Origin of the sequence: Aquiflexum gelatinilyticum, from assembly GCF_024813435.1 — a bacterium.
Taxonomy (GTDB): Bacteria; Bacteroidota; Bacteroidia; order Cytophagales; family Cyclobacteriaceae; genus Cognataquiflexum; species Cognataquiflexum gelatinilyticum.
On record NZ_JANAEZ010000010.1, the window covers coordinates 115343 to 173013 of the forward strand.

Below are 57671 nucleotides of genomic sequence, written 5' to 3' on the forward strand. Positions count from 1 at the left end.
ATATACGTTTTTTGATAGCCAATCGGTTTTGATGGGGGTAAAATTTTTCCCAAGTATATTTTCGGATTCAAATCCTGCAATCTAATATCCTGCAGGTTCAATTCCATTCGGTATTGAATTACCCGCCTACTAGTTCGGAATATTCTTCATACGACAATAGATCCGATGGGATATCTCCGGAAAATTTCACCTTGATCATCCATCCTGACTCATATGGGGATTCATTTACAAGTTCTGGGGAAGATTCAAGATCTTCATTGAACTCTATGATTTCACCTTCCAAAGGCATAAAGAGGTCGGATACGGTCTTCACAGCCTCTACGGTACCAAAAACCTCACCTGCTGCTATGGTTTCGCCGACAGTTTCCACTTCGACATAGACGATGTCCCCAAGTTCTCTCTGTGCAAATTCTGTAATACCAATCACAGCAATGTCATTTTCAATTTTGACCCATTCGTGGTCTTTGGTGTACTTGAGCTCTTTTGGAAAATTCATATCGGTCTTAATTTTAAAGTGTCCAAAAATACAAGGTTTCGACAAATGTAAAAACCTATTGGGCTAAATTAAATCGTAATTGTCCACCAAAGGCTGTAGAACTTCTACGGAAGGCTGTAGTGACCCTCGGATCATTGATTGTACGGTCAAAATAGATGGTAATGTTTAGACTTTTGCTTACGATATATCCGATTGTTGGCCTGATTTGAATGTTCAGGTTACCATTGGTCACTGTGCTTCCTTCATCGATTTTGCGCTGGACTTGTCTTGTATCGACCACTTTGGTACTTAATCTAAACTGCAGGTCATTCTCCAGTATTTCCTGTCTTCCCTGGATTTTAAACGGAATTTTTACCCCAGCTTTTGTATATCCCAAGTCAAATCCAAAATCCCGGCTTGTCTGTTCTGTAACCTGGGCATTTGAAAAGTTCAAACCCAAATTCCTTTCCGAGTTGTACTCCATGACGATGTTGAGTCGGTCTTTTGTCAATAGATTCACGCCAATCAAAGGTGCAAAGCGCTCTGAAAGGACGACCTGATTGAGGATGAAGACCGGTATGTATTCACCGAATTCGTTGGTGAGGTTTGCTCCCGGAAAATTCCTGATGCTGTTATATAGTTCCAAGCCTTTACTGTAAAGGAGTGAGTTGGAAAAATTACTTACATCATAGGTCGATGAATATACATGGGTAAGGCTGATGCTTGAGAAGTACTCTTTTAGCGCCGGTATCTGGCTGAGGCCTTTGTAATCCACTCTCCAGTTTGGAATCGGAATTTTGGGAAAAGGATTCAGGTCAATGGTGTTTGGATCCCGCCCTGAGTAGGCCGACAGGAAGGAAAGTGTCAATACATCCTGACCATTCAGAGAATACTCCCCACCCGGATTAGTTGCATTCAGTCTTGACTGGATGATGCTTCGGTTTTGTTCAAAATCTGTAAACAATGGGGAATTGTTATTTTGGTCATCTCTGGCCAAAGTTGTCCTGATGATGGAATAGGTGATGCTGTAAGCCCCGGAGCGGTTTGGACTCAGGGAATTGAATTCACCGGGATTATCGGAAGAGTTTCTGAAGATTTCTGTGTAGTCCCCGGTTTCCCTTTTTTTAGCCTCAAGGGTGATATTAAAGTCTTTGAAGGGTACTACCAATCCTGTTATTTGAAGATTTTTGGTCTGGTTTTGCCGGAAGAGTTGGGTCATCTCAGTGCTTGGTGCCATGAGGCTGCGGTCTGCCAAACCTAATCGGATATTAGGATCCTGAGCCCCAAAAATAAAACCAAAACCTGGGTTCAAAAAACTTCTGTCCAAGCCAAGAAGGCCTGTCTCTCCCATGTATCCTGGCAGGAATGTTCCTTCCACAACGGAATACCTAAAGTTGATATCCTTGATCATAGTGAGGAATTGGATGGTTTTTCTCGTGAACGGCGTGCCAATGGTATCTTCGGCACTGACGGTCGTCCTCCCCGGAATGCTTGGGCGCTTTGGTGCATTTAGGGCCTTGTATTTGGCACTTTTGTTATAGAGTTTGACAAAGTCAAGTTTGCCGACTATGGATTGGTCTCTTGTGTTTTGGATGACATTTCCCAAAGTATCCCGCTGCCCGATCGCACCGGTCAGCCATGAATAAGTACTGGCATATTTATAATCCATACCTATCCAATCCAAAGCCCCGATTTTATCAAAAGGAAGCTTGTAATTGATATTCAATTGGTGGTTATAATTGGTAGTCCTTCCAAAACTCCTGATGTTGTTTCTCAATGAATCTCTTTTGGCTTCAGAATCAATGTCTCCATCCGGTTCATCCACGACTGCCATTACCCGACTCAGGTAATCTACTCTTAGATTTTTGGTCAGGTCCCAGTTGAGGTTATAAGTACGGTTGATGAAGAAGCTTTTTTGGAAGAAAGGATCTACGCCGTCGATCGTCAGTTGGTCATTTCGGTATTGGGTTCGGAGAAAACGCCTGTCCACATCCACCCGTGCCGCAAAGGAGGTAGGGACAAAGTTAAAATTCATATCCCTTATCAGGCTGAATTTTTCGCCACCTGCCCAAGAGGAATTTTTAAAAGGTTCCAAAACAACCGGCTTTGGCTGGTACACATAGGCGACATTTCCGAGGTAAGTCTCAAAAAGATAGCTTTCCGTATTGATGTTGCTTTGCCGGACGGAACCGTGGGCGTAGGAGAAGGAGAAATTGCTTAAATCATAGACCCGGGTCTTTTCCTGATTCGGATTTTTGTTTTTGCGGACATTGGTAAAGCCAATATTTCTCCTCGTCATTTGATCCAATACCTGATCGCGATAGATTTCCCTTTCCGAATCATTTTGGAATTTTTGTAGCGCAAGATCAAAAAGGACATCAGGGTTTAAAGGATCAAATTGGGGCTTTGTTGTGGCATTTTCAAAACTGATGTACATCGGAATCGACACATTCAATCCTTCAGGAAGGATTTTATGCACATTGACATTGGCAGAGATGTCATATTGGGTAGCGGCAGTCTGGGCTCTCTGGGAAAGTCTTGTCTCTAGGCCTCCAAACCCAAAAGTATTGTGTCTTACCGAAGTGGAGACAGTAGCGACATCTGCAATCTGTGCATTCAGTCGGGCATTGGCGGCCCATCCGCTTGATTGTTTGAAACCTGTCAATCTCAATTCATTGGCCCAGATACAGATCGACTTGGAAGCACCGCTGCCACTTCCCGGATTTCTGATTCCGATCATCATTCCCTGCACGAGGCTGAGTTCAGGCCTGCCCACTACAGTTACCCGATATTGTCTGATATCTTGCGAAAAGGCAAGGTTTAAAGGTACACGCCTGTTGTCCCTTTCAATTTTGACTCCGACTATTTCATTGATGGCGATGTCGATTTCATTTTCCTGTGGCCAGATCTGAAGAGGGTCACGGGTACCTTTTGGAGTGATGTTGAGAGGAACTTCTATTTCATAATAGTTGTCTGTATAGTCTGTTCCCAACCTCAAAAATGCTGTTAATTCCCCATCCTGAGCATCTTCGCTATCGGCATGGATAAACATCTTCATCCTTTCAAACTGCACCATGTCCAGTGAGTTGGCGTTTTTGAAAACTGCGCGGGCATCTTTTGCCTGAAGGTCTTCCACACACAGTCTGATAGACTGCTCATTGAGCACCCTTTCTACAGAAGCAAGGTTGTCCCGGTCTCTGATGATACCCGGAGGCAATACATAAGGGCTTTGTGTGGCACTTCCCTGTCCATTGTCTTCGATGTTGACCACGTCCACACTGAAATTGGAATTATCAGGTTCTGGGATTTCAAAAAATCCCCTTTCATACAACGATTCCAAAAATACCCGCCATTGACTTGCTACCAAGCGGAAGTTTGCCATCCTGAGGACTACCGGCTGCTCAAAATCCGTCAGGTAGGTTCTCATATAGCGGATGGATTTAAATCCTGAGATTTCACCCTGAACCCTGTCCGGGGTCCTCACGGGAATTCTAAACAGGTACCAATCTACCCGGTCACCGCTTTGGCTGGAAGTAACCTTGTCTACAATGTAGTTTTTACCAACTTCCATTTCTCCCTTTCTGAGGTCGATTTCGTATTCGTAGTAGGCTTCCAGTTCATTGACGGTATTGTCATTGTTAAGGTCTTCATTGTCTGGAAGGTTAGACCCGGCGGGGACAAAAGACAGGTTGCTGTTATTGGAAATAGGAGTGTTCCCATCCATCCCATTGAATTTCTTATACCTTTCCAGGATTTTGATGTCGTTGTTGTCAAAATTCTGGTCCAGATAGTATTGAAAATTATCCGCAGAAGGGTCATTTCTGATACCTTGCAAGGCTTGGGGACTGACGTTCAGCCTGTCAATGAATCGGGTTCTGAAGAAATCTTCTTCTTCCTCATTGCGGAGACCGTCCATACCCACATCTTGGTTTACCCTTGACTCTGGAGAATTGTCAAAGGCAGGGATCAAAAATTGTTGTTGGGTGATTTTTCCCCATTCAGTGACATTGGCATTATCGGGATTTCCATCTGCAGGAAGTCCGTTTTCAAATCCGTGGCGGCCATCTCTGATGACATCTTCTGATACCTCACCTAGGTTAAATATCAATTTTCCGCCCGTGGTATTGTTCTGATTGAATTTTCCATCCAAAACCCGTCCATTTTCCCCTTCTATAAACGGATCCAACAACCAAAATTCAAGGTATTCTATATTGGTCCTGTCAAAATCCACCTCTGTGGTGATCGGCCGGGTAACCCCACCATAGTTTTGCTTTGGATTCGGAAGCAAACCGTCTGAATTCAGGTTTGGATTGTAATTATACATTCCCCTTTCACTTGGAAAATAGGCAAGTTCAAAAAGGGGTTCAGGTACCACAATGACATCACGGTCTCTGTTTTGGAAGATTTCCTGAGGCAATACCCTTCTAACGTAATGGTTGATCCGGTCAGCTTGGTTGATATTGGAAGGGACATCTGCACCACCTTCTCTATAGAAAATGTTGTCAATATTATACCAAGCAACTTTTGCTCTTCTATAGGCATTTCCAAGTCTGTCAGCTGTAATGGCGCTTAAGTCAAAAAGGTTGTTGTCTGTTTTTGGTGTCGAAGCCAAATGCCAGGTCTGTGCCGCTGAGCCTCCAAGGCTATAAGGTGTAATGGCTGTTTCGAAATCATCAATGTAGTTGGTAGGTTCGCCCAATACCTGATTGGATGTACCGGGAAGAAGCTGTGCAAATTCACCGCTGACCTGGATCAGTGATTTTTCTTTGGTGTCTGTAAAGGGAAGTGCATCGGCTAGCTTGGTCAGGAACCTTGACTCATCACTGAAATTGGCATCCAATCCCCACATGCTGTTCCTGAGGGTTTCATTTCCTATGGCAATTCTGGTGATATTGGGACGCTCATTCAAATACAAAAGTGTACCTCCGATATTGAATTTTTCATTGAGAATATATTCCACCCGAGTCCCCAATAGACTTCTGGTCTGGAAAGACACCAAGTCGGCCTTTTCAAAGCTGATAGAAATCCTTTTTCCGGATTGGAGAATCCCCTCATTGATGATATTGACCCGTCCAAAGTTGTAATCGACTGTAAAATCCACCCCTTCAGCCAATGGGATATTTCCGGCCATGACGATTACTGATCCCGGTGAAATATTGAGGCCCGGCAATAATATTTCAGAAGCAGATCCAGCTGTAAGTCTTCCTTTAATAAAAAACTTATCATACCTGGTCACCAATTCCGCATCGGCAAGCGTAGTCCGGTAGAGTGTGTCAAAGACATATTTATTGGCAAGATTGGCTTCATTGGGTAAAAAAATATCCCTTAGGGTCTGACCAAATGGTTCCAATACAGGGAACACCAATAGACCACGTTCGGGAAAAATGGTTATCTCTGGTATAAAGTCAAAGTTTCCGTCAGGGGCAGGGTCATTTTGGGGGTTGAGGTTATCAAGTCCTGTGAGTCTGATCAGAGGCCTGTTTTTCACATTTTCACCTTCCAAAAGAGTAGGGTTATCCAAGCCTGTCCTGTCATCACGATAGATGACCTGAAGCTGAAAACCGTCCTGTTTGATTTGGTTGGCATTGAGGTTATAGACGTTTTTCATCATCAAATCCCAAGTGGGAATCCTGATATTGATCCGTGCCGGTCTAAGCATTTTCAAAAATATCAGGTCTGAGATCGGACGGTTCTGGTAGTCTTCTGACAATTCCCCTACTTTATAGACCTGACCATTATAGGTGTATTCAAAAGAAACTGCCAAGACCTCATCATTCTGAAGCCTACGCGAAAGTGAAATGTAACCGAGTTCTCTGTTGAACTGATATTCTGTCGGAGCGAGTTTCCTTGCACCGTTTACCTGTTCGAAGTCTATGCCCCGTGTCAGTCCGAGGTTGGATTCTATTGCCCCCGAACCGGTATCAAATGGCCTGAATGCAGGATTCCCATTAAGGTTATCAAAAAGAAGATTGGCTTGGTTGAATGCCGGTGCGCCAGGATTTCCTGTTCCAATACTTGGATTTTCGGGTTTGTATATCCTCCTGCCTTCACCCAAATCTATGAATGCCGTAAAATTCCGCAGCGTTTCTGTATTTTGGGCACGGTTCATTATATAGACTTCCACCCTTGTGATATTGAGTCCTGAGAGTATTTGGGGCAAGCCTCTCAGCCACCTTTCATAATTGTCTCTAAAGAAATGGGCTAGAAAAAAGTGTCTGTTTTCATCATAGGAAGATCCTTGGATCTCAAATTGCCTACCTTGACCCCCTGCTTCAATGACGAGTTCATCCCTTCTACCTCTTTGGGTAGAAGCCACGCTAGTCACAAAAAGTTTACCAAACTGAAGCTGGGTTTTGACCCCGAAAAGGTTTTGGGCTCCCTGAATCAAACTGTTTTGAACAGGCATACTGACGTTGCCTATTTCAATGGATTTGATGATGTCTTCTTTGAAACCGGTATATTCTGCCTTGAGTTGGTTTTGGAAGTCAAAAGAATTGTTGGAGTCAAAGTTGGCTCCAATTTTCAATTTTTGGCCCAAAGTACCGTTGACGGCCATTTGGATCTGTTGGTTAAAATTAAAATTCCCGTTTTGTTGCTGCCTGACAGGGATGGAGGGGTTGTCGATTCTTCTAAAAATGGCACCAAGGTCAAGATCTACAAATCCGGTTGGAATAATGTTTATCTCATTTCCACCAAATATTCTGTCCAAACTTGGGCTTGTGGTAATTGGGGGAATCAGATTTCTACCACTTACAGGGCTTTCCCCATCTAGACCCTTGGACCTGCTTCTCCAATACTCCTGCCTTACCCGGAATTCCTGAATCTTGGAAAATTCATCAAAATCATACAAAACCCCAGGTTCAATTTCTGTAGAATCAACTTTTTCCTGGATCCGGTATCTTGGAATGGAATCCATCTCTACCTGAATCGATGGCTGGGCAGGATTCATCTGGTAAAAAGGAGAGTATCTGGGTAGGTATGGGTTCTGGTTTGGGTATAGAGGATTTGTCCTCATATTCTGCCAAAGCAAAAAAGAGGGGAGCATTCTCCTTTTATTCAAAGAATCAATTCTGCTTTGTATACTGTCAGGTCGGGTTATTACGCTGTCAGCATTGATTTCCTGGGCTTGTATATTACTAAAAATCAATAAGCAATAGACCAGAATCAGAAGACCTATTGGTTTCAAGAGAGGTGTTGCGCTTTTTTTTGAAAAAAATTGCGGATACAAAAGACAGTCGGGTTTTTGATGATTACGGGTTTTTTAAAGATGCTTTAATTAATTCTTCCAAAGAAATTTCCGGACCGGTTTTTTTCAAAACTGTTGCAATGTTTTTTTCTGCAACGGCTTTAGTAAACCCTAATGTCAGCAAGGCTTGTAACGCCTCTTCTTTTGTTTTATTGTTACTTTTTGAAAATGCGGAGGTCTGTATTACGGAATCTGAAAATGACTCTTTTTTGATTTTATCCTTCAATTCAAGGATGATTCTTTGTGCTGTTTTTGTGCCTACGCCTTTTACATTTTGGATGGTTCGGGCATCTTCATTTACTATAGCACTTTCCAGTTCCTCCGAACTTAATGAAGACAAGATCATGAGTGCCGTATTCGGTCCCACTCCTGATATGGAAATCAGGTTTAGAAACAGTTTTTTTTCTGATTCCTGACCGAATCCATATAAGGTATGCCCATCTTCTTTGATACTTAAATAAGTGAGGAGCATAATTTGCTCCTCATCTTTGATTTGTGAATAGGTCTGCAGGGAAATCTTTACCTGATACCCTACACCTGAAATATCGATAATGACAAATGTCGGGTCTTTGTAGGCTAATCTCCCTTTTAAATATGCAATCATGCTTTAGTCCTTGGTTTGGGCATCTACCACTGCGATAGCTACCATATTGATGATATCCCTTATTGAACTTCCAAGTTGTAATATATGAACAGGTTTGTTCATACCCAACAGTACCGGTCCGATTGCTTCCGCATTTCCCAATTCTGAAAGCAGCTTATAAGCAATGTTTCCTGAACTTAGATCCGGGAATATGAGGGTATTGGCTCTTTGTCCAATCAGAGCGCTGAAGGGATAAGTTTCTTTTTGGATATCTTCATTTACGGCTACGTTAGCCTGCATTTCACCTTCAATGACAAGTTCGGGATATTTGGCCTTGGCCATTGCAGTGGCAAGGGCTGTTTTGGAAGCCACTTCACCTTTTGCAGAACCGAAGTTTGAATAAGAAAGCATGGCAACCCTTGGTTCAATATTGAAGAACCTTACACCGCTTGCTGTAAGGCCGACGATTTCTACCAACTGATCAGCAGTTGGGTTTACATTGACGGTAGTGTCAGAAAAGAAAAACGGTCCTTTTGAAGTATTCATGATATACATCCCTGCCACTCTGTTTACCTCAGGTTTTACTCCGATTACCTGTAGTGCCGGAAGGATGGTTTTGGGATAATCCTTGGTAAGTCCTGAAATCAAAGCGTCTGCCTCACCCATTTCTACCATCATGGCCCCATAATAATTTCGGTCTTTCATCAACCTGATGCATTCTGCAGGAGTAAGGCCTTTTCTTTTTCTCTTTTCGTAAAGAATGTTTCCAAAAAGCTTCAGTTTTTCCTCATCCATATAGGGATCTATGATCGTTACCCCGGTCAGATCCAGGTTATGCTCCTCGATCAGAGAGTCAATTTTCTCTTTATTCCCCAATAAAATTGGAATTGCCACACGCTCATCTCTCAATAATTGGGAGGCTTTGAGAATTTTCACATTGTCTGCCTCTGCGAATACGACGCGTTTCGGATCTTTTTTGGCTCTGGTGACTACCCGCAGCATGAGTCTTTGGTCTATGCCAATTCTCTCCTGCAATTCGAGGTTATATGCTTCCCAGTCATTAATCAGATTTTTTGCCACTCCTGAATCCATCGCAGCTTTTGCTACAGCAGGAGCAATGGTAGTAATCAGCCTTGGGTCCAATGGCTTTGGAATCAGGTAGGTTTTCCCAAAAGTGATTTTATTGTCGCCATAAGCCCTGTTTACAATATCAGGAACAGATTCCTTTGCCAAAGCCGCAATGGCCTTTGATGCAGCAAGCTTCATTTCCTCATTGATAGAGGTCGCCCTTACATCAAGCGCACCTCTAAAGATGTATGGAAAGCCAAGTACGTTATTTACCTGGTTGGGATAATCTGATCTTCCTGTGGCCATGATGATATCGTCTCTTGTAGACATGGCAAGGTCATAGGCGATTTCGGGATCAGGATTCGCCAAAGCGAAAACTATCGGGTTGTCCGCCATTAGCAATAGTTGTTCAGGACTTACTGAATTTGCAGAAGATAATCCAAGGAATACATCTGCGCCTGTCATGGCTTCAGTAAGTGTGTGCAAATCCTTTGAGGTGGCAAACTCTATTTTTGTTGCATCTAAATCTGGTCTGTCCTTCCGGATTACTCCTTTTCTGTCACACATGACAATATTGTCCGGGTTTACTCCCAATGCCATGTAAAACCGGGTGCAAGCTATGGCTGATGCGCCGGCACCATTTACTACCAAATGTATTTCTTCGATTTTTTTGTCTACAACTTCAAGGGCATTTAACAATGCCGCACCGGAAATAATGGCTGTCCCGTGCTGGTCATCATGCATGACGGGAATGTTCATTTCCCTTTTGAGTGTCTGTTCTATCACAAAGCATTCAGGAGCCTTGATGTCTTCAAGGTTGACGCCTCCAAATGTCGGCTCAAGGGATTTGATGATGTGAATCAGTTTGTCAGGATCGTTTTCAGCGATTTCAATATCGAAGACATCGATCCCTGCAAATTTTTTAAAAAGGACACCTTTTCCTTCCATTACCGGTTTGGATGCTTCAGGGCCGATATTTCCCAATCCAAGTACAGCAGTTCCATTTGAAATAACAGCGACGAGGTTTCCTTTTGCGGTATATTTATAAACGCTTTCTTTATTATCGGCTATCTCTAGGCAAGGCTCAGCGACGCCTGGGGAATAAGCAAGGGCCAGGTCTAATTGGCTGGAAAGAGGTTTGGTAGGTACTACTTCGATTTTTCCGGGTTTCCCCTGTGAATGGTAATTTAAAGCGTCTTGTTTTCTGATTTTAATTGCCATAAAGGTTTATTGTTAATAAGGATCAGCTAGCCTTTTCTTTTTCATCCAAAAGATCAGTAGCCAATAAGATGGTTTCTATTTCGCGGATCGCTTCGCGGTGTGCCTCATTTGGATAGTATACAAATCCCTCTATATAATAAAGCTTTCCTCTCTTGGAATCCACAATCACATAAGACAAAAATGATCCGCCCATGCTGAGATTGTTGGTCTTCCATCCGCCCCGTATTTCTACCCCAAAATTATCCTTGATCAGGAAATTATTAAAGAGGGGAGAAGGATCTACCCTTTCGATGGTCAGGTAGGAATTTTGGTTGTTTGGGTCTCCAAAGATGTGTTTTTTGGTTATTTTTTCGCGCAAAGCTATAATAGAATCCGGAAAAGCCTGCTGTTCGGAGTTATAATCTGTAACATAAAAAAACAGGCTGATGTCTGCCCTACTTGTATTGGGTGTTGGCTGTCTCAGCCATAGGAAGTTATCCTCGGATTTTACTATCTGATAGGATGCAGGAGCGTTAATTGCCAATCCCAACTTCTCTGAAGCGACTCTTGCTTCTGAACTTTTCCGGCTCATCAATACTTTCTCCAACCTTTCTCTTTCTCTGACTTGGAACAGATTTCGGAGTTTGTTTTTGTTTTTCAATATATTTTCAACGAGTTGTGGCTCATTGTTACCAAACAGGTAAATGACTTCTTGACCTTGGGCAAATTCGTCTTCACTTCTCAACAGATAAAGACTTGGATCATTGGCTGCTTTTTCTTTTGCCTCTTTTGTAAATATCGCATTGATATTTTGACTCCCCATTTTTTTGTCATCAAAGGTTGTCACAAAAATAATATTGGTAGAGGTCTTAAATATCCTAGACATCGCACTGGGATCAATCTTACGGATGTCAAACATGCTCTCTCCGCGGATCAATCCCGGCACATCTGATTGAAATACTTCCCTCAATGCATCACCGACAGGACCATCCCACTTTGCAGAATCAATTGCCAATACAATTTCCCCGATTGCGCCTCTTGCCTTGGGTTTGGTGGAGGATGATCCTTCACCATCTTCACAGCTCCAAAAAGCGAAAGAAGCAAGTGTCAGAATTAAGGATAAGGTTATTTTTTTTAGATTTTCCATAATAAAATAAATTATCGTTTTCAATTTAGGAATAAGAATAACCAGGAAAAAGTTTCACAATCCAAATTGACTAGCCGATTTTTAATTTTTGTCCCGGTTTGATTTGATTGGAATTGAGGTTGTTGAGTTTTTTGATCTGCTCAATGGTTACGCCATTGAATTTTTTGGATATTATCCAAAGTGAATCGCCCGGCTGAACAGTATAAAATTGGTTGGCATTGTCCAAAGTGGAATTGTTATTGGCTAGATTGGAATCAAACGAACCCCCTTTTTTATAAATAGCCAGTTTCTGTCCCACCTTGATGGTATTTGAACTGAGGTTATTCCAATTTTTAATATTGGTCACAGTAGTTCCATGCTTTTGGGCGATTGTTCCCAAAACATCACCCGATCTCACCACATAAGTGATTTTGTCCTGATTGGATGGAACTTGGCTAGTTGTTGCTGCGGCTGCAGGCTTGGAAATATTGGCAGTTGCGATAGAATTTGTCCTTAATGCGACTGATCTCTCGGAGGTCAACCTGACAGCATCAGAGAACTCCTCTTTGTTTTCGGTGATAAACCCGGCTTTTGATTTGGGCACATTAACAGCCATAAACTGATTTGAAACAGGAATCATCCTGTTTTGTACCGCAGGGTTCAGGTACTCGAGGTCTTCAATACAAATTCCCGAAATAGCTGCTAGCTGCTCCAAATCCAACTCCTGATTGAATTTGATTTTTTCGTATGCAATGGGGTAGGTTGGCTGTTCTAAGATGAGGTTATGGTCCTCAGCATATCGCATGACATACATCATCGCTTGAAATTGAGGAACATAGCTTCTTGTCTCTTTGGGTAAGTAGTCATAAACTCCCCAAAAAGTTTTTTTGCCACCTGATCTTCTGATTGCTTTTCTGACATTTCCGGGCCCGCAATTGTAAGCAGCAAGTGCCAATTCCCAATTTCCAAACATCCTGTAAAGAGACTTGAGGTATTTGGCTGCTGCGTCAGAGGATAACTCAGGGTCCATTCTCAAGTCTACATCCTTGTTGTAATCCAATCCATACATTTTGCCTGTGGCAGGCATAAACTGCCAAAGACCTAAAGCACCTACACGTGATTTGGCTTTAGGATTCAAACCTGACTCTATGATGGAAAGATATTTGATATCTTCCGGCATCTCATGGTCCAAAAGAGCTTGCTCAAACATCGGAAAAAAAACATCCTTCCTCTGAATGACCATTTTGGTATATTCCCTGTTTCTTACCACAAAGTAATTGATGAAGGAGAAGATCCTTTCATTCAATTCAAAAGGCATATCCGTATCCATGGCTTGAATCTTCTTGGCTACCTCATTGTAATTAAAATCAGGTATATGTTCAAAATGATAAATGGGGGCAATAGTTTCCTCTTCTATTGTCGCATTATTGATTTCGAATAATTCCTGGCTTAAAGCCTCTTTTTGAGATAGAATAAGAAGAAAAAAAATGGATGTCAGAGAGATAGATAGATTTTTCATTGCCGGGTGATTTTGAGTTAATTACTGTTTAATTCCATCAGATAATTGCCAAAAGCATATAATTCAGCCTCTTTAAATGAATTTGCCATAATCTGGATCCCGATTGGCAAGCCCTTACTGTCTGTACCGTTTGGAAGTGATAAAGCAGGAACTCCTGAAACTGAAGCCTGAACTGTAAATAAGTCTTCCAAGTACATTGCAACCGGGTCATTGCTATGTTCACCAAACTTAAACGCAGTCGATGGCGTAGTTGGCATAATAATATAGTCAAATTTATTTAATACTTCTTCAGTATACTCTTTAATTAATCTCCTGACCTTCTGTGCTTTGGTAAAATAAGCATCATAGTAACTTGCGCTGAGCACAAAAGTACCGAGCATGATCCTTCTTTTTACCTCTTCTCCAAATCCTTCAGATCTTGTCATTTTATACATACTTTCAAGATTGTGGGCCTGTGGGCTTCTATAGCCATATTTTACACCATCAAATCTTGACAAGTTGGAACTTGCCTCAGCAGTAGTCAGGATATAATATGTTGGTAAGGTGTATTTCAGTAATGGGAAATGAACCTCCTCTACCTGATGCCCTTCCTGTTTTAGTTTTTCCAAAACTGCCAAAGTGTTGGCTTTAATCTCGGGCTGCAGCGCCTCTGATTCAATGGTTTCCGTGATGTAGGCGATTTTTGCTCTTTTTCCAAAGTGCAACAATTCGGAATAATGGGGTACGGGTTTTTTGGAAGCCGTACTGTCAAAATTATCCGTTCCAGCCATGATTTCCATGACGAGGGCATTGTCCCTTACGTTTCTACTAAGAACCCCGATCGTATCAAAAGATGATGCGTAAGCAATCAATCCCCAACGGGAAACTCTGGAGTAGGTAGGTTTGATTCCGACAAGGCCGGTAAAAGCAGCAGGCTGCCTTACCGAACCTCCTGTATCTGTTCCCAAAGAAACGGTACACAAGTTGGCTTGTACAGCTACGGCAGAACCTCCGGATGAACCTCCCGGAACCCTGGTTTCATCTGCGGCATTCAAAACTTTTCCGTGGGCTGAATTTTCATTGGAACTTCCCATTCCAAATTCGTCACAGTTGAGCCTGCCGATAATGATGGCATCTTCGTCAATCAGACGCTGTACGGCTGTCGCAGTAAACTGGGATTTGAATCCTTTTAGGATTTTGCTGGAAGCGTTTGATTCATGGTCCTTGTAGACCAGTACGTCTTTGATGCCGACCACCATGCCGGCTAACCTACCCGCTTTTCCTGAAGTGATTTTCTCATCCACTTTTTTGGCTTGAGCCAAAGCGGAATCCTTATAAACTTCAACGAAGGCGTTGAGGTGCGCCTTCGTTTGGATGTTTTGTAGATAATAATTTACAATCGCTTTACAATCGGTTTCCCTATTTTCAAGCGACTTTTTGATGTCGTCAAATGAAAGGAATTTTTCCAAGGTGTTTTACTCTTTGATTCTGATTATTCTTTTTTCTTTTTTTCCTTGAGACCTTCTTCAAGGTCATCCTGAATCTCCTTGGTGGCATCTTTGAACTCTCTGATTCCTCTTCCTAGTCCTCGTGCCAATTCAGGGATTCTTTTGGCTCCAAATAGCAGAAGTATAACAACTATTATCAAAATAATAGATCCTCCGCCCATGTTTTGCAAGAAACCCAATGTAGTCATGATGGTATTGTTTAGATTTATGTGATACAAAGATATAAGAGTGCCTGTCTTACACAAAGGAAACCTGCTCCCTTACACTGCTTTTTTTATAAATATACGATTTAATTGTTTTATCGACCAGCTAGCCAAGATGATGGGTCCATTGGCTGGAGTCCTTTCCATGTTTCGAAGTGGACTTCAGCCACCCCTTCCTTGTTGGTATAAACCTGTCCCAAGACCTGCTTGGCTTTCACTTTATCACCGGATTTGACAGAAACCACTTTCAGTTTGCTGTACATCGTGTAGTATTCCCCGTGTTTTACAACAATGGTGCCTCCATACCCCGGAAGTGTAAATATCTTGGTGACTTCACCGTCAAAAACAGCCCGGACATTGGAATTTGGCGTGGTCTGGATATCTACTCCATCATTGTCTTCTGTGATTCCTTTTAGGGTAGGGTGGGGATGGGTTCCGTATCTTTTGGTCACAAAACCCGTTTCTACAGGCCATGGAAGCTTACCCCTGTTGCCTGCAAAGGAACTTGACAAGGCGGCCGCCTCAGGGGTCAAGGGAATACTGCTGCCTGAAGATTTTGAAGCTGTGCTGTTTTTCTTCTTTGCTTCAGCCTCAGCCAGCCTGATTTCTTCTTCAATGATCTTTTTGATCATGCTGTTGAGGTTTTCTTGCTGTTTCTTGGCGGCGGCTATTTTTTTTCTTAAATCCTGTTCTTGCTTGGAAAGGTTGTTAACAATCCCCTGTTGCTCCCTTTTCTCTTTATCAAGCTTTTGCTTTTGTTCCTGTTCTTTGGTCAGCACCACCTGCTTTTCTTTTTTCTTTTCTTCCAAAAGGTTCTTTTGGAAAGCCAATTCAGTGGTTTTTTCATTAATCAGTTCAACCTGCTTCCTTCTGGCATCAGAGTATTGTTTGAGGTATTTAAGCCTCATATAAAACTGCTTGAATGTCTTTGAGCTAAAAATAAATGCGGTCATCGTCATGCCTGAATTCAACTTTGAAGAGGTATAGACCATTCCTGCATATTCCTCCTTTAGGTTTTTGAGGTCTGTTTCCAATGAGCTGATGGCTGTTTCTGTTTCTTTGATTTCTCTATTGATCAGGGAGACTTCATTACTCAGTGTCCGGATAAATGTTATCCTAGTCTGAAGTTGCTTGTTGACTACATTTAATTGGCCTACTGATGCTTTTTTGGTGTCAGATGTCTTTCTCAACATTTGGTCAAACTCGGACAAGCGTTTTTGAATATCTGCCTTTTCTTTTTCCAATTGTGCCCGCGTTTTTTTTGTCTGGGCATTGGCATCTGCAAAGGGATATCCCAGTGACAAAATAAAAAACAGTAAGAGTACAATTTTTATTTTCATTGTTTAAAAATGAAATGGAAAGGAAAGGGCTTCACTTTGGAATTCTATCCGGCTGAATTCAAGATGAATGATGGCGTTTTGAAGTCCTTCTGAGGAATTAAACGAAAGTTTAAGCAACATCTTGTTTGGGAAGGCCTGACCGTTAACATCTTCAAAGGTAGGGTAACTGGCCAAGAATGCTCCCATGTCGTCAAGTCTGTTGCTGGAAAGTTCTACGACTTTGCCATGGTTGGTGCCCACCCTAGAGTGATATCTCACGCCCTCCCGGACTTGGGTAAGTTCAAAATATTTTCCAGAACGGAGAAGCCTATCTCTGTAACTAAATTCCTGTGGTACGTTGGCGAAAAGCAGATTTTGAATCAATGGCAGATCCATTTTGAGACCATACCTGTCCATCATTTCGATAAAACTGATATTGATGTCTTCTCCATTTATCCGGTCTTTGATTCGCATTTTGTCAGAAGTGACCATTCCCCGGATCGCTTCTACTCCCAATCCCGGTGTAATACTGAACCATAAAACACTGTCTTTTTTTGCCCGCAGATTGATGGTTCCTTTGGTTACTTTGCCGCTGGATTCTTCCAAGACTATTCTCCCTTTGGCACTGAGGTATTGGAATTCCAAATAATTAGGATTGAATTCCTGCATTATTTCATCCGAGGTATAAAGATTTGTCTTTTTGGCACATCCTGAAATGAAGACTATAAAAAGAAATAATGAAGCTATTAAAGGCCTAATCATAATACTTTTTATCCTTTATTTTTTTTAATAAAAATTCCGAAGTTTCTTCCCCACCTTCTGCCTTCTTCCAATATGCAATGGCTTCATTGCTGTTACCCAATAGGAATAAAATGTCTCCATAGTGTTCCAGCATCACCCCGCTTGGAGATTCCTCATACTTCAAAGCAAGTTCCATGTATGTCTTTGCTCCTTCATAATCTTTCAACTGGAACAGAACCCAAGCATGTGTGTCGAGATAAGTGGCGTTTTTTGGAAATCTTTTCACCAGCTGTTCTGACATTTTCTTCGCTTTTTCGAGGTCTTTCTTGGCAAGAGAAAGGTAATAAGCATAATTGTTAAGGACATGTTCGTCATCCGGGTTCACTTTCAATACCGCATCATAGGCCTCAAAAGCTTTTTCTGTTTTTCCTGTCAAATGGTAAGCATCTCCCAATTGTCCGTTGACCAATAGGTCGATCTGAGGATTTTTGCCAGCGTTGACTTCAAGTGCTTTATTGAGAGAAGTTTCAGCCTCAGGACCTTTTTTAAGTGCAAGTTTGGCTGTGCCATCAAAAAACCAAAATTCAGGTTTCTCGGGAAATTCATCCACTGCAGTCGATGTCAACTCCTCAATTTCACTAAAGTCTTTTCCCAATTCAAACATGGTAGTGATGACTCCTTGCAAGACCTGGGCATTTGAAGGATTGATGCTGATTGATTTTCTGTAAAGTTCTAAAGCTCCTTCTCTGTCACCATTGAATAATTTTTGGTCGCCCAATACTGTCAGTACATCTGCATCATTGGGATGGATTTCAATCAGGCTTGAAGCAAGGTTTTCCAAAAGCGCATCCCTTCGTGTAGACTTGGTTTCCTGCAGGATTCCGGCAAATGCCTGGGCTTTGACCTGGGCTTCCAGGTCCGGATTGGCAAAGGCCGCCTTAATTGATTCCTCTGCTTTGTCAATTTCCCCTTTGTCTTTGTACAAGGCATAGACTGCCATTTGAAGGTCAGGCTGATTGGGAAAAGCAGCCAAGGACTTTTCTACATGCTCGATGGCCTGATCTGTTTTTCCGTTATTAAATAGGATTTCAACCAGATTGATGACGAACTGTGAATTACCAGGCTGAGATTCAATCAGCTTTTCGCCTTCTGCAATGGCACTGTTGAGATCGTTCTTTCGGAGGTAGATCCGCTGTTTTTGTGCTGTGATCTGTGCAGCCATTCCATAGTATTCTTCTGCTGCTGTAAGGGCTTCCAGTGCTTTGTCAAAATCTCCCGCCGCCAGATACAATGAAGCCAGATCGAGGATATAATTTTGATTTTCTTCCGAATTGGCCATAAGCTTCTCCAAGATCTCAGCTGCCTTTTTTGGTTCGCCTTTTTTGGAAAAAACTTCTGCCATCACCAGGTTGTAATATTTATTGTCAGGATCCAATTCCACAGCTTTCAACCCATATTCCAAAGCTTTGTCAACTTGGTTTGCGCGGAGAAGTATTTCCGCTATTTTAAAATTGATGGCAGGTTGCTCCGGACTAAATTCTTTTGCTTTTTGAAAATAAAAATAAGCTCTGTCAAAATCTTCCTGCATCAAAAACCGCTGTCCTTCAATAAAAAGTCTCGAAGCCTGTGCTTCGTTCAATTGTTTTTTTCTTTCCTTTTTGGAAAGTTTTTCTTGGGAAAAACTGCTGAAACTAAGCAGCATTAACAGTGAAAGGATAAATGGTATTTTGATAATTTTGATCACAGGTGAGTCCTTAAATTCGATTTTTTATTCAGTTTCCAATAAGTGAGGGCATCATCAGGGTAGTGGGATGATGGGCGGATTCCTCATGAAATTGACTTTCTCCCATTTAACGCAAACATAGTATCTTTTTGTTCTTTTTGGGAAAAGGCAAATTTTTGAAACGGCTCAAGTTTCTGATTATTGCCTTTCAGTTATCGGATCAGGACTTCCCTGTACTTCCATATCCGCCGGCACCTCTTTCGGTTTCAGAAAGGGTTTCCGCGGTATCCCATTGGATTTGTTCGTGCTTGGCGATCACCATTTGTGCAATCCGTTCACCGTCCTGCACCACAAAGGTTTCATTCGAGAGATTGACCAGCAAAACCTTGATTTCTCCCCTATAATCCGCATCCACTGTTCCTGGAGTATTCAACACCGAAAGGCCATATTTGAATGCCAAACCACTTCTGGGTCTGATCTGCGCTTCATATCCTGCCTGTAATTCAATGAAAAGACCCGTCCCTATCAGCTTCCTTTCCAAAGGTTCCAAGGAAACAGGTTCATCAAGATTTGCCCTGAGATCGAGACCTGCAGCCAAAGGTGTCTGGTATTCCGGTAATGGGTGTTTGGATTGGTTGATTACCTTGATTTTCATGGTTTTCTTTTTTTCAATGGATTGGAGAACTTTCGGAGTTCTTCTTTTTCAAGCCACAAAACTACAAGAACAAAAACAATCACAAGGCTATTTCTTGTAATAAATTGAAGAACAGCCTGATCTATTTCCAAGAAAAATCCCAGATAGCTCAATCCAAATGCCAAAAGGAGATAAAATAAATCTTTGCCTTTTTGATATGGTATTGGGAAATATTTTTGCCCGAAAAAGTAACACACCACAGCCATTATCAAATAGCTCAACAAAGTACTCAATGCCGCTCCCATATAGCCTAATACGGGAACCAATGCAAAAATTACAACCACCGTCACCACGGCACCCAAACTGGTAATGTAAAAGCTATACTTCGTCTGATCCGTCAGCTTAAACCAAATGCTGAGATTGAAGTAAATCCCCAAAAACAGGTAACCCAAAAGTAATACTGGAACAATGTAAAGTGCCTCGCCATATCCTTCTCCCCGCAAGAAAAAGCCGCCAAGAATATTCAGATTGACAGACACTGCAACCATCAGCAGAGAGCAGAAAATTACAAACGCATGCATCACTCGGGCAAAAAGGGCAGGGCTGTTTTTGTCTGTAGATTGGTTGAAGAAAAACGGTTCGGCAGCATATTTAAATGCCTGAATAATCAGGTTCATAAAAATGGCCAATCGGAAATTGGCTCCAAAAACCCCTCCTGCTTCTCTTTGGGTCAATCCTTCGTAGAAGTTTTCTGGCAATACATATTCAAACAATCCCCTTGAAAACACTTCATTGGTCACACCCGCCAAGCCCATAAACAGCAAAGGAACCGCATAATGCCACATAGGTTGCAGGATTTCTTTGTCCATCCCAAATACAAACTTTCCTGACAGCTTAAACAAGACCGGAATCATCAGCGCATTAGCAAGCAAGTTGGAAAGTAAGATGTATTCTATGCCCCAGTCAGAATTGTAAATGGTATTGACAAAAGGCTGCAAGGAAGACAGCAGTTCTCCATTCCACACGTGAAAACAGAATACGATGAAGAAAATATTGAATCCCACATTTAGCAAAATATTGCCAAGCTTGGTCAGGGCAAAGGGAAGCGCTTTGTTTTCCTTTCGCAACTTCGCATAAGGCAAAGCCAAGACTGCATCAATCGCCACAATCCAAGCCATCCAACGGAACAGGTATTCCTGACCTTCGTATCCCAGCCAACTTGCCAAAGCCGGCGCACTGAAATAGATAATAGCTCCCAAGGAGATTGAAGTGGTAATAAGCAAGGATTGGATCTGGGCAAAAACTTTTTGTGGATCGAGGCTTTTTCCAGTGGCATAGCGGAAGTAAGTCGTCTCCATGCCATAAGTAAAAATGATATTTAGGAAAGCTATAAAGGCATAAATCGCAGTAAAAGAACCCAATTCTTCTTTGGCAAGGTATGCGGTATATATGGGAAGAAGTAAAAAATTAATGGTCTTGCCAAGGATGCTGCTGATGCCATAGATGGCTGTCTGTCCTGCAAGCTTTTTGAGTTGACTCATTTTTTAAAAAAGAAAAGGGGACTTACTCCCCTTTGAAAATTGGTTTTCTTTTTTCAAGGAAAGCAGAAGTGCCTTCTTTATAATCGCCTGATTTGACACATCTTGCAAAGCTGTTTGCCTCAGTCTGGTAGCCGTCCTCATCCTGCACAAAGACCGAATTGACACAGTCCACAATCATTCCTATGGCCAATGGCGCTTTGCTCATTATTTTCCTGATGATTTCCTCTGCCTTGGAAATAGCTTCTTCCTTGGTAGGGAGGATATGATTCACCAAGCCCAAAGATTTGGCCTCATCTGCTCCGATCATGTCTCCGGTCATCATCAACTCATTGGCTTTTCCCCTTCCGATGAGGTAAGTCAGCCTTTGGGTTCCGCCATATCCTGGAATGATTCCAAGATTCACTTCGGGCTGTCCGAATTTTGCTGAGGAAACCGCGATACGCATATGGCATGCCATTGCCAATTCGCAGCCACCACCCAAAGCAAAACCGTTGACTACTGCGATAACAGGTTTATGGCAGTTTTCAATCATGCTGAATATTTCCTGTCCGTTTTCTGAAAACTTCCTTGCGTTGAGTTCATTGATTTCAGCAATTTCGCTGATATCTGCTCCCGCGATGAATGCCTTGTCGCCTGAACCCGTGATGATGACTGCTTTGATGTCCTTGTTGTCAGAAACTTCGGTGAAGATTTCCCTGATTTCACTTAAGGTCGCAAAATTAAGTGCATTCAATTTGGATTCCCTGTTGATGGTCAAATACAGAATGCCAAGTTTTTCTTCGGAGAGAATATTCTTGCTGTCAGGCATGATTATAGGTAGATGTGGATATCAAATATACAAGCAAGGCATTCATTCCCCAAGCATTGCCCTGAAAAATACCTCGAAGCCCAACTTGCCTGCACTTATCCCATGGGAATTCCCTGTGCAATTTATGGTCGCCATTATGCTAATTTATGGAAGGTCACAGAGGCTTTCGGCTTATTTTCCTATTTTTGCGGAGTAATCCAAATAAAACTAACTTCTTTTATATATGTCGTCAAAAACAAAAATCACCGTAGCCTACGGGGATGGTATAGGTCCCGAAATCATGAAAGCCACACTCGATATCCTCGAGGCGGCAGGCGCGCAGTTGGAATATGAGGTAATTGAAATCGGGGAACAAGTTTATTTAAAAGGAATCAGTTCAGGAATGGAGCCGGGTTCTTTTGAGTCTTTGAGAAAGACAAAGGTCTTTTTGAAATCCCCAATCACGACTCCACAAGGTGGAGGATTTAAAAGTTTGAATGTGACTACCAGAAAATCATTTGGTTTGTTTGCCAATGTAAGGCCATGCAAAGCTTTTTCACCTTTCGTTAAAACCTATTTCCCAAAGACTGACTTAGTCATCATCCGGGAAAATGAGGAAGATCTCTATGCTGGAATTGAACACAGACAGACCCAAGAGGTGTACCAATGTTTGAAATTGATTTCTAAACCAGGATCTGAAAAAATCATCCGCTATGCCTTTGAATATGCCAGGAAATATGGACGTAAGAAAGTGACCTGCATGACCAAAGACAACATCATGAAATTAGCAGATGGCTTGTTTCATAAGACATTTTTGGAAGTAGCCAAGGAATATCCTGAAATCCAGACTGACCATAAGATCATTGACATAGGGACAGCTTTGATAGCTGAAAGACCGGAGATTTTTGATGTCATCGTGACATTGAACCTCTATGGAGATATTATTTCAGATGTGGCAGCCCAGGTGACAGGGTCTGTTGGTTTGGGTGGTTCGGCCAATGTAGGAGAAGAAGTAGCCATGTTTGAGGCGATCCACGGTTCGGCGCCTGACATCGCAGGTATGGATATTGCCAACCCGTCAGGATTGCTCAATGGCGCCATCATGATGCTTGTGCATATCGGCCAACCGGAAGTCGCTGAGAAAATTTCAAACGCTTGGATGAAGACGCTTGAGGATGGTATCCATACCGGAGACATCTACCAACCTACACTTTCTTCCAAAAAAGTTGGCACAAACGAATTTGCAAAAGCAGTCATTGAAAGATTGGGTCAAGTGCCTTCAAGTCTTATCCCTGCAGTTTTTGATAAATCCGCCACTGCACCTATGCAAATCAAATTGAGTCCGGTTACCAAATCCAAGAAAGAACTGATTGGAGTGGATGTTTTTGTGGATTGGGATACGGAGAGGAGAAATCCTGATGTCATCGGGGAGAAGTTAAGAAAAGCAAATGCCGATGGACTCGTACTCCAATTAATTACGAATAGGGGTATCAAAGTATATCCTGGCGGGATGGCGGAAACATTCTGCACTGACCATTGGAGATGCAGGTTCCAGACTGCAGGTCAGTCGGTGATCACCCATAAGCAGATTTTGGATTTGCTTTCCCAGATCGAAGCCTTGGGTTTTGACTTTATCAAGACGGAGCATCTGTATGCTTTTGATGGGGTCAGGGCTTATAGCCTGGCGCAGGCAGAGTAAAGAGGGTTTGAAGGTTGAAAAGTTATAATGTTTCAAGGTTGATGACCGCTTGGAGGAGAGCCGAGAAGTGAAAGGTGATAGGTAAGAATCAGAAATGGCTTATTCTTGTCACCTCGACGTAAGAGAGGTCTTGAGGATCAATAATTAAAAAAACCGGGCAGAGATGTTCCGGTTTTTTTATTGTTGTTTAGAAACCAATAATAGTATTGTTTACTAAACAACACTTTGCGATTTTTTCAAAACTCATCATTTCACAAGTTTGAAATCCCATAAAAAACCCCCTAAGCGAAAGCTTAGGGGGTTTTCATTTATTTTCAAGTTTTCAGTACCTTTTACCTTTTACCTCTTACCTTTCACCTTCGTACTTCTAACTTCCAACTTCTTAAGAATCCTTCTTCGCCATTCTTGTTCTCTCATTCTCATCCAGGTAGATTTTTCTCATACGGATGGATTTTGGAGTGATTTCAAGGTACTCATCCTTTTGGATGTATTCCATGGCTTCTTCCAAAGAGAATTTTTTGGCAGGAACGATCCTCACGTTGTCATCCGAACCGGAAGCACGCATGTTGGTCAATTTCTTACCTTTTTGCACGTTGACTACGATGTCATTGTCACGGGAGTTTTCACCGATAACCTGACCTGCATACAAATCATCTCCCGGATCGATAAAGAATGTACCTCTGTCCTGTAACTTATCAATCGCGTAAGCAGTACATTGTCCGCCTTCCATAGAGATCAATGAACCATTGATACGTCCGGGAATTGGGCCTTTGAATGGCTCATATGCTGTAAATCTATGGTTCATGATGGCTTCACCTTGAGTGGCTGTCAACATGTTGTTTCTCAATCCGATTAATCCTCTTGAAGGGATTCTAAACTCAAGGTGTTGTAGATCGCCTTTTGGTTCCATGATCAGGAGTTCTCCTTTTCTTTGGGTAGCCATTTCGATTACTTTTCCTGCTGTAGCATCCGGAACGTCCACCACCAATGTTTCTATCGGCTCGCATTTGACTCCATCGATTTCTTTGAAGATAACCTGAGGCTGACCAACCTGAAGTTCATAGCCTTCTCTTCTCATGGTTTCGATCAAGATTGACAAGTGGAGGATACCTCGGCCATAGACCAAAAATTTATCCTCGCTGTCTGTAGGCTCAACTTTCAATGCAAGGTTCTTTTCAGTTTCCTTATAAAGTCTGTCTCTCAAGTGACGTGAAGTAACAAACTTGCCTTCTTTTCCAAAAAACGGAGAGTTGTTGATCGTGAAGAGCATGTTCATGGTAGGCTCGTCGATAGAGATCCTTACCAATGCTTCAGGCTTTTCTAGATCTGCCAAAGTATCTCCGATTTCGAAATCTTCGATGCCGGTGACTGCGCAGATATCTCCTGCAAGAACTTCACTTACCTTAACCCTTCCAAGTCCTTCAAATACCTGAAGTTCTTTAACTTTCACTTTTTTGATGACACCGTCCGCTTTGCAAAGGGACAATTGAGCGCCTTCCTTTATGGAGCCTCTTTTTACCCTGCCAATAGCAATACGTCCCACAAAACTGGAATAATCCAGAGAAGTGATCTGCATCTGTAATGTTCCCTCGTCGATTTTCGGCGCAGGGATATGTTCGATGATGGCATCCAATAGAGGAAGGATAGAGTCAGTTGGGTTTTTCCAATCAGGACCCATCCAGTTTTGCTTGGCTGAACCGTATAGCGTCTGGAATTCCAGTTGCTCTTCGGTAGCGTCCAAGTTGAACATGAGGTCAAAAACAGCCTCGTGCACTTCGTCAGGACGGCAGTTTTCTTTGTCTACTTTGTTGACTACGACGATCGGAGTCAGTCCAAGCGCCAATGCTTTGCCCAATACAAATCGGGTTTGCGGCATCGGTCCTTCAAATGCATCGACCAAAAGGATTACCCCGTCGGCCATTTTCAGAACCCTTTCTACTTCACCACCAAAGTCAGCGTGACCTGGGGTGTCAATGATGTTGATCTTGTGGTCTTTGTACCTTACGGAAACGTTTTTGGAAAGGATGGTGATTCCTCTTTCCCTTTCGAGGTCATTGCTGTCCAGGATCAGGTCGTCAAACTGTTGGTTTTCACGGAAGATTTTGGAAACGTGTATGATCTTGTCCACCAGGGTGGTTTTGCCGTGGTCAACGTGTGCGATAATCGCGATATTCCGAATATTAAGCATTGTAAAATTGAATTAGGGTGCAAAGGTAGGAAGAATATTTGGTTTACTCTCGATACGCTTCAAAAAGGAAATGAAAAGATAAAGTTGGAAAGTTTGGAAGGTTAAAAAAGTAGGAAGGTTTTTCTATTTGGATTGGAAGGTTGAAAAGTATTAAGGTTGCGGAGATTGGAAGCCAAAAGGAAATCAAACCAACCTATAAACCTCCTCTAGTTTTTTTGTGTCTTTAAGGGATTTTGAGAAAACTCCGGGAAGAGAACTTAGGATGGACAAGCCGGCAAAGACAAACAGAACAGCAAAAACCTGCCAAAAACCCAAAGTTGACGGGTCAAGCAAATTAAAGTTTCCCACGTATTTGTATCCCTGTATCATAAACTGAAGCGGAAGATAAGTGAACATCAATATCCCTTGATTTCCCCTCCATGATGCATAGTTTTTGTATTTTTTGAAACCTCTGCCAAAGGAATAAAACCACCAAAGCATCACAAAAGCCAAGAATAACAAACCAATCAACAGTTGGCCTCCTTCACCGAAACTGAAATACTTCTCTAGAACATACGCACTTTGGAAGTAACAAAAAGTCAAAAGTAAAGGAACCAATATCTTGATGCTTAGCAGGTTTGATTTCAATTCTTGCCAAAAATATTTCGTCAGGCGGGTTTCTATCAGCTTTTTATAAGATTCCTCCAATCCACTGAATCCAAAAATTCCAAATGAAGCATGGACTTTTTGAAAGGCTTCCCCGATATTAAGTTTCGGATTTTCATCAAGCATTGTTTCCACCTTGCAGGCCACATGGTCCAGGATTTCATATTGGACATCGATTTCAGGATATCCTTTTTTGGAAATCAGGGTTTTAAGTTGCTCGATCTGGGGTTTGGTGAGTTTCATTGTTTGGCAAGTTTCAATTTTTCATAAGTACTGCTGACCAACCTGATCCCGATGAGCAATTGCCCTGCTAAGATTCCTATAAAGGCCGGCATAAAGATTTGCTTTGGAAGAGATGAAAACTCAAGTAACAAGTCGAAAGAAAATGACATGCATATGTACAGTAAAAACATGCTGTTGATGGCAGACATAAACTCACTGCTATTGCGCATGGGCTTAGTGAAAATCCAATAGAAAAATGGTGCCGTATTTACAGTGATCATGACGATCAGGAAAGTAGAATATGTATGACTTGCTTCTATGGAACCAATATGGATCAGAAAATACGTCACACAAAATGCGAGCAAAGCCAAACCAAAATTTTCTAGATTTACCCAACCTGCAAATAACTTTTTGAATGCGGAAGAATGATGACTGATCAAAACTTGTCTTTGGAATCTGTCTAAATTCAACTTTGCGAGCTGTTGATCCAAAGCCAACTCGAAGGAAATCTCACCTTCTTCCATTTCCTGCTCGACGGCTGATGCCAAGTGGTCCACCAATTCCGATCGGATGTCTTGGTAATAAATCCCCGGTTTGATGGATTGGTTTATCTTTTCGATTTGGGGTTTGGATAGTTTCATATCAGGGATGTTTTGGATTTGATTTTCCAGACCTCCATCAGGGAAATCACATAGATGAAAAGAAGGATTGAAAACGTTGCGGCAATCTGTGGAGCTATGTTTGAAAGTACCTGCACATCAAAAATGAGATCTGCAAACCAAACAATGGAATACGCCATAATTACCGGCAAATACATCCTTTCAGAAAAAGGATAAAATAAAGAAGATTGCAGCGAACTTGCCTGACTCATGTTTTCCTTGATCTTTTTGATTCTGCTGCTTGATTTGACTAAGAAATAAATATGGAAAACCGATAGGATCAGTAATGGTGCAACCATCATTATTGCTCCTTCTTTTTCGTTTTTCACATTCGAACCCAAGTAAAAAGCAATCATCATAAATCCCAGCACGTAAAGAATTCTCGATAAACAAAAATTTTTCTTGACGACTTCCCACTGAAGGACACCGATTTCTTTTCGGATTTCTTTGTTGAATTTGGCCTGCAAGGCATGACAATACCCATAAGTGAATTTTTCTTCCAGTTCTGCCAATTGATCATCAAAATCAACTTCCCCATATTCCTGCAAGTGGCTGACATAATGGTCATAGACCTCCATGAGGATTTCGGCCGAAGAGATTTCTTTTCGGACAATGGCGCTTTTGATGGCTTGATATTCTATGTCAGTCAGGTTTCGCATTTCTCTTCGGACATCCTTTGAGGTCTTCAAGACCTCGAAGGTTTTTTAATTTAGGATAATTTTTTATTACCTCGGAAAGGCTGAATTTTTACTGAAACCTTCGAGGTTCCAAAAACCTCAAAGGTTATGTCAATCCCGGATTCCAAGTTGGATTAAGAATTCTTTGGAGGTTTTCTACAAATCCCTGCAACTCGGCCATTTTGTTGTCCACTTCCTTTTGACCGTCTTTGGTCAGGCTGTAGTATTTCCTGACCCGGTTATCGACCTGCTCGATTTCGGTAGTCAGCAATCCATCAGCTTCCAACTTGTGCAGGGCAGGGTAGAGGGCACCTTCCGTGATTTTGATTTCCCCGGCGGTCAGTTCCTTGACTTTTTGGGTAATTTCATAGCCATACATCCGGTCATTTTCCTCAAGAAGTTTGAGGATAATGGTCTGCAGACTTCCTTTGATCAGGTTATTGTTTGACATGTGAGTATCGTAATCAGGATAGAAAGCGAATATAAAAGAAAATTATATACATAAGAAATTTATGTATAGGAAATATAAAAATTAAATTCTTCTTCTCTTTGAAAATATTTTTTGAATCAGATAGTTATAAGTTTGAGTATTAAAAACTTGTTCAAAATAAATGAGTTCAAAGTTCATTGTCTTTCATTTTTTATCCTTGATTCTTTTCCTGTTTTCATGGGAAGTGGAGGCCCAATACATGTCTGACGACCACAGACGGGTGGCACGGTGGCACCGACAGGAACAATACCAAAAGATGAGCCGGGAGGATGGAGGCTATTTGTTTTACAATGGCGGGTGGCGGATCGAATCCGAACCTGACAAAGTGGAAAGTTCATATTCCAATTGGAGCGGATTTCATGGATTAAATTATGGCTACCGCAAATCGAACCTCAGCTATGAAATTGGCCTGAATTTTATCTATCACAGTCCGGATGATTTTTTTTATATCCCCGAATTGGACCATTCAGTTTATTCTCCAACCGGAATAAACAGCCTCATCGTCCCAATTGGTATCCGCTTTAATATTCCTGTCGGAGAAAAGGAAAAGTTCAGGTTCGGGGCTAATTTCGCAGTCAATTGGATTGCTGTTCCTCTTGGAAAATACAATAGAGAATCCGGTCGTGGTGTATATGAATGGGGAGGAGATATTCCTTCTTCTGACAGGTTGGTGTATACTTGGGAAGCTGATAAGCAAAGAAGCAGGATTTTCTTCAAAGCGGGAATCCATGGAGAACTTCAGTTTTTGAAATCTTCCTTTTTGATATTTCAGGTTTCGCGTGCATTTATGCTCAATCCGGCCGTAACTTTCAATTATGAATGGACAGGAAAAGGGCAGGAGGGAAGTTTTCAGGTGGATAGTGTGATAGACGGGTACATGTTTGAAATCGCCTACAAAATTCCTTTAAAGGTTTTAGGTGCCAAATTAAATAAGGAAATTGAGCCATGAACTACCAAGCAATCATTGACGGCATCTACCATGAATTAAAAGACCAGGATTTTGGAGGGAAAGTCGCGGACTATATTCCCGAACTGGCAAAGGTCAATCCCGATCATTTTGGGATTGCCTTGGTAGACCTGGAAGGGAAAGTGTATGGAGTTGGTGATTATGACATTCCTTTTTCCATTCAAAGTATTTCTAAAGTATTGACTTTGACTATGGTCGCCCACGTTTTCAAAGATAAACTTTGGTCAAGGGTAAATGTCGAACCAAGCGGTAATCCTTTCAACTCGATTGCGCAACTGGAATTCGAAAAAGGAATCCCGAGAAACCCCTTTATCAATGCCGGGGCATTGGTAATCACCGATGCACTCAGCACTTTACACCAAAATCCTTTGGAAGAAATCCATGCTTTCATCAACGAAATCGTGGGAAGAACCTGCGTCCAAATCGATGAATCGGTGATGAACTCGGAGATCGCCCATTCGGAGAGGAATACGGCTTTGGCTTATTTTCTAAAGGCCTACAACAATTTTGAAAATAACATCCAAGAAGTCATTAGGACCTATTGCGGCCAATGTGCCATCGAATTATGTTGTGCGGACCTTGCAAGATCTTTCTCCTTTTTGGCTAACCAGGGATATTCTATTTATGCCAAAAGGCAAGTCCTCAGCCCGATCGATACCCAAAGGATCAACGCACTGATGCTCACTTGTGGTTTTTATGACGAGTCGGGAGAGTTTGCTTTTCGTGTTGGCCTGCCCGGAAAAAGCGGCGTAGGTGGAGGAATTGTCGCTGTGATGCCCAACAAATTTTCTGTCGCTGTCTGGAGTCCGCCTCTCAATGGCAAAGGCAATTCCCCAAAAGGCGTCAAAGCCCTGCAGATGCTTAGAGAAAAATTGAAATACTCGTTATTTGAAGAAAGAAAGTAGGAAGTATCAAGTTTTTAGTGTCAAGTATCAAGACAGAAGCGCGAGACGAGAAACGAGAGGCGAGATTTTTGGACAAAGCATGATGTGCCAAGACCTAGTTTCCAGTCACAGTTGGCAGTCGAAGGATTCAGTGTCAGTTTGAAGTAGTTTTTATCTTAATGGAACATTACTAGTTTGCAGTTTTAGCATCTTTATCAACTTGACAACCTGACAACGCGAAGCAGACAACAATTAAAACAATTCCAACCATAACAACATTGAAAACCAAATAACCAATTAACCTTCCACGCAATCACTTCCTCTCCAACCTAACTTCCACTCTTCGATCGAGTTCATTGGCAGTTTGGCGTGTTCCACGGATGACCTGACCGCCGGTTTCCAGTCGGAGTTGCTCGTCTTCTAACCCAAATTCATTTTTCAGGAAATCTGCCACGGAATTCACACGTTCTTCCGCCAGCCTGAGGTTGAAATTCACATTTCCGGTATTGTCTGCAAACCCTGTTACCACCAACAGATACCCTTCATTGTTTTTCATAAATTCACCTAAAAGGCCTAATTTTTCGGTTTCTGAGGCATCAGGGAACCTTTGGTTCAGTTTAAAATAAACAATTTCCTTGGATTTGAATAGAGGTGTTTTGGGTTCTTCTTTGGATAGTGAGTCATTAGGGATTTCCAAAGCCATTGATGCTGAATCTCCCTCCAAAGGTATTCCGAGAAGATCCAACCCAAGCATGGCGGAAGAAATTGCCAAGATGGTTTCTTGGTTTTCGAGAAACGCCTGTGCAACAGCAGCTGAGTCAATAGGCCCATTGTCATTATCGCCATTGTCTGACAATGCAACTACAGTGGCCACTCCTCCTGCCGCAGCAAAAGGCCACCACCACCTCTTTCGCCGTTGCCTTTCATCTTGTTCGGCAACAGTATTTGTATTTTCTTTTTGGATAGTCTTTGTGTTTTCAATGTATTGTGGCTTTTGCTTTTTGGGCTTGTTGGCTTTTTGGTAGTCACTATATTCCCTGAGAATCCTGTCCCGCTCTGATTTCAGGTATTTGTTTTCCTGCTCCATTTGGGTCAGTCTTGCTTCAGAGATGGTTTCCTCATTTGCCGATGTCATGCCAGTAGGGGAGGCTTGATTTTCGGTGGGGGTTTGTCCATTATCCTGTAGATTAGTTTTTGAGGTTGAAGAAGCAAGATCCTTTTTTTCCGAACTCAAGGCTGACTCACGGAAAACAGAATCTGAAACCGCGACCTGCTTTTGAAAAACACTATCCATATTTGGGAAAACCAAAACCCTTTGCTCCAAAGGAAGATTTCTTTTGAGCGCTGCTATCGAGTCAATTTCCTGAAAAAGTTCCTGCTGCCTGCGGTAAAGGCTATCCATGCTATACCTGACATTGAATCTGGCTTTTTCTGAAGAAAGCAATAAATCCTGCTTTTCTTTTGGATCCAGCCTAGAATCTTTCTCCAGGTTTTCATATTGGCTGTCAAATGTCCGGGAAAGGTCCAAAAGCCTTCTTTCTGTTGTTTTTCCTTCAATGATCCGGGTTTCTCTTTTTTGGATTTCCTGCTCAAATGCCAGGATTTTGGTGGCATAAGCCAAACTGTCCAACCTTTCTGCTTCGATCAATTTGAAAGTATAATTAAAATTATTGGTGATTTTGACTTGTCTTTCAGGCAATGAATCGAGTTTGTTTTCCGGTCGAAATTTTGAGGTTTCTTTTTGGTTTATAGGACTATATGGATGATAAGAGCTCAGTCTTGGTGCTTTAAAAGTCTTTTTGCTTGCTCCGAAATTGAATTTCAAGCCGATCCCATGGTAAATAATCCAATCCTTGCCACCGTCAGGATGGCCGCGATAGGGGCTTTCAGGATCAATTACATTTGTCCCCGGTTTGGCTGCATAAGCCTGAAAATCATTGTCATAATTCATCCTGTACTTGCCGCTAGCATCGTCAAGGAAATCAGTGAAAGTGTGTAGAAAATCACTTTGGGCAAAAAATTCCATCTTTTGTCCCAATCGGATACGGAATCCCAATCCAAAATTAGCATACCAAGAATCAAGGTCGTAGCCATTAACCAACTCGGTATTCCAATCAGAAAGGTTGGTCTCATAAATCCCATCATGGATGATTCCCGGCAAATTTTGATCATAGCGTTGGCCGTCACCATCCAAAAGATCTCCTTTTACCTCAAAATGGATATATCCCAAACCGAGAGTAAAATAGGGGGCAATCAATGAATTGAAAGGAAGGAGCCTGTCATTGTCTGACTTGAAAACAAATGAAAGACCAAGATCACGGGTATGGTTTTCAAAATTCAATCCCCGGGCAAAGTTGGGGTTCTCTAGGTAAAGATCCCCGTTACGTTGGATATACCTGTCACTCATCCCAAAATGGTAATTACCAAAGTTCAGCATGAGTCCAATGGTCTGATTCAGCTGCTTCTCCAAAAATATCTTATAGGAAGGCCGGTCAGCATAGTTTTCATTAAAGTAAAACAAATGCCTGTTTGCATCCCAATTATGGAGTCCGTCGAGCTTGTAAGGAGTGAGGTCACCATAATAATTGGTGAATCCGCCGCTTGCTCCGATTCTCCACTGAAATTCCTTTTGCTGGGAATATGCTCTCTCAAAAATGCAAATGAGGCCAAGTAAAAAAAGAAAGGTTCTTTTTTTCATCCTTACCGTAATTTATTGAGTCCCATCCAAAGGTTAAATTCCAAGCTGATTCCTGTAAAGAACTGGACATAATCATGGCTGATTCCGGTATTGATTTCTTCGTGGTTGACCAAAACAGCCCCAACATTGAACCGCATAATCCTAAAAAATTTATAGCCAAGACCGGCATACATCGGTACCCCAATAAATTGTCCGGTGATTTTGTCTCCTTGTTTTGTCTCAAAGTTTTGGATAAATACACCTGCAGAAAAGGAGGTATTCCCAAGGAACTTTGTGAATGTTCTGTTGCCTAAAGGAATGGAAACTCCCGTGTAAAATCCGTGTAGATATTGGGTATCGGGCAAGTACCTTTTGAAAGGAATAGTCGCATATCCAAAATTCAACGGTAAGGTTGAAGGTTTTTTTTCAGTAGGGAAACTATCTATCTTCCTGATTTCAACCAAGGTCAGCAAGCTGTTGTCCACAAATTGATCCGATTCGTTTTGGGCGGCGGCAATGAGTTCATTGATGTATTGGTTGGCATACACTGCCTTGTCGTTGTCTTCCTTGTTTTTACCGGTTATGTTAAACCTTGCTTTCCTGAGCTTCAGGCGGTCTCTCTGTTCCAGTTTTTGGCGGAATATTCCGCTAAATCCTTTGAATTCTTTTCCTAAATAATGCCGGTAATCTTCCAAGGCATCGATCACGATTTGATCCATTTGAGCCATCATGACATGGTTTGGGTGGTTGGCTCGGATACCTTTGGAGGAAACCTCAAGATTGGCCCTGATGTAGGATTCAAGGTTATTATTGATGGATTTTTTGATTATTTCAAGTTGTGTAGGTTCAGCTTTTTTGAAAAAGCTGAACTCAAAGCGGTAATTTTCATTGCTTCTTAAAGGGTCAGAGACAAATAATTCAAACTGGGAAATTTCAAAATCAAAAGGTTTTTCCCAGGAATAAGTTTTTTCTATGTTGGATGATTTTCCTCCCCTCAGCACCCTGACTTCTACCAGTTCAATATTCTTAGGCAAGGCTCCTTTTACAAAAAAAATATCCTCCGAAGGCATCGGCATGTTGCCATTGATTTCATTGGTAAGAATATCGTAATTGACTATTTTGATTTGTGCAGCTACTTCATTTGAAAAGACAATCAGGCATAGGAAACCAATAAAAATCCGGGTCATTTTTCAGGACAGTTTAACAGTTGTTTCCACGGAATATCGGAGGATTTTTTACCAAAATCAAAAAAATAATTGAGTTTAAAATTCAATGGTTTTAAACCGAATCAGCTGATTTGCCAATAATAGATAGTCTGTTTTTTAGTCTCTGAAATTCTGCATTTTTACCTGAATTTGGCTGTTTTTTCTTCCATGGTAACATCGTATTCTTTTCTGACCTGCATTCGGTAATAGACCAATACTTCATCCGCCCCCGCTGCCAATACGGCCTCTTGCGCAAGTAAAGCTATCGCCATCAGTTTGTCCTGTGGGCCTTCCATCACGGTTTCAAATGGGGTGACTTCATATTTGACGCCTGATTTTTGGATGACTTCAATGGCTTTGTCCACCAAAGCATAACTGTCGAGGGTTTTGCTTTTTGGGACAATCTGGATTCCGAGATTGATGGATTTGGACATGGTTTAGATTTGAGACGTGAGACTTGAGATGTGAGATTTGAGAAATGAGATGTGAGACAGAAGCGAGAGGTGAGAAGCGAGAGACGAGAGTCAAGAAGCGAGAACTTTGTACTAAGAACCAAGTACCATGAAACGAGACTAGAATCCAAAATAAAACTCTTCGACTATGTTCAGGGATTGAGCTTAGAAACAGTTAACCAAATAACCATTAACCAAATAACAAACTACCTTAAGTGCTCTTTCACCGCTTTCTTCCAGATTTTGTAGCCTTTGGCATTCATGTGGAGACGGTCTTCGACAAATAATTCTTCATTTGGACTTCCTGACTTGTCAAGCATTGATGCCCAAACATCGATGTAAGTTACCTTTTCTTTATTTTGGGCCAGCATCCTGACTTCCTCATTGAGGGCCATCATTTGACCTCTTTTCTCCCAACGGCTTGGACTTGGCTTGGTTCCGATAAAATAAAATTCTGTATCCGGAAATTTCGTGCTTACCCTTTCCATCAGTACCGCATATTCGCTGAGCACCTGCCTGACAGGTTTGCCGGCATTGATGTCATTCTCTCCCACATAGATAAATATTTTTTTGGGTTCAAAATTGATGACCAGTTCATCAAGGTAAAGCAAAAGGTCATCTGTCTGCGATCCTCCAAATCCCGTATTGACGATTTTCGATTTTGGAAAGTCTTTTTCCAATGTTTTCCAAAAGCGGATACTGGAGCTTCCGGTAAAGACAATTCCTCCTTTATAAGTTGGAAGATCTGCGTATTTGACGACCAAAGCCGCAACCTCAACTGCGAATCTATTTTCCTGTGCCTGGATATTTGCCAAACTGGAGGTGAAAAAGAAAACTAGCACAAGGATCTTTGAACCAAAAGGATTTTTCATATTCTATGTTTTTAATTATAGCTTGAAAGTAATGATGTGCCAATTTCGGACAAAAAATGAACACTTTTCTAAAGTTTTCCAGATTCGGACAGAATATTGAGATTCATTACCTCCCCGTGGTTTGGAAGATTTTTTTACCCAAATCTTGTTTCTAAACCTTATTTCCCTGATTCCATCCCATTTTTATCAAGTGAAACCAAAAACTCCATACTTTCGCAGGTTCTAGTTCGTTTTTTGTTAGCAGTTTTGTATTCCAAGCAATCCCATCCGATTATGAATAAAATCACCAAATTCTTTTGGTTCTGTTCCGGTGCGTATGCGCCCCTTTTGACCAAAACACCGACCGAAACACACAAATATGTCGGTATCGGCGGAACTGTATTTTTTACGGGACTTTTGGCAGCGATTTCTGCGGGATATGCCCTTTACACAGTTTTTGAATCTCCCTGGTATGCTATCGGGTTTGGGTTGGTTTGGGGTTTAATGATTTTCAACTTGGACAGGTTTATCGTGGCAAGTATGCGCAAGCGCAACAATGCTTTGGCGGAATGGAAAATGGCTATACCGAGATTGGTGTTCGCCGTGCTTTTGGCCATTGTGATTTCGAGACCATTGGAGCTTAAGATTTTCGAAAGGGAAATCAACAGGAAATTGGATGAGAAAAAAACTGCCATGATCGCCCAAAGCAAGGAAGCTTTGAAAGCTGGATTTTCTGAAATCAATGGATTGGAAGCCAAAAAAGACAGTTTGAAATCAGAAGTTGCTGCTGCGACAGCTTTCCGGGACAAAGTCCAAAAGGAATATGATTTCGAGCGCTTCGGCACCAAAACAGACGGAACCAGCGGGATAGTCGGATTGGGAAGCAATGCCAAGAAAAAAGAACAACAACTTGACATTGCGCAAAAAGACTTGGAAGCACTTCGTGCCGGCCATCAAATTAGAATGGATACTTTGGATTCTGAAATCAAAAAACTGACTGCTTTGAGACAGGCGGAATTTGATAAGATCCAACCCAATATCGACGGATTTGATGGATTGGCAGCGAGATTGGATGCTTTGGAGGTTTTGACCAAAGAGAGCAATGCCATGTTTTGGGCCAATATCATGATCATGCTGCTTTTTGTGGCAGTGGAGACCGCACCGATTTTTGTCAAATTGATATCTCCTAGAGGACCTTATGATGAATTGCTGGACTTGGCAGAATTGAGGGTTCAGGTATATGCCAATGAACAAACTGTCAAAACCCGCGAAAAAAGCGAACAGAATATTCAGGTTTTCAGAACTGCTAATGGTTTAAGGGTGTGATCAAAATGAAGCGGTAATCGACAAAGTGATGGTCAGGTTTTCTTTAAATGTCGGATTTGCATAAGGTCCATATCGGTAAAAAGCACCGAGTCCCCATCCCCGGTATTGAAGTCCTGATTTTTGTTTGATTATGTTGTTTAATTCAATGCCCGATTCGAGATAACCTTTTTCCATGGTTTTGAAATCGACAAAATCATAAAACTCTGGATTACTCAAACTGCCGATAGCAAAGCTTTGGTGAAATTTGAGTTGCGGGGCAAAAATCGCCTTTCCTGCTTTTTTGTAAAACAAAGGACCTGTCTGATGGGAATAGCTCGCATGCATACTCCTTTCAGAAAGGAATTCATACAGAAACATAGTCTGTAAATATCCTGGAAACGATAAGGCAAAGTCCAAAGCGTTCCTCTGTCCGACATTGATGCCATAACCTGTGTTTAGGTAGGAAATCGGCAGGTTATCTCCCCAAATGCCATGTGCCGAAAGGTGGAATTGATTCAGGGAATTACCGGAACTCCATTGGTGTTGGAATTTGAATTCAGTGTTCCAAAAATCCACATTTCCTCCAATCGCATCCGGAATGGCTTTGGACGCCCGCAAGCTGACCACAGGATAGGATAGGGTCCAAGAAATCAAATTATTTCCGATCCTTGACACATTTTCCCCTCCTACAAAACGGAAATCGATCCCTGTCTCTGTTGCGGTAAAGACGCTAGGAAAATTGTCGGAAGGAACTCCAATGGCATAATTGAGTACATTGGAGCGGTTTTCTAGTGAGCCAAATATTCCTAATCGGACACCTTTCAATGGCATTTGGGAGAATTCGACGGAATACCGCTCCACTTCATCCATGCGGTCGGCAAGGAAATTTCTAAAAATGTTTCCCGCAGAACTGAACGAGTTGGTTTTGGTAAGTAAGGTTTTTCCCGGTTCGGAGATGTCTTGGCTATAATACAAGAGCAGCTTGGAATCATATTTTTTATCCAATCGCAATTCTGTCCCCGCTCCGTATTTCCAGCTTTTGTTTCGGAATCCATACCTAAAATAACCCTCAAATCTAACAACATCGGACAGGGTTTCATTGGAGGACAGGCCCAACCCTAATCCCACACTCTCAAACCTATTGAATCTCAATACCCTGTTTGGAATCAGATCAACAGGTCCCAATGGAATTCTTCCCGAGCTCAGTTGGGTCAACAACTTGGAGGCCATATTGAGACGTCTTTTGTCTTTTTCGGGCATATTGTCAAACCTCACATAGGTGAGATACTCCCGGGAAGTAAGGGAATCCAAACGGAGATTTCCCCAATCATAAAGGTCATTTTGAATGTCAAAGTTGAGTGCAATCGGTCCGAACTTCGTACTCCGATCGAGCTCATTGATTTGTACTTCGGAGAGGAAAGTCTGGTTGGTGATTTTAAAAGCTTTCCCCTCAAATTCCATTTCCGGTGCAAGGTAGATACTGTTCAATTGCTCAGGAAACCAATTTTTGCCATCCCAACGGTTCTTTTGTTGCAATTCAAAAAGTAAGTTTGTATCTGGGTCGGATGGTTTGATGACCATATTTTCCAAGGCATATTGCAAAGAGGAAATGTACATCAGTCCTTTACCCAATTGGTAGACTTTGCCTTCTTTGGGTTGGTAGCTGATGATGTAAGAAGTGCCGATTTCATTTTGGATACTGTCTTCGAGGAAGTAATCGTATTTTCTCAATCCGTCATTGGAAAGTGGATTGACATAAGGAACTTCAAGGATTTTGATATGGTCTGTGTAAAATGAAAAAGGCTGAAAACTGCTCGAAGCCATGGCCACAAGCGGGTTTTCTATGCCGGACATTTTGGAAGCTTTGACCGTTTCGTTCCTTTTTCCCGGCTTTTTGAAAACCACTTCGGAGAAGCTTTCAGTCATAAAAATGTGCCCTCCTTTGAGAAAATTTACTGTGGTATCATCCACTTCAGGCAGTTCGTTAAGTCCATCTAAAGTCATGACCATTTTGTTGTAGCTGGTAAATCGATATGAATCAAGTTTGTCAGGATTATTCAGGTCTTTGTTGGCAATTGCTTTTCGGATGATAGGTAAGGCAGGATTTTCACCGGCAAGGATTTGTACCTCACCTAATTCAACAGCCATTGGAACCAAAAAAATATCCGGCCTTGATTTTAGTGCTTGGAGGGTAATTTCTTGTGGAAAATATCCGACATGTGAAATGATCAAAACCTCATTGTCTACAAATGGATCCAGTCTAAACAAACCCCTCACATCTGTTGTTGTCCCCTTTCGTTCTTTTCCTTTTACCTGAATATTTACAAAAGGAATGGGTTGGTTTGTTTTTTGGTCGTAAACATGACCTGATAGCAAGGTTTGCCCAAAAATGGTTAAGGGAAATAAAAACAACAGGGTAATCAAAATTAGTATGTGGCTGATTTTCATAGATTGAATCTCTAAACTAATTCTTTTACCTGTCTCTGTTTAAAATGTTTTCAGATTTACACCAAAGCAGGTTTTAAGTGACCGAAATAGAAGTTTTGGAGGCTTTGTCCAGTTGGTCCATAATTTCAGGAACTGATTTCCACTCGGCCAATCCTATCAGCCAAACCCAAAGCCTGAGCTTGATTCCGGGATTGATCAGGCCTTTGGCCAATAAGGTGATGGCTTTGTCCCTTTTCTGAATAGCTTCGATTTTGTCTGAAGAAGCTTGGTATTTCCAGGCAAATTTCCAGGCACCGTCCCGGGCGAGTTTGATGCTGAAGTTTACCAGGATTTCTTCTTTACCTTTCGCAAACCGGATCAAGGTTTTGAAAAACGGAGAAATAAAACCTATGTTATCCTTGACTCCATCTACCAATTCTGCCAGCACAGCATTGATTTTGTTGAAATCGTTTTGAAGGGATGCTAGGTCATGTCCATCTATGGTTTCCACCGCAGCAATTCCCAGATCAAGGTTGATGTGGGCATTGATTCCGAGAAGAAGATGCTGGAGGACGAGGTGTTTGGTAGAATCCGCTGCCTCAAATGCATGCTCCCAACTTGCGGTAGGTTTTTGGCCTGACTGAAAAGCGTCATAAGCATCAATAAACCGCTTTGCAAACAGCACGTCGAGTTTTTCCATTCTTGGATTGTCCTCAAATTCTGAGTTGAGGATTCCGTTTTTGATCCTTTTGGTCACCTGTCGGTACAAAATGGCAAAATAACCTATCCTGCTGCTTTTGAGACGGCATTCAGCGACAATTTGGTCCATGCGTAAGATTACCTCGTCAATTGTATGCATGTTTTGATTTTCTTTTTGCTGAAATAAAAAGTGTCTTGTAAACCTGCCTTCCTGATTTTTATTAAAGGTTTTCCAACAAAAACCTCTTTACATTTTCACCCATTATGGCTTTGATTTCTTCATCTGAAAATCCTTCCTGCATCATTGCTTCTACGATTATCGGTAATCCGGTAATATCAAATGGCACAGCCACATTTCCGTCATAATCAGATCCAAGTGCAATATGTTGAATACCGACAAGGTTTTTGACACGCTTCATGCAGGCCACGATTCCGCTGATTTCATTTTCACCAACTGCCATGTCAAAAAAGGCAATTCCGATAATCCCTCCCTTGGCTGCCAGCCTTCGGATCTGACCATCGGAAAGGTTTCGGGGAGAATTGAGGACTGCCCGAATCCCGGTATGGGAAACCATCACAGGCTTTGAGGATAATTCCAGAACATCGTCAAACATCTTAGGAGAAGCATGCGCCAAATCAATGACCATGTTCAATTCATTCATCCTTTTCACTACGGCTTTGCCAAAATCTGTCAATCCTTCGCCACTCAGGCCGTGTGCCGAACCACCGAGTTCATTGTCAAAAAAATGTGATGGGCCGATCAGCCTCACCCCCGCTTCATACGCTTTGTCCAGATTTTCTATTTTCCCCTCAAGGGCATGTCCTCCTTCGATTCCTAATAGGCCTCCAATGATGTTTTTGTCTGTTTTTCTTGCTTCTGCCAGTTTCTTAACATCTTCACTGGACTTGATGATCATGAATTGCCCATCAAAATCTCTGGAAAATTCTTCCAACAGGGCAGATTGATAAAGCGTCCGCTTCATGAGACTAAACCAGTTGGATACGGGCCTGCCCTGTGCGATGTTGAGCAGAGTAATATTGTCAGTTGCGTCCTCACTGTTGACCTCCATGTTTTGACCTTTGGGTGACTTAGACACAATAGTGAAAACCTGCATGGCTGCATTTCCCTCCTGCATTCTTGGGAAATCCACATGACCGTTTTCTGATTTTTTGGTCAGGTCTCTTCCCCATAACAAAGCATCGCAATGAAGGTCAGCCACAAAATCAAAGGAATTGAATAGGGCTTGGGCTTCAGGAGATACTTTGTAAGGAGGAAGGGTTTTGACGGGATTTCCTTTTTTCTCAATGATTCCTGGCACCACCATCGTAGCAATCCAATAAATTAAAAAAAGACCGATAAATGCGATTAAAGTTTTCTTCATAGAGGTAAAAGGTTTCGATATGAAGATAACGAAAAATAAGAATTGTCAAAACATGCTATCCATCACCTCATCCCCAGTTTTGGTGGGAATCAAGTTTTCAAATTCTTCCATGGTAAAGAGCCTTGATCTGATTAAAAAACGAATTCCCATAGGGATTTCAATCGAAAAACTGCTTCCCCTACCAGGAGTAATATCTAAAGTGAGTTCGGTGTGTTTCCAATATTCAAATTGGTCTGCACTCATAAAAAAATCACAGCCATATACTTCGCCCATCCATATGTCGCTTCCGCCAACTTTGAAATCGCCTTTTTCGAAGCACATCGGAGAAGAACCGTCGCAACAGCCACCGCTTTGGTGAAACATCAGATCTGATCCAAACCGTTTTCTCAAAGTGTCTATCACTTCCATTGCCGCTTCGGTGATCAGGACTCTTGGCAAATTGTTCTTTTGTGTCATGGTTTTTGGGTTTTATTTTTAGCTAATTTGACCTTAGGTGACGGTCCACAGTCCATACCTGTCCGCCGTGGCGGAGCCGCTACTAATGCACTTCGATCCGAATCTTATATGGTTGGCGGTAAGTAACCCCATAATTATTTATAATAATTGTTTTTTGTAAAAAAAGAGAAGTTTCCTTCATTCAAAGGAAACCTCTCAAATCTCACGTATCAAATCTCTTGTCTCAATCTCCTTAAAAGAAGCCGAGTTTTTTCTTGTCGTAGGAGATGAGCATGTTTTTGGTCTGACGGTAATGGTTGAGCATCATAAGGTGATTTTCTCTTCCAAAGCCTGATTTTTTATAACCGCCAAATGGGGCATGTGCAGGATAAGCATGGTAGCAATTGACCCAAACCCGTCCTGCAAGTATCGCTCGTGGAACTTGATACAGTTCGTGTGCATCCCTTGACCAAAGTCCTGCACCTAATCCGTACATGGTATCGTTGGCGATGGCAATGGCCTCCTCTGTGGTTTTGAAAGTAGTCACTGAGACGACAGGACCAAAGATTTCTTCTTGGAAGATCCTCATCTTATTGTGGCCTTTGAATATGGTAGGCTGAATATAGTAACCATTTTCCAATCCCGAATTCAAAGAAGCCTTTGTGCCTCCGCAAAGCACTTCTGCACCTTCCTGCTTCCCGATATCAAGGTAAGAAAGGATTTTCTCAAATTGGTCATTGGAAGCCTGGGCACCCATCATGGTGTCTTCGGCTAAAGGATGTCCCATTTTGATGGCTTTGGTGCGGGCGATTACTCTTTCCATAAACACATCATAGATGTCTTCATGGACCAGAATTCTGGAAGGACAGGTACAGACTTCGCCTTGGTTCAATGCGAAAAGTACTGCACCTTCCACTGCTTTGTCAAAGAAATCATCATCGGCAGCTGCAACAGACTTCATAAATATATTGGGAGATTTGCCGCCCAATTCCATGGTGACAGGAACTAGGTTTTCGGAAGCGTATTGCATGATCAGACGACCTGTGGTTGTCTCTCCGGTGAAAGAAACTTTTGCAACCCTGCTGGATGATGCCAAAGGTTTCCCTGCTTCTACCCCAAATCCTGTAACCACATTCAGGACCCCCGGAGGAAGGATATCACCAATGAGTTCCATCAGCACCATGATGCTTGTAGGAGTTTGTTCCGCAGGTTTGACGACGGTACAGCATCCGGCAGCAAGTGCAGGAGCGATCTTCCATGTGGCCATCAATAGCGGAAAATTCCATGGAATGATCTGCGCCACAACCCCTAGCGGTTCATGAAGTGCAATGCTGACAGTATGCTCGTCATGTTCGGAGATGGTGCTTTCATCAGCCCTGATCACACCGGCAAAATACCGGAAATGGTCAATCACCAGCGGCAAATCCGCAGCCCTTGTCTCTCTCAATGCTTTTCCGTTATCTATTGTTTCTATTCTAGCCAGCATCTCCAGGTTGGCCTCTATTACATCTGCTATTTTGTTGAGCAATTTGCTCCTTTCAGTTGCGGAAGTTTTGGACCATGAAGGAAATGCCTCATGTGCAGCGTCTAATGCTTTTTCAATATCAGCTTTGTTCCCTCTTGCAGCTTTGGAAAATACTTTTCCGTCAATAGGAGAAATATTGTCAAAATACTCACCTGAAGAGGGTGCTACCCATTTGCCTCCGATAAAATGGTCATACTTTTCTTTGATGTGAGGCCGATCAACCGGCTTTGCTTCGGATAATGTTAATGTTGTCATGATTTAGGTTATTTTGGAATTATTCAAATTTCCCAAATAAGTTTTCTAAAAAATCCACCTATCCGATCAAGTCATCCACTTAAATTGATTAATTGAGTATTTAATGGCAAATGCTCAGTCCAAAATCCGTAATCACCCATCCCAAACGGATGCTGAAATTAAATATGCTTTTGAAAAAACATTCGTAATTGCTAACTTTAACATTACCCAAAATATCCAAAATGCAAAATAATTTTATAGCTGGAGTGCCTTGGAGGAATGAAAAAGACCTGAAAACCCTAGTGGAAAACAGGACTACCTATACTTTGCATGATTGCGAACTCAATATTTTTGAAACCCACCAAGAGGCTAAAAATGTCAACCTGACTTTTGGAGACCTGGTATTGACTACCATGCTCAAAGGGAAAAAGGTCATGCATTTGTTTGAAAAACCCGGATTTGAATATTTGCCGGGTGAATCTGTGATAGTCCCTCCCAATGAAGTGATGAAAATCGACTTTCCGGAAGCAAATCTGGAAAATCCCACGCAATGCATTGCCTTGTCAATTTCCAAAGAGATGATAGAAAACACCTTCAATCTATTGAACGAAAGGCTTCCTGATAAGGAAGTGACCAAGGATTGGGGTTTGGACCTATCCTATTTTCATTTAATCAATACCCAAGACCTTTCAGAAATTATCAACAGGTTTATCAGGATCGGGGTAAAAGAAAGATCCAAAGAAAAGGACCTTATCGCCTCTTTTGCATTGAAGGAACTTTTGATAAGGCTTTCCCAGACCCAAGCCAGGGAAATGCTTGAAAAGACCTACAAAGCGCTTTCATCCTCCAACAGGATGGCATATGTTATTGACTATATCAAAACAAATATCCGGGAAAACTTAAACCTTGATGAACTCAGCCAAAAGGCTTGTATGAGTAAAGCGCATTTTTCCAGGACTTTTAAAGTGGAGCTTGGCCTCTCTCCGATGGATTATATCCTGAAGGAAAGACTCAGGCTGGCCAAACAATATCTTCAACTAGCTAATTACCAAATTCAGGAAGTCTGTTTTTTGTCTGGATTTAACAATATCACCTACTTTATAAGGGCTTTCAAAAACGAATTTGGTGTTACTCCAAAGGTTTTTCAGTTAACACAGAAATAACCAAACATCCTTCGGATGTTTAAAAATTGTTAAAAAATATTTTATGGTTTTTATGGTCTTTTAATATGCTTTTATTAAGTTTAAAAAATTTTGGTAGTGAAAAACATTTAAATGTTTATAATTTACCAAAGTTTATACGGCTGTAGTCAGTTACAAATAAACCCACACTTGGAGTCTTTTACAGAGACTCCTTTTTTTATGTCTATTTTTTAAACCTGTTTTTTACTTTTCAACAAAAAATATATAAATATTGGTTAAAATTTAAACCACTTTTTTGATTTTATACATTTTTATAATTCAACCAAATCAATATCAATCCAACAATAAGTAATTGGGATATGATTTTTTGATTTTGCATGAAAATTTGACCCTGAGATCCAAAAAACATTATGAAATCGCTTGAATCTTAATAAAAAATGGAAAATGCCTAGGTTTTGGCTCTTTTTCTAGCTTGATGTGGATTCATCTCCGATGATTATATTGCTACCATGGTTTAATGCAGAATTTTTGGAAAGCTTTGCATTCAAAGAGATGAAAGAATGAATATTTAAGAGAAATCCGATTCTTATTTCTTTTTTTTACTCTATTCTTCACAAAGATACCATGAATTAGATCCCATTCTTTTAAGGCCTATTTAAGTTTTTCTTAAGCCAATCTTAAGATTGGAGAATGAACTTTGACACATTGTTTGGAGAAAAACATTTTTAAAATGAATGGTATCACGATTATCATACCTGTATTCAATGAAGAAGGAAATATTCTAAAGATATGGTCCGAAGTTGATCATTATCGCAGAAAATCCAAGTTTGAGATCTTTACACTTTTTGTAGATGACGGTTCGACAGACGGTAGTTTATCTTTGATCAAAGAAATTTGTACCCAAAATGAAGGATTTGGCTTTATTTCATTTGAAACCAATAAGGGTTTAAGTGCGGCGATTAAGGCAGGTTTCGATTATTCCAAAAGCAAATGGGTAGGCTATATCGATGGGGACCTCCAGACCAGCCCAAGGGACTTCCTGAAATTTGAGAATCACCTTCAATCCTTTGACCTGATGACGGGTGAGCGGCAGAACCGGAAAGATGGAATAGGTAAAAGAATATCTTCTTCCTTTGCCAATTGGATCAGGAATTCATTATTGAAGGACGGTATGAAGGATACAGGATGCCCCCTGAAAATCTTCAATAGAGAATTTGCTTCGAAGCTTCCTTATTTCAATGGTTTTCATAGATTCTTCCCAGCCTTGACCCAGATCTATGGTGGAAGGATAAAGGTTATTCCTGTCAGTCATTTCCCAAGGACTGAAGGCAAATCGAAATTTAACACCTTCAACAGAATGGTTCAACCCTTGTTGGATTTGATTCTAGTATATAGATTAAAAAAAAGGAAAATCAGCTATTCCGTAAAGGAAATGCACCTTTCCAAAACCATGGTGTATCATGAATAATCTTTTGGTGTTGGGACTAGGCTTGACTGCCCAGGGACTTTTTGCTGGAAGGTTTGTGGTCCAATTACTCCAGACTGAAAAATCCCAAAAAGTTGAATCACCTGCTTTGTTTTGGAAGCTGAGTTTACTTGCTTCTTTTTTCCTTGTTGTTTATGGGTTTATCCAAAACGACATCGTTATTGTTGGAGGCCAGCTGATTGGGTATGTCATTTACATCCGTAACCTTCAGATCAAAGGTGATTGGGGGAGGTTGCCATATACGGTACGGTTATTTGCTTTTATGCTACCTGCACTCCTGTTTAGTTTCCTGGTTTTCGGTTTGAATTTCAATTGGCAAAATTTCATGGACAATCCCGAAATAGACGGGTTACTTTTGACTTGGGGAACAGTAGGACAGGTAATCTTTTCCTCCAGATTTGTGATTCAATGGTTGCATTCGGAGAAACTCAATGAGTCTGCCTTCCCGATTTCATTTTGGTATATCAGCATTGCAGGGGCATTGATGATATCGGTTTACGCAATATTTAGGCAGGATGCGGTGCTCTTTATTGGGCAAGCATTTGGTTTGGTTGTTTACTTTCGCAACATGTACATCCATTACCAGCCTATATTGAAAAAGCCTGTTTCTTTGGTTTCAAAGTTCAGAGATTTCAGACTCCCTACGCTCATGGTTTTTATGGGAATGGTTTTGTTTTTTAATCTTGGAAACTGGGAAGTAACCGAAGGCAGTGAGGCCAGGTATGCTCAGATATCAAAAGAAATGTTGACTTCCGGTGATTATATCCATCCTACATTGATGGGAATTTATCATTATCATAAGCCCCCGATGACTTATTGGATTACATCATTAGCGTATAAGGTATTCGGAATTTCTTCATGGGCTGCACGTTTTATCTTACAAATCGCCATCCTCGTACAGGTCATGTTAGTCTTTCAGATTGGGAAGCTATTTTTCGAAAATAGAAAAACTGCATTTTATGCTGCTCTGATTTTCGCATCATTTTCCATCATAATTGTCTCGGGAAGGGCTTTAACAACCGATGCATACCTCGCGGTCTTTGTCTTGGCTGCTATGTATTCCTGGTTTTTGTATTTCAAAGCTCAGCAAAGAAGGCATTTGCTCTTGTTCTACCTGTTCCTTGGACTTGGTTTTCTGACTAAAGGCCCTGTGGTTTTGATAGTTCCGGTTTCAGTCTTGCTATTTCAAAAAATCAGTCAAAAAACCAAACTGGGAAATCTCTTCGGTCATCTTTTAGGCATGGGAATATTCCTTATAATCGGACTTAGCTGGTTTGTTTTGTTATATATTGAAGACAGGCAATTTTTAGATTATTTTGTTTTCAAACATACAATCCAAAGGTTTTCCACCAATACCTTCAGCAGAAGTCAGCCCTTTTGGTATTATTTTGCCATCGTCGGAGTAACTGCCTTTCCTTGGATTTGGATTATTTTATTTCAGGCCAAAAAAATCTTGCTTGGAAGAAATAAGCGATTGTCCCTACTACTGGCTTGGATCTTTATTCCTTTGGTATTTTTCTCCCTGAGCCAATCCAAACTTGTCCTTTATATCCTTCCAATTTTTCCCGCCATAGCACTTGCAGGTGCTCTCATATGGTCAAATTTGCCTGAAAAAAGTCAGGTTTTTTGGGATAAGATTCAGTTTTGGTTTCAACTTATTGTCATTTTAGGTTTGGGATTTAGTCCGCTTTTGGACCCGAGGATTGTCCTCAGTTATAAGTTTTTCTATATCCTTATTCTGACTGCCGCTCTTTTGATTTCCATGCGGATTGTTCCTATCAAGTCGAAGGAAAGGGCTGTCCTGACCGCATTTTTATTTATCGTGGGAATCACTGCTGCATCAACCTATTTTATGGGAAATAATTCAGGACTCGTCAATGACCAAAAAAACGTGGCTGCTTTTATCAATGATGAACTTCCGGAAGCCCGACATATTTTGGTCTACAACCGAAGGATACCCTCCATGTCATTTTTGATGGATAAAAATATAATCTCTCTCTACGACGGTTCGGCTGATCTGAATAGGGAAACCCAATTTCAAAAAGACGATTTATGGAAAGCCAATTTGATTAACCTTAAAGATGATCCGGATTGGTTATCACAAAAGATGCCTGACCAATCTGTTTTAATGATCAAAAATGACGGCAAGAGCCCCATTATGGTCCAAAAAGCCAAAACACTTTTTCCAAATCAAATTGAACTAGATGGTTGGCTTTTGTTTTATTGAGGTGATTTCACCTACTTAATCATCTTGAAAAATGGAAAGAATTTGTAATTTGAGAAAAATGGAAAATATCAGATCATGAGGATTTTGGTAATAGAAGATGAGAAGGGGATTTCAGGTTTTTTGAAACAAGGACTTGAAGAGGAATCCTATGCAGTAGACGTGGCAGATGAAGGGAAACATGGCTTGGAGTTAGCCTTAAGTGGAGATTACGACCTCTTATTGGTGGATTGGATGCTTCCCGGAATGAGTGGAATAGAAATTACCCGAAACTTCAGAAAAGCCTTTCCTGATACGCCTCTGATATTTCTTACCGCAAAAGATACTTCTGATGAAGCAGTCTTTGCACTGCAGGCGGGTGCGAATGATTACATCAGAAAGCCTTTTCATTTTGAAGAATTGCTTGCCAGGATCAGGGTGCAGCTAAGACCAAAATCGGGACAGCAATTGAATTTCACCCTTGGACCGATCGTTTTGTATACCGAAAACCATCGGGTAGAAAAGGATGGAAAGGAAGTTTTCCTAACGCAAAAAGAATTTGCTCTACTCGAATATCTCATCCGGAACAAAGGGAAAGTATGCCGGAGAAGTAGAATCATAGAAAGCGTATGGGATATCCATTTTGAATATGACACTGGCGTGATCGATGTTTTTATCAATTCCATCCGAAAGAAACTCGGTCTCAGCAAAGAAGATAATTACCTACAGACTATCAGAGGTGTCGGCTACATGGCACAGGAAATATGAATCTGCCCTACAAAATACGGCTTTCAATCTATCTCACCGGAGCTTCGGCACTGATTGTATTGCTTGCTTTTTGGCTGATATATGGGGTCGCAAACTGGACCCTAATCAGGATCATCGACCAGGATTTAGCTTTAGAGACCAAAGTTCACCAAGATCAGATTACAGTCGTGGATGGAAAGATCAGGTTTTCGCATAAAGACGAATGGGAAGAGGAGGAGCATAAGGAAATTCAGTTTCATCCCATTTTTATAGAAATCGTAGATCCGGAAGGCAATCAACTTGATAATTCACCTAATCTGGGAAACCTTAGGCTTGGTTTTATAGAAGGGCACTCGTCTGCCAAAGAAGGGTATAACCAGTTTTTGGGAAATCAGGAGTTACGACAAATGCAGATTGCTTTAAAACATGAGGGAAAAATTGAGGGCTACCTCCTTGTCGCTACTTCATTTGAGGAGTCAAGAAACTTACTCAATAACCTCAGGATAATATTATTTCTTTTGTACCCTCTTATTTTGATATCGCTTTTTTTGACGATGAGGTTTTTGGCTGGGAAGAGTATCCAGCCTGTAGATAAAATCACCAAAAGGGCAAAAATGATTTCCCAGAAAAATCTCAACGAGCGGATACCCCTTCCGGAAAATAACGATGAGATAAAAGCGCTTACAGTTGCCATCAACGACCTGCTCGAAAGGTTGGAAGAGGCCATGAAAAGAGAGCAACAATTCACTTCGGATGCCTCTCATGAACTCCGAACACCGCTTTCTGTGCTCAAAGGAAATTTTGAGGTGTTGATCCGTAAGCCCCGGGAACAGCATGAATACATCGCCAAAGTAAAATCAGGTCTGGAGGAAATTGATAAACTCAACAGCATCATTGACCAATTGCTTGCCTTGGCAAGGTTCCAAAAAGATGCCTGGGATATCCATGAAATTGATCTTGGTAGTATAGCACAGGAAGTGACAGATTCGATTTTTAAAAGCAAAGGGAGACAGGTCCATTTCCAAAACCGGTCTGAATTGCCTCTTTATGTGCAGTCAAATGAAAAATCGGTTTTTATCATATTGAACAACCTCCTTCAAAATGCCCTGAAATATTCCAAGGAAGACACAGAAGTTTCAGTTTCAATCTGGAGAGAAAATTCTGCGGGTATTCTTGAAGTGAAAGACAATGGAATCGGCATTGAAAGAGACGCTCAAGCTAAAGTTTTTAATCCTTTTTATCGTGAAAATTCGCCTGAACTGGGCAAAGTTCAGGGCTCCGGATTGGGACTTTCGATTGTAAAAAAATTATGTGACCAACTGGGAATTTCAATCTCCCTTCAAAGTGAAAAAGGTCATGGGACAGCTGTACGGCTTATTTTTCCGGATAAGGTTTAATTTTTTGAGTACATCAGATACAGTGTACCTATAACTATAACGACACCATTTTGGGATAGGGACTAAGATTGAAACTTCGGTTTGCAATTCCATCCGTTCAGGAGCCTTGTGTGTAGTAGATTTTTAGGCCATAGGCGAAGAAAAGGATAGCCATATTTTTTTAAGCAAACCTTAAGAATTCCCTAAGGAAAGCCAAAGGTTACCCGGGATACATTTGAGCCAACATAGGCCTTTTTACTTCCCCCACCATGAAAAAGTTCATTACAATTATTACCATGCTCATAGCGACTTCATATTCTGCTTTAGCCCAAGACGTTGATAGCCTTTTGCTGTCTTTGGATTCGGAAATTGAAGAACCAGTCAAATTGCTTCCTGACAAAATCATGTTTACCCAAAGAATATTCTGGGGTGAAAGGGGACTATTGAGAAGAACAGGCATCATGCCGCTCAATGAAGAAAACCGGATCAAAGAACTCAAAATCCGAAGAACCATGCTTGTGACGCATCAGATCCTCGGATATGCAACTTTGGCCGGGATGATCGCCCAAGGGATAGTCGGCGGAAAACTTTACAACGGCGAAACCCAACTTAAGGATGCTCACGAAAGCCTGGCAGCAGCAGTGAATATCGGGTATTTTACAGGTGCTGCTCTTTCGCTCTTTTCACCTCCGCCTCTTATTTCCAAAGAAGTCAAAGGGTTGAATTCCATCAAAGCACACAAAATCCTGGCTTCCATTCACTTTACAGCCATGGTAGCGACCAATATGTTAGCCGAGAAAGCCGAAGATCCCCGATATGCCAAATTCCATAAAGCAGCAGCATTTACCGCATTTGGAGCATTTGCAGGAGCGACCATTGTCATGAAATTCTAAATTTAAACACATGAAAATCTACCAGATTTTAATATTACTTATAGTGGGTTCCGGACTTAATCTGCCAAGTGTCAGCATGAAGGCCAAAAAAGATACCTCGGAAATTTCCTACAGTGCCAGCCATTCACTCCATGACTGGACAGGTGTCAACAAAGACGTAAATGCCGTGATTGTCCTTGATGATACCGGAAATACCATCCAAAAAGTAGCAGTTAGCGCCATGGTTTCCGGCTTTGACAGTCAAAACTCCAGTCGGGATTCGCATGCACTGGAAGTATTGGAATCGCTCAAATATCCCAAAGTCCAGTTTGTCAGTACTTCCATTTCCCAACAAAATGAAGAACTGGATGTCAAGGGAAACCTGACTTTCCATGGGGTGACAAAACCTGTTCAATTCAAGGCAATAGCCAAAAAGAAAGATAAAGGTTTGGAGGTCGAGGGGGAGATTCCTGTATCTCTTGAAGCCTACAATGTCGAACGGCCAAGCTTTATGTTGGTCAAAACCGAAGACACCATCAAAATCAATTTCCATCTCGAATTCTATCCTTAACCATTTTTTCTTCTGAAGTAAAAGTCTTGAAACCATGTTAGACAAAATCATCCGTTGGAGTGTAGGAAATAAGATCATCGTATTTCTCTTTATTCTTGGTCTTATAGGTTTTGGCATATATTCATTGTCGCAGATTCCCATTGGCGCTGTGCCCGATGTGACCAACAATCAGGTCCAGGTGATCACCACTTCCCGGAATCTTTCCACCGAAGATGTAGAAAAATACCTGACCTATCCCATCGAACTGGAGATGGTCAATTTGCCCGGGGTCAGGGAAATTCGGTCAGTATCAAAGTTCGGGCTGTCGGTTGTAACGATAGTTTTTGAGGACAATATGGGCACCTATTTGCCCAGACAACTCATTGCTGAAAAAATCAAAACAGCAGAACAAAATATTCCTGCAGGATTTGGACAGCCTTTTATGGGTCCGATTTCTACGGGTCTAGGGGAGATTTTTCAATACATCATAGATGTCAAGCCGGGATATGAAGACAGGTACAGCCTTACTGACCTGAGGACGATTCAGGATTGGGTGGTCAAAAGACAGCTTTCCGGGATTTCCGGTGTCGTCGAAGTCAATACTTGGGGAGGATTTTTGAAGCAATATGAAGTAGCAGTCAGCCCTGAAAGACTCAAAGCCATGAATATCGACTTGGTACAGGTATTCAAGGCATTGGAGGAAAATAATGCCATCGCAGGTGGTGGGTATATCGAAAAAACCAATGAGTCATTTTTCATCCGTGCAGAAGGTCAGGTCAAGACCTTGGAAGAGATCGGAATGATCGTGGTAGACAACCGCAACGGTACTCCTATCTATGTCAGGGATTTGGGAAAAGTAGGTTTTGGCCATGCAAACAGGTTTGGAGCAATAACTGCAAACGGTCAGGGAGAAAAAGTCCTTGGTCAGGTGATGATGCTCAAAGACGCGGATTCCAAAGCTACCATTGAGCGGGTCAAAGCAAAACTGGAACAAATAAGTCCCACACTTCCTGAAGGTATTGTGGTCAATGGATTTTTGGACAGAAGTGAATTGATCGGAAAAACCACTTTTACCATTGCGGAAAACCTGATCTTGGGTTGTTTGATAGTGGTCTTCGTGGTAGTCCTTTTGCTCGGCAATTTGAGATCGGGATTGGTGGTCTCTTCGGTGATTCCCTTGAGCTTGCTGTTTGCTTTGTCCCTGATGTACATTTTTGGAGTGGATGCCAATCTCATGAGCTTGGGGGCAATTGACTTCGGGATTATCATTGATGGGGCTGTCATTATTGTGGAGTTTATCGCTTTTCAGTTGACCGCAAAATATGGTCTCCTCTTAGGTTTATCTAAAGCTGAAACAAGGATCCAAAAAGATAAAATAGCAATAGAAAGTGCCTCCAAAATGATGCATTCGGCTGTGTTTGGGCAGATTATCATCATCATTGTCTTTATTCCCATCCTTTCTTTATCCGGTGTGGAGGGAAAAATGTTTGGCCCGATGGCCAAGGTTTTCAGCTTTGCACTTTTGGGAACCATGATTTTGGGTTTGACTTATGTGCCTGTGGTCTCCTCTCTTTTTCTCAAAGCTACTGATCCAAGTAAAAGGAATATCACCAACAGGCTGATAGATTGGATCAACAGTTTGTATCAACCTTCGATTGAGTGGGCACTCGAAAGGAAAAAAACTGTTCTGTCTTTTGCGGCTGCTTTGCTCATCATTTCCTTTGCGGTTTTTTCACGGATGGGAGCGGAGTTTATTCCGACTTTGGATGAAGGTGATTTTGTCATCCAACCTGTTCTCAAGACAGGTACCACTCTCAGCAATACCATCGAAACGACTACCGAAATTGAAAAAATCCTGCTTGGATTTCCAGAAGTGGATCAGGTGGTCAGTAGAATTGGTGCAGCCGAAATTCCCACAGACCCCATGTCTATGGAGGAGAGCGATATCATCGTGACTTTAAAGCCACCAAAGGAATGGACAACTGTATCCACCAAAGATGAATTGGCAGACGCTTTCAAAGATTCACTTTCTGTTATCGCCGGTTTGGAGTTTGAATTCACTCAACCTATAGAAATGAGGTTCAACGAACTCATCACTGGTGTCAGGGCAGATCTTGCGATCAAGGTTTTTGGGGAAGACCTGGATATCCTCAACCAAAAAGCAAAGGAAATCGAAGCAGCCATTCAGAATGTAGAAGGAGCAGCGGATATCATTGTCGAAAAGACAGCCGGATTACCCCAAATGAAAATCAGGTACGACCGGGAGAAGATTGCCAAATATGGCATCAATATCAGCACACTGAATGACATCATTACGATGGGATTTGCAGGTAAATCTGCAGGAACAGTTTTCGAAGGTGAAAAACAATTTGACCTGGTGGTCAGATTTGCCGGAGAATTCAGACAAGACCTCGACAACATCCGTCAGGCATCAGTCAACCTGCCAAATGGGAGTTCCCTGCCTTTGAGTGAGTTTGCGGAAATTTACCTGGACAAAGGTCCCGCTAAGATATCCCGAGATGGATCCAGAAGAAGGGTTGTTATCGGTGTCAATGTCAGAAACAGGGATTTGCAGTCTGTGGTGACTGATATCCAAGCAATCATCCAATCTAAAGTCAAATTGCCAGACGGATATTATATCGATTATGGCGGTCAATTCGAAAACCTCAATATGGCAAAAGCAAGGCTGATTATTGCAGTTCCCATTGCCTTGGCGCTGATATTTTTGCTGTTGTTTTTTGCCCTTTCTTCTATCAAAGAAGCACTTATGATTTATACAGCGATTCCATTTTCGGCAGTGGGAGGGATTTTGTTGCTCTACTTCCGTGGAATGCCGTTCAGCATTTCGGCAGGAGTGGGATTCATTGCACTCTTTGGGATTGCGGTGCTTAATGGGATCGTCCTTATCGAGCATTTTAAGGAATTACAAAATGAACATGATGGTGATCTGAAGTCGCTGATTTTAAGGGGAACAAAAGAGAGGTTGAGGCCGGTGCTTTTGACTGCTGCTGCGGCTGCAATGGGATTTTTGCCAATGGCCATTTCTACCTCTGCAGGTGCTGAAGTTCAGCGTCCTTTGGCCACAGTAGTGGTGGGCGGATTGATTTCGGCGACCTTGCTGACGATGATTGTGCTTCCGGTTTTATACACGATGTTTCATTCTACCAAAAAAAGCCATGAACTCCAATCTTAAATTCATAATCCTCTTGGCTTGCTTGACCTGGAACATACCATTCCACGCCTTGGCCCAGAAGGAATCCATCGATCTTGCCTCAGCAATTGATTCAGCTTTGCAAAACAACCTAGGTTTGAAATCTGCCCAACAGAGAGTAGAAGCTACTAAGGCGATGATTCCTGCAGGATTCAACCTAGACAAAACCCAGGTATTTTACAGGCACGACCAAAATGACATTGCCGAGAATGGCTATTCAAACAAAGTGTTTGGGATCAGCCAAAGCATGCAGTTCCCTACAGTCTATGGCAGTCAGCGGAAAGTATATGAGGACTTGGGAATGGTGGAGCAACAACAATATTTGTTGACCCAAAATCAGATCATCAAAGAGGTTTCACAGACTTATTATACCATTGTCTATCTCCAAAAATTGGAAAACAATTACCGCTTTTTGGACAGCTTGTACCAGCAGTTTTCCATAGCAGCCAGTAGAAGATATGAGCTTGGAGAAACCAATTACCTTGAAAAACTGACTGCAAGGAGCAAGATGCGGGAACTTTCCGTAAGGCTTCTCCAGACTACCGAAAGCAAAAACCAAGCTTATGTCAGGCTGGAGCAACTGATCCAAGTGGGACGGGAATTCGAAATTCCTGACCAAGAACTTTTGCCCTTGCTGACTCAGAATTGGGAGTTAGAAAACCATCCTGGTGTCCAGTTTTATCAACAATCCATTAACCTTAAGACTGATAACCTTTCCCTCGAAAGGCAAAGGCTTTTGCCTGATCTCAATGGGGAGTTTTTCCGTGGGACGAATACCGGGCCGAATGCCAGGATTTATCCAGGTGTACAGGTTGGCGTTTCTATCCCGCTTTGGTTTGGTGCCCAAAAAGCTAAAATCAACTCCTCCAAGTTTGAACTCCTCCAAACCAACCTTGCCGCAGAAAATTATTCCTTCCAACTGAGGAACAGAAGGGTACAATTGGAAATCGAGTTACAAAAGTTCCAAGAGGCAATTTCCTTTTATACCCAAGAAGGGCAGCAACTCAGCAAGCAGCTGATCGCACAGGGAAACCAAGCCTACAAAGGGGGTGAGATCGACTTCTTTCAATATGTTTTACTGATCGAAAACTCAAGAAACATTGAGGTCGATTACCTCACAAACCTGCAGGAATATAACATGACTGTATTGGAAATCAATTACCTGATCAATCCTTAAATTATGAAAAATCAAATTTATATAGTGTTACTTTCAACTGTCATGACTTGGATGTTTTCAGCATGCGGTGCAGAAAAAGACCAATCGATTGTGATTTCGGAAGAAAAGGAACTGAATGAAATCATCATCAGCAAAGCCCAGTTTGAAAAAGGCCAAATGGCTTTGGATTCACTAACAGAACATACATTTTCAGATTTTATCCTGACCAATGGCATGGTCAATATTCCGGCTGAAGGGAGGTTTGATGTGAGTTCTTACTTTGGAGGAAATATCATCCGATTTGACCTTTTGGTAGGTCAAAAAATCCAAAAAGGGCAAGTCCTTTTTACGATCGAAAACCCTGAATTTGTCCAGATGCAGCAGGATTACCTGGATGCGATGAGTCAGCTTACTTATCTCAAGTCTGACTATGAACGTCAAAAAACACTCAATGCTGAGAATATATCCTCTCAAAAGAATTTTGCAAAAGCTGAGTCTGATTACAAAAGTACATTGGCCAAAACTGAGAGTCTCAGAAAAATGCTCCAATTGGTCAATATTTCATCGACTCAATTGGATGCATCCAAAATTACCTCAAAGGCTAATATCTATGCACCGATCTCAGGATATATCGAATCCATCAAAGTCAATCAGGGAACTTATCTGAATCCTTCAGATATCGCCCTGACCATCATCAATAAGGATCACTTGCATATTGAGCTCAATGTTTTTGAACAGGATGCCATAGCCTTGGAAATTGGTCAGGAGGTTACTTTTTATCTGCCTGATAATAAAAGCAGGGAATTCAAAGGAAAGATATTTCTCATCGGACAGTCCATCAATGAAAAGAGGATGCTCAATATCCATGTCCACCTGGACAACGAAAAAGAAGGGGACTTACTCGTTCCGGGGATGTTTATAGAAGCTAAAATCGCTGTCAAAAGCAGTAAAAATACGGCATTGCCCATCGCAGCGGTAATCAATTCTGATGAAGTCAATTATGTATTGGCTATGACCCAAACAGAAAATGACCTCTACTATTTCAAAAAAACCAAAGTTGAAATAGGTCTGCAAGATGACCAAATGGTGGAGGTAAAACCTGAGATATCCTTCAAGCCGGGAACAATATTTCTCTCAAAAGGAGGATTTCAATTGATCAAATAGAAACCATACTAAACCAAAACGACTATGAATCCTGCTCACCTTCATCTTATTTTCAACCATTTTCCTATCATCATTCCTATCATTGGGTTTTTGGTCATGCTTGCCGGCTTTGCTTTCCGTTCGGAATTACTCAAAAGAACGGCGTTTGGATTATTTATTCTTGGTGCACTCTTTACACTTCCAGCTTTTGGTACCGGTGAAGATGCGGAGGAGGTAATCGAGAACCTTCCAGGGATAGAAGAAACCTTTATCGAGAATCACGAAGAGGCCGCGGAGACTTTTGCCTACCTTTCCTATGGTTTAGGAGTCTTTTCATTGATTGGGTTTTGGGCCAATTGGAAACAAAAATCTCTTGCCAATTCTATCTCTATCGCTGTCTTGTTATTTGCCGTTGTGGTATTGTTCTTTGCCAAGGAAGCCGGAACAACCGGTGGGGAAATCCGCCATCCCGAAATAAGGAAGGGATTTGTGGCACCTGAGGAATAAAAA

At 41.7% G+C, this 57671-nt stretch carries 43 protein-coding genes; 15 read left to right on the forward strand and 28 right to left on the reverse strand.

The genetic code is table 11. The annotated features are described in order from the left end of the window. Positions 1-118: 118 nt before the first annotated feature. The 14 genes from gcvH to NK987_RS18780 all read right to left on the reverse strand — a co-directional run bounded on the left by gcvH (position 119) and on the right by NK987_RS18780 (position 21673). Positions 119-496, reverse strand: coding sequence for a glycine cleavage system protein GcvH (gene gcvH, locus NK987_RS18715; protein WP_259265104.1), 378 nt, complete (start codon positions 494-496; stop codon positions 119-121). Between the two features lie 55 nt (positions 497-551). Beyond that, positions 552-7424, reverse strand: coding sequence for a T9SS outer membrane translocon Sov/SprA (sov, locus tag NK987_RS18720; RefSeq protein ID WP_259265105.1), 6873 nt, complete (start codon positions 7422-7424; stop codon positions 552-554). A gap of 301 nt (positions 7425-7725) precedes the next feature. Next, entirely contained in the window at positions 7726-8325 is a 600-nt protein-coding gene (ruvA, locus tag NK987_RS18725; protein ID WP_258421300.1) for a Holliday junction branch migration protein RuvA, read from the reverse strand. A gap of 3 nt (positions 8326-8328) precedes the next feature. Further along, positions 8329-10593, reverse strand: coding sequence for an NADP-dependent malic enzyme (locus tag NK987_RS18730; RefSeq protein ID WP_259265106.1), 2265 nt, complete (start codon positions 10591-10593; stop codon positions 8329-8331). A 22-nt stretch (positions 10594-10615) separates the two neighbouring features. After that, positions 10616-11719 carry a DUF4837 family protein gene (locus NK987_RS18735; protein ID WP_259265107.1) on the reverse strand — a complete coding sequence of 368 codons (1104 nt, stop codon included), beginning with the start codon at positions 11717-11719 and terminating at the stop codon, positions 10616-10618. A gap of 70 nt (positions 11720-11789) precedes the next feature. Next, positions 11790-13217, reverse strand: coding sequence for a lytic transglycosylase domain-containing protein (locus NK987_RS18740; RefSeq protein ID WP_259265108.1), 1428 nt, complete (start codon positions 13215-13217; stop codon positions 11790-11792). Between the two features lie 17 nt (positions 13218-13234). Beyond that, the gene (gatA, locus tag NK987_RS18745; RefSeq protein WP_259265109.1) at positions 13235-14665 is read right to left on the reverse strand and encodes an Asp-tRNA(Asn)/Glu-tRNA(Gln) amidotransferase subunit GatA; all 1431 of its coding nucleotides are present in this window, start codon (positions 14663-14665) and stop codon (positions 13235-13237) included. Between the two features lie 23 nt (positions 14666-14688). Next, on the reverse strand, positions 14689-14892 hold the full coding sequence (tatA, locus tag NK987_RS18750) for a twin-arginine translocase TatA/TatE family subunit (RefSeq protein ID WP_113925911.1): 204 nt from the start codon (positions 14890-14892) through the stop codon (positions 14689-14691). Between the two features lie 110 nt (positions 14893-15002). Beyond that, entirely contained in the window at positions 15003-16247 is a 1245-nt protein-coding gene (locus tag NK987_RS18755) for a murein hydrolase activator EnvC family protein (RefSeq protein ID WP_259265110.1), read from the reverse strand. A 3-nt stretch (positions 16248-16250) separates the two neighbouring features. Further along, positions 16251-16988 (reverse strand): lipoprotein insertase outer membrane protein LolB1, encoded by a 738-nt coding sequence (lolB1, locus tag NK987_RS18760; protein ID WP_259265111.1) that lies wholly within the window; start codon positions 16986-16988, stop codon positions 16251-16253. After that, positions 16981-18669, reverse strand: a complete 1689-nt coding sequence (locus NK987_RS18765; protein ID WP_259265112.1) for a tetratricopeptide repeat protein — start codon at positions 18667-18669, stop codon at positions 16981-16983. Before NK987_RS18765 ends, lolB1 begins: the two co-directional genes overlap by 8 nt. Before the next feature lie 241 nt (positions 18670-18910). Further along, positions 18911-19345: a dUTP diphosphatase gene (dut, locus tag NK987_RS18770; protein ID WP_258421307.1), complete on the reverse strand. Its 435-nt coding sequence runs from the start codon at positions 19343-19345 to the stop codon at positions 18911-18913. Further along, positions 19342-20865 (reverse strand): lipopolysaccharide biosynthesis protein, encoded by a 1524-nt coding sequence (locus NK987_RS18775; protein ID WP_259265113.1) that lies wholly within the window; start codon positions 20863-20865, stop codon positions 19342-19344. The genes dut and NK987_RS18775 overlap by 4 nt, the downstream gene beginning before the upstream one ends. A gap of 22 nt (positions 20866-20887) precedes the next feature. Continuing rightward, entirely contained in the window at positions 20888-21673 is a 786-nt protein-coding gene (locus NK987_RS18780) for an enoyl-CoA hydratase/isomerase family protein (protein WP_258421309.1), read from the reverse strand. 223 nt (positions 21674-21896) lie between these two features. Here NK987_RS18780 and NK987_RS18785 point away from each other — a divergent pair, with 223 nt between their 5' ends. After that, entirely contained in the window at positions 21897-23351 is a 1455-nt protein-coding gene (locus NK987_RS18785) for an NADP-dependent isocitrate dehydrogenase (RefSeq protein WP_259265114.1), read from the forward strand. Between the two features lie 382 nt (positions 23352-23733). On the opposite strand, the gene typA is transcribed toward NK987_RS18785, so the two are convergent. From typA to NK987_RS18810, 5 genes are all read right to left on the reverse strand, one after another. Beyond that, positions 23734-25539, reverse strand: coding sequence for a translational GTPase TypA (gene typA, locus NK987_RS18790; RefSeq protein WP_258421311.1), 1806 nt, complete (start codon positions 25537-25539; stop codon positions 23734-23736). 183 nt (positions 25540-25722) lie between these two features. After that, entirely contained in the window at positions 25723-26427 is a 705-nt protein-coding gene (locus tag NK987_RS18795; RefSeq protein ID WP_258421312.1) for a hypothetical protein, read from the reverse strand. Continuing rightward, entirely contained in the window at positions 26424-27047 is a 624-nt protein-coding gene (locus NK987_RS18800) for a hypothetical protein (RefSeq protein ID WP_258421313.1), read from the reverse strand. Before NK987_RS18800 ends, NK987_RS18795 begins: the two co-directional genes overlap by 4 nt. Beyond that, positions 27044-27754, reverse strand: a complete 711-nt coding sequence (locus tag NK987_RS18805) for a hypothetical protein (protein ID WP_259265115.1) — start codon at positions 27752-27754, stop codon at positions 27044-27046. The genes NK987_RS18800 and NK987_RS18805 overlap by 4 nt, the downstream gene beginning before the upstream one ends. Before the next feature lie 94 nt (positions 27755-27848). Beyond that, a complete protein-coding gene (locus NK987_RS18810) occupies positions 27849-28193 on the reverse strand; it encodes a PadR family transcriptional regulator (protein ID WP_113925922.1) in 345 nt (114 codons plus the stop codon). A gap of 160 nt (positions 28194-28353) precedes the next feature. Between NK987_RS18810 and NK987_RS18815 the strand changes: the two genes are divergently transcribed. Both NK987_RS18815 and NK987_RS18820 read left to right on the forward strand, forming a co-directional pair. Further along, complete coding sequence (locus tag NK987_RS18815) at positions 28354-29181, forward strand: hypothetical protein (RefSeq protein ID WP_259265116.1); 828 nt, start codon at positions 28354-28356, stop codon at positions 29179-29181. Continuing rightward, positions 29178-30104: a glutaminase gene (locus tag NK987_RS18820; protein WP_259265117.1), complete on the forward strand. Its 927-nt coding sequence runs from the start codon at positions 29178-29180 to the stop codon at positions 30102-30104. The genes NK987_RS18815 and NK987_RS18820 overlap by 4 nt, the downstream gene beginning before the upstream one ends. Positions 30105-30396: 292 nt before the next feature. Here NK987_RS18820 and NK987_RS18825 read toward each other — a convergent pair whose 3' ends face one another. The 4 genes from NK987_RS18825 to NK987_RS18840 form a co-directional block, all read right to left on the reverse strand. Then, positions 30397-32781, reverse strand: a complete 2385-nt coding sequence (locus NK987_RS18825) for an OmpA family protein (RefSeq protein WP_259265118.1) — start codon at positions 32779-32781, stop codon at positions 30397-30399. Positions 32782-32783: 2 nt separating this feature from the next. Further along, a complete protein-coding gene (locus NK987_RS18830; RefSeq protein ID WP_259265119.1) occupies positions 32784-33947 on the reverse strand; it encodes a hypothetical protein in 1164 nt (387 codons plus the stop codon). Between the two features lie 158 nt (positions 33948-34105). Then, positions 34106-34399, reverse strand: a complete 294-nt coding sequence (locus NK987_RS18835) for a thiamine-binding protein (RefSeq protein WP_258421319.1) — start codon at positions 34397-34399, stop codon at positions 34106-34108. Positions 34400-34623: 224 nt separating this feature from the next. After that, positions 34624-35289: a GDSL-type esterase/lipase family protein gene (locus NK987_RS18840; RefSeq protein ID WP_259265120.1), complete on the reverse strand. Its 666-nt coding sequence runs from the start codon at positions 35287-35289 to the stop codon at positions 34624-34626. 273 nt (positions 35290-35562) lie between these two features. On the opposite strand from NK987_RS18840, the gene NK987_RS18845 reads away from it, so the two are divergent. After that, on the forward strand, positions 35563-36594 hold the full coding sequence (locus NK987_RS18845) for a DUF4407 domain-containing protein (protein ID WP_259265121.1): 1032 nt from the start codon (positions 35563-35565) through the stop codon (positions 36592-36594). Here NK987_RS18845 and NK987_RS18850 read toward each other — a convergent pair whose 3' ends face one another. The 5 genes from NK987_RS18850 to NK987_RS18870 form a co-directional block, all read right to left on the reverse strand. Further along, a complete protein-coding gene (locus tag NK987_RS18850; protein WP_259265122.1) occupies positions 36595-39021 on the reverse strand; it encodes a DUF5686 and carboxypeptidase-like regulatory domain-containing protein in 2427 nt (808 codons plus the stop codon). Between the two features lie 73 nt (positions 39022-39094). Further along, positions 39095-39859 (reverse strand): DUF5995 family protein, encoded by a 765-nt coding sequence (locus NK987_RS18855; protein WP_259265123.1) that lies wholly within the window; start codon positions 39857-39859, stop codon positions 39095-39097. A gap of 61 nt (positions 39860-39920) precedes the next feature. Then, entirely contained in the window at positions 39921-41081 is a 1161-nt protein-coding gene (locus NK987_RS18860) for a dipeptidase (protein WP_258421325.1), read from the reverse strand. Between the two features lie 45 nt (positions 41082-41126). Then, entirely contained in the window at positions 41127-41537 is a 411-nt protein-coding gene (locus NK987_RS18865) for a DUF779 domain-containing protein (protein ID WP_258421326.1), read from the reverse strand. A gap of 232 nt (positions 41538-41769) precedes the next feature. Continuing rightward, a complete protein-coding gene (locus tag NK987_RS18870) occupies positions 41770-43296 on the reverse strand; it encodes an aldehyde dehydrogenase family protein (RefSeq protein ID WP_258421327.1) in 1527 nt (508 codons plus the stop codon). A gap of 221 nt (positions 43297-43517) precedes the next feature. Between NK987_RS18870 and NK987_RS18875 the strand changes: the two genes are divergently transcribed. The 11 genes from NK987_RS18875 to NK987_RS18925 all read left to right on the forward strand — a co-directional run bounded on the left by NK987_RS18875 (position 43518) and on the right by NK987_RS18925 (position 57668). After that, on the forward strand, positions 43518-44438 hold the full coding sequence (locus tag NK987_RS18875; RefSeq protein ID WP_258421328.1) for an AraC family transcriptional regulator: 921 nt from the start codon (positions 43518-43520) through the stop codon (positions 44436-44438). 709 nt (positions 44439-45147) lie between these two features. After that, complete coding sequence (locus NK987_RS18880; protein ID WP_259265124.1) at positions 45148-45885, forward strand: glycosyltransferase family 2 protein; 738 nt, start codon at positions 45148-45150, stop codon at positions 45883-45885. Next, a complete protein-coding gene (locus NK987_RS18885) occupies positions 45878-48130 on the forward strand; it encodes a lipid-A-disaccharide synthase N-terminal domain-containing protein (RefSeq protein ID WP_259265125.1) in 2253 nt (750 codons plus the stop codon). The genes NK987_RS18880 and NK987_RS18885 overlap by 8 nt, the downstream gene beginning before the upstream one ends. Positions 48131-48205: 75 nt before the next feature. Beyond that, the gene (locus NK987_RS18890) at positions 48206-48874 is read left to right on the forward strand and encodes a response regulator transcription factor (protein WP_259265126.1); all 669 of its coding nucleotides are present in this window, start codon (positions 48206-48208) and stop codon (positions 48872-48874) included. After that, a complete protein-coding gene (locus NK987_RS18895; RefSeq protein ID WP_259265127.1) occupies positions 48871-50250 on the forward strand; it encodes a sensor histidine kinase in 1380 nt (459 codons plus the stop codon). Before NK987_RS18890 ends, NK987_RS18895 begins: the two co-directional genes overlap by 4 nt. A 248-nt stretch (positions 50251-50498) precedes the next feature. Further along, a complete protein-coding gene (locus tag NK987_RS18900) occupies positions 50499-51122 on the forward strand; it encodes a hypothetical protein (RefSeq protein ID WP_259265128.1) in 624 nt (207 codons plus the stop codon). Between the two features lie 10 nt (positions 51123-51132). Beyond that, positions 51133-51672 carry a YceI family protein gene (locus tag NK987_RS18905; RefSeq protein WP_259265129.1) on the forward strand — a complete coding sequence of 180 codons (540 nt, stop codon included), beginning with the start codon at positions 51133-51135 and terminating at the stop codon, positions 51670-51672. Positions 51673-51706: 34 nt separating this feature from the next. Continuing rightward, positions 51707-54844, forward strand: a complete 3138-nt coding sequence (locus tag NK987_RS18910) for an efflux RND transporter permease subunit (protein ID WP_259265130.1) — start codon at positions 51707-51709, stop codon at positions 54842-54844. Then, positions 54828-56039, forward strand: coding sequence for a TolC family protein (locus NK987_RS18915; protein WP_259265131.1), 1212 nt, complete (start codon positions 54828-54830; stop codon positions 56037-56039). The genes NK987_RS18910 and NK987_RS18915 overlap by 17 nt, the downstream gene beginning before the upstream one ends. A gap of 3 nt (positions 56040-56042) precedes the next feature. Beyond that, on the forward strand, positions 56043-57182 hold the full coding sequence (locus tag NK987_RS18920; protein WP_259265132.1) for an efflux RND transporter periplasmic adaptor subunit: 1140 nt from the start codon (positions 56043-56045) through the stop codon (positions 57180-57182). Positions 57183-57206: 24 nt separating this feature from the next. Then, entirely contained in the window at positions 57207-57668 is a 462-nt protein-coding gene (locus tag NK987_RS18925) for a hypothetical protein (protein WP_259265133.1), read from the forward strand. The last annotated feature ends 3 nt before the right edge of the window (positions 57669-57671 follow it).

Excerpts from the sequence above, each read along its gene's own strand:
- NK987_RS18840 (WP_259265120.1), bottom strand. The coding sequence starts at position 35,289 with ATGAAAAATCCTTTTGGTTCAAAGATCCTTGTGCTAGTTTTCTTTTTC.
- NK987_RS18820 (WP_259265117.1), top strand. The coding sequence starts at position 29,178 with ATGAACTACCAAGCAATCATTGACGGCATCTACCATGAATTAAAAGAC.
- NK987_RS18795 (WP_258421312.1), bottom strand. The coding sequence starts at position 26,427 with ATGAAACTCACCAAACCCCAGATCGAGCAACTTAAAACCCTGATTTCC.
- NK987_RS18730 (WP_259265106.1), bottom strand. The coding sequence starts at position 10,593 with ATGGCAATTAAAATCAGAAAACAAGACGCTTTAAATTACCATTCACAG.
- NK987_RS18825 (WP_259265118.1), bottom strand. The coding sequence starts at position 32,781 with ATGAAAAAAAGAACCTTTCTTTTTTTACTTGGCCTCATTTGCATTTTT.
- sov (WP_259265105.1), bottom strand. The coding sequence starts at position 7,424 with ATGAATCCTGCCCAGCCATCGATTCAGGTAGAGATGGATTCCATTCCA.
- NK987_RS18905 (WP_259265129.1), top strand. The coding sequence starts at position 51,133 with ATGAAAATCTACCAGATTTTAATATTACTTATAGTGGGTTCCGGACTT.
- lolB1 (WP_259265111.1), bottom strand. The coding sequence starts at position 16,988 with ATGATTAGGCCTTTAATAGCTTCATTATTTCTTTTTATAGTCTTCATT.
- tatA (WP_113925911.1), bottom strand. The coding sequence starts at position 14,892 with ATGACTACATTGGGTTTCTTGCAAAACATGGGCGGAGGATCTATTATT.
- NK987_RS18810 (WP_113925922.1), bottom strand. The coding sequence starts at position 28,193 with ATGTCAAACAATAACCTGATCAAAGGAAGTCTGCAGACCATTATCCTC.
- NK987_RS18780 (WP_258421309.1), bottom strand. The coding sequence starts at position 21,673 with ATGCCTGACAGCAAGAATATTCTCTCCGAAGAAAAACTTGGCATTCTG.
- NK987_RS18735 (WP_259265107.1), bottom strand. The coding sequence starts at position 11,719 with ATGGAAAATCTAAAAAAAATAACCTTATCCTTAATTCTGACACTTGCT.
- typA (WP_258421311.1), bottom strand. The coding sequence starts at position 25,539 with ATGCTTAATATTCGGAATATCGCGATTATCGCACACGTTGACCACGGC.
- NK987_RS18910 (WP_259265130.1), top strand. The coding sequence starts at position 51,707 with ATGTTAGACAAAATCATCCGTTGGAGTGTAGGAAATAAGATCATCGTA.
- NK987_RS18845 (WP_259265121.1), top strand. The coding sequence starts at position 35,563 with ATGAATAAAATCACCAAATTCTTTTGGTTCTGTTCCGGTGCGTATGCG.
- NK987_RS18865 (WP_258421326.1), bottom strand. The coding sequence starts at position 41,537 with ATGACACAAAAGAACAATTTGCCAAGAGTCCTGATCACCGAAGCGGCA.
- NK987_RS18755 (WP_259265110.1), bottom strand. The coding sequence starts at position 16,247 with ATGAAAATAAAAATTGTACTCTTACTGTTTTTTATTTTGTCACTGGGA.
- dut (WP_258421307.1), bottom strand. The coding sequence starts at position 19,345 with ATGAAAATCAAGGTAATCAACCAATCCAAACACCCATTACCGGAATAC.
- NK987_RS18835 (WP_258421319.1), bottom strand. The coding sequence starts at position 34,399 with ATGTCCAAATCCATCAATCTCGGAATCCAGATTGTCCCAAAAAGCAAA.
- NK987_RS18775 (WP_259265113.1), bottom strand. The coding sequence starts at position 20,865 with ATGAGTCAACTCAAAAAGCTTGCAGGACAGACAGCCATCTATGGCATC.
- NK987_RS18900 (WP_259265128.1), top strand. The coding sequence starts at position 50,499 with ATGAAAAAGTTCATTACAATTATTACCATGCTCATAGCGACTTCATAT.
- NK987_RS18885 (WP_259265125.1), top strand. The coding sequence starts at position 45,878 with ATGAATAATCTTTTGGTGTTGGGACTAGGCTTGACTGCCCAGGGACTT.
- NK987_RS18895 (WP_259265127.1), top strand. The coding sequence starts at position 48,871 with ATGAATCTGCCCTACAAAATACGGCTTTCAATCTATCTCACCGGAGCT.
- NK987_RS18870 (WP_258421327.1), bottom strand. The coding sequence starts at position 43,296 with ATGACAACATTAACATTATCCGAAGCAAAGCCGGTTGATCGGCCTCAC.
- NK987_RS18765 (WP_259265112.1), bottom strand. The coding sequence starts at position 18,669 with ATGCTGCTTAGTTTCAGCAGTTTTTCCCAAGAAAAACTTTCCAAAAAG.
- NK987_RS18740 (WP_259265108.1), bottom strand. The coding sequence starts at position 13,217 with ATGAAAAATCTATCTATCTCTCTGACATCCATTTTTTTTCTTCTTATT.
- NK987_RS18875 (WP_258421328.1), top strand. The coding sequence starts at position 43,518 with ATGCAAAATAATTTTATAGCTGGAGTGCCTTGGAGGAATGAAAAAGAC.
- NK987_RS18815 (WP_259265116.1), top strand. The coding sequence starts at position 28,354 with ATGAGTTCAAAGTTCATTGTCTTTCATTTTTTATCCTTGATTCTTTTC.
- NK987_RS18855 (WP_259265123.1), bottom strand. The coding sequence starts at position 39,859 with ATGCATACAATTGACGAGGTAATCTTACGCATGGACCAAATTGTCGCT.
- NK987_RS18850 (WP_259265122.1), bottom strand. The coding sequence starts at position 39,021 with ATGAAAATCAGCCACATACTAATTTTGATTACCCTGTTGTTTTTATTT.
- NK987_RS18915 (WP_259265131.1), top strand. The coding sequence starts at position 54,828 with ATGAACTCCAATCTTAAATTCATAATCCTCTTGGCTTGCTTGACCTGG.
- NK987_RS18925 (WP_259265133.1), top strand. The coding sequence starts at position 57,207 with ATGAATCCTGCTCACCTTCATCTTATTTTCAACCATTTTCCTATCATC.
- NK987_RS18920 (WP_259265132.1), top strand. The coding sequence starts at position 56,043 with ATGAAAAATCAAATTTATATAGTGTTACTTTCAACTGTCATGACTTGG.
- NK987_RS18880 (WP_259265124.1), top strand. The coding sequence starts at position 45,148 with ATGAATGGTATCACGATTATCATACCTGTATTCAATGAAGAAGGAAAT.
- ruvA (WP_258421300.1), bottom strand. The coding sequence starts at position 8,325 with ATGATTGCATATTTAAAAGGGAGATTAGCCTACAAAGACCCGACATTT.
- gcvH (WP_259265104.1), bottom strand. The coding sequence starts at position 496 with ATGAATTTTCCAAAAGAGCTCAAGTACACCAAAGACCACGAATGGGTC.
- NK987_RS18800 (WP_258421313.1), bottom strand. The coding sequence starts at position 27,047 with ATGAAACTATCCAAACCCCAAATCGAAAAGATAAACCAATCCATCAAA.
- NK987_RS18890 (WP_259265126.1), top strand. The coding sequence starts at position 48,206 with ATGAGGATTTTGGTAATAGAAGATGAGAAGGGGATTTCAGGTTTTTTG.
- NK987_RS18830 (WP_259265119.1), bottom strand. The coding sequence starts at position 33,947 with ATGACCCGGATTTTTATTGGTTTCCTATGCCTGATTGTCTTTTCAAAT.
- NK987_RS18785 (WP_259265114.1), top strand. The coding sequence starts at position 21,897 with ATGTCGTCAAAAACAAAAATCACCGTAGCCTACGGGGATGGTATAGGT.
- NK987_RS18860 (WP_258421325.1), bottom strand. The coding sequence starts at position 41,081 with ATGAAGAAAACTTTAATCGCATTTATCGGTCTTTTTTTAATTTATTGG.